Annotated in this window: 55 protein-coding genes and 2 tRNA genes (1 of these 57 running past the window's edge); 41 read left to right on the top strand and 16 right to left on the bottom strand. The window is 71.0% G+C overall.

Annotation, left to right across the window (positions count from 1 at the left end; genetic code table 11):
* The first annotated feature begins 180 nt into the window (after positions 1–180).
* Both J2X55_RS15370 and J2X55_RS15375 read left to right on the top strand, forming a co-directional pair.
* Complete coding sequence (locus tag J2X55_RS15370) at positions 181–945, top strand: NRDE family protein (RefSeq protein WP_309824473.1); 765 nt, start codon at positions 181–183, stop codon at positions 943–945.
* A gap of 14 nt (positions 946–959) precedes the next feature.
* Positions 960–1,032 (top strand) — tRNA-Arg (locus J2X55_RS15375).
* A gap of 70 nt (positions 1,033–1,102) precedes the next feature.
* On the opposite strand, the gene J2X55_RS15380 is transcribed toward J2X55_RS15375, so the two are convergent.
* A complete protein-coding gene (locus J2X55_RS15380; protein ID WP_309824475.1) occupies positions 1,103–1,540 on the bottom strand; it encodes an ImmA/IrrE family metallo-endopeptidase in 438 nt (145 codons plus the stop codon).
* A 10-nt stretch (positions 1,541–1,550) separates the two neighbouring features.
* A complete protein-coding gene (locus J2X55_RS15385) occupies positions 1,551–1,955 on the bottom strand; it encodes a helix-turn-helix transcriptional regulator (RefSeq protein ID WP_309824477.1) in 405 nt (134 codons plus the stop codon).
* Between the two features lie 84 nt (positions 1,956–2,039).
* Here J2X55_RS15385 and J2X55_RS15390 point away from each other — a divergent pair, with 84 nt between their 5' ends.
* The 24 genes from J2X55_RS15390 (at position 2,040) to paaK (ending at position 30,072) form a co-directional block, all read left to right on the top strand.
* Entirely contained in the window at positions 2,040–2,201 is a 162-nt protein-coding gene (locus J2X55_RS15390; protein ID WP_309824480.1) for a hypothetical protein, read from the top strand.
* Between the two features lie 173 nt (positions 2,202–2,374).
* Positions 2,375–3,394: a ribonucleotide-diphosphate reductase subunit beta gene (locus tag J2X55_RS15395; protein ID WP_309824482.1), complete on the top strand. Its 1,020-nt coding sequence runs from the start codon at positions 2,375–2,377 to the stop codon at positions 3,392–3,394.
* On the top strand, positions 3,391–3,684 hold the full coding sequence (locus J2X55_RS15400; protein ID WP_115921048.1) for an acyl carrier protein: 294 nt from the start codon (positions 3,391–3,393) through the stop codon (positions 3,682–3,684). The genes J2X55_RS15395 and J2X55_RS15400 overlap by 4 nt, the downstream gene beginning before the upstream one ends.
* A gap of 74 nt (positions 3,685–3,758) precedes the next feature.
* Entirely contained in the window at positions 3,759–3,851 is a 93-nt protein-coding gene (locus J2X55_RS15405; RefSeq protein ID WP_210111965.1) for a class III lanthipeptide, read from the top strand.
* 42 nt (positions 3,852–3,893) lie between these two features.
* Complete coding sequence (locus tag J2X55_RS15410; protein ID WP_210111964.1) at positions 3,894–3,986, top strand: class III lanthipeptide; 93 nt, start codon at positions 3,894–3,896, stop codon at positions 3,984–3,986.
* A 123-nt stretch (positions 3,987–4,109) separates the two neighbouring features.
* Positions 4,110–4,364 carry a hypothetical protein gene (locus J2X55_RS15415; RefSeq protein WP_115921046.1) on the top strand — a complete coding sequence of 85 codons (255 nt, stop codon included), beginning with the start codon at positions 4,110–4,112 and terminating at the stop codon, positions 4,362–4,364.
* Positions 4,357–5,646 carry a beta-ketoacyl synthase gene (locus tag J2X55_RS15420; protein WP_147302452.1) on the top strand — a complete coding sequence of 430 codons (1,290 nt, stop codon included), beginning with the start codon at positions 4,357–4,359 and terminating at the stop codon, positions 5,644–5,646. The genes J2X55_RS15415 and J2X55_RS15420 overlap by 8 nt, the downstream gene beginning before the upstream one ends.
* The gene (locus J2X55_RS15425) at positions 5,643–6,308 is read left to right on the top strand and encodes a GNAT family N-acetyltransferase (protein ID WP_115921042.1); all 666 of its coding nucleotides are present in this window, start codon (positions 5,643–5,645) and stop codon (positions 6,306–6,308) included. Before J2X55_RS15420 ends, J2X55_RS15425 begins: the two co-directional genes overlap by 4 nt.
* Positions 6,305–8,830, top strand: coding sequence for a class III lanthionine synthetase LanKC (lanKC, locus tag J2X55_RS15430; RefSeq protein WP_309824487.1), 2,526 nt, complete (start codon positions 6,305–6,307; stop codon positions 8,828–8,830). The genes J2X55_RS15425 and lanKC overlap by 4 nt, the downstream gene beginning before the upstream one ends.
* 2 nt (positions 8,831–8,832) lie before the next feature.
* On the top strand, positions 8,833–10,557 hold the full coding sequence (locus J2X55_RS15435) for an ABC transporter ATP-binding protein (RefSeq protein ID WP_115921038.1): 1,725 nt from the start codon (positions 8,833–8,835) through the stop codon (positions 10,555–10,557).
* Between the two features lie 24 nt (positions 10,558–10,581).
* On the top strand, positions 10,582–11,811 hold the full coding sequence (locus J2X55_RS15440; RefSeq protein WP_115921036.1) for an aldehyde dehydrogenase family protein: 1,230 nt from the start codon (positions 10,582–10,584) through the stop codon (positions 11,809–11,811).
* Positions 11,808–13,484 (top strand): thiamine pyrophosphate-binding protein, encoded by a 1,677-nt coding sequence (locus tag J2X55_RS15445; protein WP_115921034.1) that lies wholly within the window; start codon positions 11,808–11,810, stop codon positions 13,482–13,484. Before J2X55_RS15440 ends, J2X55_RS15445 begins: the two co-directional genes overlap by 4 nt.
* The gene (locus J2X55_RS15450; protein ID WP_115921032.1) at positions 13,484–14,389 is read left to right on the top strand and encodes an ACP S-malonyltransferase; all 906 of its coding nucleotides are present in this window, start codon (positions 13,484–13,486) and stop codon (positions 14,387–14,389) included. The genes J2X55_RS15445 and J2X55_RS15450 overlap by 1 nt, the downstream gene beginning before the upstream one ends.
* On the top strand, positions 14,386–16,584 hold the full coding sequence (locus tag J2X55_RS15455) for an SDR family oxidoreductase (RefSeq protein ID WP_309824489.1): 2,199 nt from the start codon (positions 14,386–14,388) through the stop codon (positions 16,582–16,584). Before J2X55_RS15450 ends, J2X55_RS15455 begins: the two co-directional genes overlap by 4 nt.
* Complete coding sequence (locus tag J2X55_RS15460; RefSeq protein ID WP_309824490.1) at positions 16,571–17,770, top strand: MFS transporter; 1,200 nt, start codon at positions 16,571–16,573, stop codon at positions 17,768–17,770. The genes J2X55_RS15455 and J2X55_RS15460 overlap by 14 nt, the downstream gene beginning before the upstream one ends.
* Entirely contained in the window at positions 17,767–18,297 is a 531-nt protein-coding gene (locus tag J2X55_RS15465) for a hypothetical protein (RefSeq protein ID WP_115921026.1), read from the top strand. Before J2X55_RS15460 ends, J2X55_RS15465 begins: the two co-directional genes overlap by 4 nt.
* Positions 18,294–19,424 (top strand): beta-ketoacyl synthase N-terminal-like domain-containing protein, encoded by a 1,131-nt coding sequence (locus J2X55_RS15470; protein WP_309824491.1) that lies wholly within the window; start codon positions 18,294–18,296, stop codon positions 19,422–19,424. Before J2X55_RS15465 ends, J2X55_RS15470 begins: the two co-directional genes overlap by 4 nt.
* A 15-nt stretch (positions 19,425–19,439) precedes the next feature.
* Positions 19,440–23,096 (top strand): efflux RND transporter permease subunit, encoded by a 3,657-nt coding sequence (locus J2X55_RS15475; protein ID WP_309824495.1) that lies wholly within the window; start codon positions 19,440–19,442, stop codon positions 23,094–23,096.
* Between the two features lie 142 nt (positions 23,097–23,238).
* A complete protein-coding gene (locus J2X55_RS15480) occupies positions 23,239–24,429 on the top strand; it encodes an acetyl-CoA C-acyltransferase (protein ID WP_309824496.1) in 1,191 nt (396 codons plus the stop codon).
* Positions 24,422–25,246: an enoyl-CoA hydratase/isomerase family protein gene (locus tag J2X55_RS15485; RefSeq protein ID WP_309824498.1), complete on the top strand. Its 825-nt coding sequence runs from the start codon at positions 24,422–24,424 to the stop codon at positions 25,244–25,246. The genes J2X55_RS15480 and J2X55_RS15485 overlap by 8 nt, the downstream gene beginning before the upstream one ends.
* Complete coding sequence (locus J2X55_RS15490; protein ID WP_309824499.1) at positions 25,243–26,139, top strand: 3-hydroxyacyl-CoA dehydrogenase family protein; 897 nt, start codon at positions 25,243–25,245, stop codon at positions 26,137–26,139. The genes J2X55_RS15485 and J2X55_RS15490 overlap by 4 nt, the downstream gene beginning before the upstream one ends.
* Positions 26,136–28,205, top strand: coding sequence for a phenylacetic acid degradation bifunctional protein PaaZ (paaZ, locus tag J2X55_RS15495; protein ID WP_309824500.1), 2,070 nt, complete (start codon positions 26,136–26,138; stop codon positions 28,203–28,205). Before J2X55_RS15490 ends, paaZ begins: the two co-directional genes overlap by 4 nt.
* Positions 28,202–28,765: a hydroxyphenylacetyl-CoA thioesterase PaaI gene (gene paaI, locus J2X55_RS15500; RefSeq protein ID WP_309824501.1), complete on the top strand. Its 564-nt coding sequence runs from the start codon at positions 28,202–28,204 to the stop codon at positions 28,763–28,765. The genes paaZ and paaI overlap by 4 nt, the downstream gene beginning before the upstream one ends.
* Entirely contained in the window at positions 28,762–30,072 is a 1,311-nt protein-coding gene (gene paaK, locus J2X55_RS15505) for a phenylacetate--CoA ligase PaaK (RefSeq protein WP_309824503.1), read from the top strand. The genes paaI and paaK overlap by 4 nt, the downstream gene beginning before the upstream one ends.
* Positions 30,073–30,189: 117 nt before the next feature.
* Here the strand turns inward: paaK and J2X55_RS15510 are convergent, their stop codons facing one another.
* Complete coding sequence (locus J2X55_RS15510; RefSeq protein ID WP_309824505.1) at positions 30,190–30,852, bottom strand: HAD family hydrolase; 663 nt, start codon at positions 30,850–30,852, stop codon at positions 30,190–30,192.
* Positions 30,853–30,957: 105 nt separating this feature from the next.
* Between J2X55_RS15510 and paaA the strand changes: the two genes are divergently transcribed.
* Genes paaA through J2X55_RS15540 form a run of 6 tightly spaced genes read left to right on the top strand, consistent with a single transcriptional unit; the run spans position 30,958 to position 35,443 of the window.
* Positions 30,958–31,929: a 1,2-phenylacetyl-CoA epoxidase subunit PaaA gene (paaA, locus tag J2X55_RS15515; protein WP_309824506.1), complete on the top strand. Its 972-nt coding sequence runs from the start codon at positions 30,958–30,960 to the stop codon at positions 31,927–31,929.
* The gene (gene paaB / locus J2X55_RS15520; protein WP_055838158.1) at positions 31,929–32,234 is read left to right on the top strand and encodes a 1,2-phenylacetyl-CoA epoxidase subunit PaaB; all 306 of its coding nucleotides are present in this window, start codon (positions 31,929–31,931) and stop codon (positions 32,232–32,234) included. The genes paaA and paaB overlap by 1 nt, the downstream gene beginning before the upstream one ends.
* Entirely contained in the window at positions 32,231–33,064 is an 834-nt protein-coding gene (gene paaC / locus J2X55_RS15525; RefSeq protein ID WP_309824508.1) for a 1,2-phenylacetyl-CoA epoxidase subunit PaaC, read from the top strand. Before paaB ends, paaC begins: the two co-directional genes overlap by 4 nt.
* On the top strand, positions 33,061–33,543 hold the full coding sequence (gene paaD / locus J2X55_RS15530) for a 1,2-phenylacetyl-CoA epoxidase subunit PaaD (protein ID WP_309824509.1): 483 nt from the start codon (positions 33,061–33,063) through the stop codon (positions 33,541–33,543). Before paaC ends, paaD begins: the two co-directional genes overlap by 4 nt.
* Entirely contained in the window at positions 33,543–34,667 is a 1,125-nt protein-coding gene (paaE, locus tag J2X55_RS15535; protein WP_309824510.1) for a 1,2-phenylacetyl-CoA epoxidase subunit PaaE, read from the top strand. Before paaD ends, paaE begins: the two co-directional genes overlap by 1 nt.
* A 5-nt stretch (positions 34,668–34,672) precedes the next feature.
* Positions 34,673–35,443, top strand: coding sequence for an enoyl-CoA hydratase-related protein (locus tag J2X55_RS15540; RefSeq protein ID WP_309824620.1), 771 nt, complete (start codon positions 34,673–34,675; stop codon positions 35,441–35,443).
* Positions 35,444–35,483: 40 nt separating this feature from the next.
* Here J2X55_RS15540 and J2X55_RS15545 read toward each other — a convergent pair whose 3' ends face one another.
* Positions 35,484–36,296, bottom strand: a complete 813-nt coding sequence (locus tag J2X55_RS15545; RefSeq protein ID WP_309824511.1) for a hypothetical protein — start codon at positions 36,294–36,296, stop codon at positions 35,484–35,486.
* Between the two features lie 131 nt (positions 36,297–36,427).
* Between J2X55_RS15545 and J2X55_RS15550 the strand changes: the two genes are divergently transcribed.
* Positions 36,428–37,153 carry a hypothetical protein gene (locus J2X55_RS15550; protein ID WP_309824512.1) on the top strand — a complete coding sequence of 242 codons (726 nt, stop codon included), beginning with the start codon at positions 36,428–36,430 and terminating at the stop codon, positions 37,151–37,153.
* A 125-nt stretch (positions 37,154–37,278) separates the two neighbouring features.
* Here the strand turns inward: J2X55_RS15550 and J2X55_RS15555 are convergent, their stop codons facing one another.
* Together J2X55_RS15555 and J2X55_RS15560 are read right to left on the bottom strand one after the other, a co-directional pair.
* Entirely contained in the window at positions 37,279–37,563 is a 285-nt protein-coding gene (locus tag J2X55_RS15555) for a Fe-S cluster assembly protein HesB (protein WP_103206273.1), read from the bottom strand.
* Between the two features lie 115 nt (positions 37,564–37,678).
* Positions 37,679–38,530, bottom strand: a complete 852-nt coding sequence (locus J2X55_RS15560) for a LuxR C-terminal-related transcriptional regulator (protein WP_309824513.1) — start codon at positions 38,528–38,530, stop codon at positions 37,679–37,681.
* Positions 38,531–38,670: 140 nt separating this feature from the next.
* Between J2X55_RS15560 and J2X55_RS15565 the strand changes: the two genes are divergently transcribed.
* Positions 38,671–39,024, top strand: a complete 354-nt coding sequence (locus J2X55_RS15565) for a DUF485 domain-containing protein (protein ID WP_115920996.1) — start codon at positions 38,671–38,673, stop codon at positions 39,022–39,024.
* Entirely contained in the window at positions 39,021–40,637 is a 1,617-nt protein-coding gene (locus J2X55_RS15570) for a sodium:solute symporter family transporter (protein ID WP_309824514.1), read from the top strand. Before J2X55_RS15565 ends, J2X55_RS15570 begins: the two co-directional genes overlap by 4 nt.
* A gap of 69 nt (positions 40,638–40,706) precedes the next feature.
* On the opposite strand, the gene J2X55_RS15575 is transcribed toward J2X55_RS15570, so the two are convergent.
* Complete coding sequence (locus tag J2X55_RS15575) at positions 40,707–41,240, bottom strand: methylated-DNA--[protein]-cysteine S-methyltransferase (protein WP_309824516.1); 534 nt, start codon at positions 41,238–41,240, stop codon at positions 40,707–40,709.
* Between the two features lie 202 nt (positions 41,241–41,442).
* Between J2X55_RS15575 and J2X55_RS15580 the strand changes: the two genes are divergently transcribed.
* Entirely contained in the window at positions 41,443–45,147 is a 3,705-nt protein-coding gene (locus tag J2X55_RS15580; RefSeq protein WP_115920990.1) for an AAA family ATPase, read from the top strand.
* 7 nt (positions 45,148–45,154) lie between these two features.
* The gene (locus tag J2X55_RS15585; protein WP_309824520.1) at positions 45,155–45,391 is read left to right on the top strand and encodes a hypothetical protein; all 237 of its coding nucleotides are present in this window, start codon (positions 45,155–45,157) and stop codon (positions 45,389–45,391) included.
* An 84-nt stretch (positions 45,392–45,475) separates the two neighbouring features.
* Here J2X55_RS15585 and mscL read toward each other — a convergent pair whose 3' ends face one another.
* Genes mscL through J2X55_RS15600 form a run of 3 tightly spaced genes read right to left on the bottom strand, consistent with a single transcriptional unit; the run spans position 45,476 to position 46,813 of the window.
* A complete protein-coding gene (mscL, locus tag J2X55_RS15590) occupies positions 45,476–45,895 on the bottom strand; it encodes a large conductance mechanosensitive channel protein MscL (protein WP_115920986.1) in 420 nt (139 codons plus the stop codon).
* A 34-nt stretch (positions 45,896–45,929) separates the two neighbouring features.
* Positions 45,930–46,199 (bottom strand): FmdB family zinc ribbon protein, encoded by a 270-nt coding sequence (locus J2X55_RS15595; RefSeq protein ID WP_115920984.1) that lies wholly within the window; start codon positions 46,197–46,199, stop codon positions 45,930–45,932.
* Between the two features lie 17 nt (positions 46,200–46,216).
* The gene (locus J2X55_RS15600; RefSeq protein ID WP_115920982.1) at positions 46,217–46,813 is read right to left on the bottom strand and encodes a 5-formyltetrahydrofolate cyclo-ligase; all 597 of its coding nucleotides are present in this window, start codon (positions 46,811–46,813) and stop codon (positions 46,217–46,219) included.
* 62 nt (positions 46,814–46,875) lie between these two features.
* Between J2X55_RS15600 and galU the strand changes: the two genes are divergently transcribed.
* From galU to J2X55_RS15620, 4 genes are all read left to right on the top strand, one after another.
* Complete coding sequence (gene galU, locus J2X55_RS15605; protein ID WP_309824523.1) at positions 46,876–47,769, top strand: UTP--glucose-1-phosphate uridylyltransferase GalU; 894 nt, start codon at positions 46,876–46,878, stop codon at positions 47,767–47,769.
* Positions 47,770–47,783: 14 nt separating this feature from the next.
* Positions 47,784–48,407 carry a GNAT family N-acetyltransferase gene (locus J2X55_RS15610; RefSeq protein ID WP_115920980.1) on the top strand — a complete coding sequence of 208 codons (624 nt, stop codon included), beginning with the start codon at positions 47,784–47,786 and terminating at the stop codon, positions 48,405–48,407.
* A 100-nt stretch (positions 48,408–48,507) separates the two neighbouring features.
* Positions 48,508–49,569 (top strand): large exoprotein, encoded by a 1,062-nt coding sequence (locus tag J2X55_RS15615; protein WP_309824525.1) that lies wholly within the window; start codon positions 48,508–48,510, stop codon positions 49,567–49,569.
* Positions 49,570–49,729: 160 nt separating this feature from the next.
* Positions 49,730–49,805: transfer RNA gene (locus J2X55_RS15620), tRNA-Ala, on the top strand.
* Between the two features lie 251 nt (positions 49,806–50,056).
* Here the strand turns inward: J2X55_RS15620 and J2X55_RS15625 are convergent.
* The 6 genes from J2X55_RS15625 to J2X55_RS15650 form a co-directional block, all read right to left on the bottom strand.
* A complete protein-coding gene (locus J2X55_RS15625) occupies positions 50,057–51,643 on the bottom strand; it encodes a hypothetical protein (protein WP_309824526.1) in 1,587 nt (528 codons plus the stop codon).
* A complete protein-coding gene (locus J2X55_RS15630) occupies positions 51,625–52,368 on the bottom strand; it encodes an ABC transporter ATP-binding protein (protein ID WP_115921075.1) in 744 nt (247 codons plus the stop codon). The genes J2X55_RS15625 and J2X55_RS15630 overlap by 19 nt, the downstream gene beginning before the upstream one ends.
* Before the next feature lie 147 nt (positions 52,369–52,515).
* Positions 52,516–53,808, bottom strand: a complete 1,293-nt coding sequence (locus tag J2X55_RS15635) for an ABC transporter permease (RefSeq protein WP_309824527.1) — start codon at positions 53,806–53,808, stop codon at positions 52,516–52,518.
* The gene (locus J2X55_RS15640; protein ID WP_309824528.1) at positions 53,808–54,608 is read right to left on the bottom strand and encodes an ABC transporter ATP-binding protein; all 801 of its coding nucleotides are present in this window, start codon (positions 54,606–54,608) and stop codon (positions 53,808–53,810) included. The genes J2X55_RS15635 and J2X55_RS15640 overlap by 1 nt, the downstream gene beginning before the upstream one ends.
* Entirely contained in the window at positions 54,605–55,654 is a 1,050-nt protein-coding gene (locus tag J2X55_RS15645) for a hypothetical protein (protein WP_309824530.1), read from the bottom strand. The genes J2X55_RS15640 and J2X55_RS15645 overlap by 4 nt, the downstream gene beginning before the upstream one ends.
* Positions 55,655–55,737: 83 nt before the next feature.
* Positions 55,738–55,916, bottom strand: partial view of an SDR family NAD(P)-dependent oxidoreductase gene (locus J2X55_RS15650; RefSeq protein WP_309824532.1) — the 3' end only. It continues 577 nt past the right edge of the window; 179 of the gene's 756 nt are visible here — the last part of the coding sequence; its start codon lies beyond the right edge, outside the window; its stop codon occupies positions 55,738–55,740.

Below are 55,916 nucleotides of genomic sequence, written 5' to 3' on the forward strand. Positions count from 1 at the left end.
GCGCGCCCGCCGCGCCCCCGCCGGCCCCCCCCCCGGCCCCCCCCCCCCGCGCCCCCCCCCGCCCGCCCCCCCGCCCGCCCCCCCCCCCCCCCGGCCCAGAACACGGGGCGGCGCGGGATCGGCCCGTTCTCGCGCCGCAGCCTGCCCTCCCGCCCGTCGCCCGCGGGTAGCGTTGACGGAATGTGCACGGTCGTGATCGACGTTCCCGCCCTTCCCGGCGAACCGGTGCGGGTGCTCGCCGTCCGCGACGAGGACCGCGATCGCCCGTGGCGCGGGATCGGCCCCTGGTGGCCTGAGCGCGACGGCGTCGTCGGGGTGCGCGATGACCGCGCCGGCGGCGCGTGGCTCGCGATCGACCCGGGCGCACCGCGACTGGCGGTGCTGCTGAATCGCGAGGACCTCTCCGACCGTCGCGACGATGAGGTCGTCAGCCGGGGCAGTGTTCCCCTCGACGCGGTGGGGGCCGGCATCCCGAACCGTCCCGCCACGCGTGGCTTCAATCTCGTGGAGGTGGATGCCGCGGGCGCGCACCTCGTGGAGTGGGACGGCCTCGTCTCGCGTCGCACGGCGCTGACCCCCGGCACGCACATGGTCGCGCACCACGCCGTCGACGATCCGGGCACCCCCCGTATCGAGCGCTGGCTCGCCGCTTTCCGCGAGGCGGGTCTCGCTGCCGGATCCGACTGGTGGATGCCATGGCTCGGCGTGATCGAGAAGGCCGCGCACGAACCGGAGGCGTCGGTCCTGCGCCGGGACGCCCACGACGGTGTCGTGCTCGAGTCGCTCCTGGTCTGCGTCGCGAGCGTCGGGGCGGACGGGGTGGACGTGCGCGAGGCGACGCTCGCGGAGCCGGGGCGCTGGGACGCCGGCCTCGTCGACGCCCTGCGCGAGAGCGTTCCGCTCGCGCGTCCGTCCGGAACCGCTCGCGCGGAGGCGTCGCAGTAAGCTGGGATGACCCCGCCTCCGTAGCTCAGGGGATAGAGCGCCGCACTCCTAACGCGGGCGTCGCAGGTTCGAATCCTGTCGGGGGCACTTCGAGTGAACACTCTCGACAGACCGTGTTCTGCGTCGCGATCGCACTCCTCAGCGCAGCGTCATCGGCTCACGACGCCGAGCGTGCGAGATGACCGTCCTGATGGCCTCCGAGGCGCGGCCGAGTGTATGCGGCGCCGCGGACACGGACGAGGTGGTGGTCGACGAAGGCGCGGAGCATCTTGACCGTCACCCCCAGCTCTTCGGCGATCTCGCCGGGGCTCAGCCCGATCGCCTCGAGCCGGGCGTAGTGCGCGGGGTCGACGAGCAGGGCGGCAGCGTATGCATCTGCCGCGGCTTCGGCGGCGGGATCGTCGCGCCCTCGGTGACCGTGGAACGCATGGCCGAGCTCGTGCGCGAGGACGCACGCGCGCTCGATGGGAGTGAGGCCGAAGTCGTAGACCACCCGGCGCCGCTCGTGATCGTAGAACCCCCGGTACGGTTCGGGGAGGTGGGCCACGTGGACCGTGACGCCGAGGTGCGCCGCGTGGGCGAGGAGCTGCCGCATGGTCTCCCTGTCAGTCGGTGGTCGTCCGCTCGTCGGTGTTGGCGGCGTCGCGGAGACCGGGCGCGGTGTGACCGATGTAGGTCACGTTGTCTTCGTCGTCGACGGTAGGGGAGGCCTCCGACATCGAGTCGAGCAGCATCTGCAGTCCTTCTCGAGCGCTCCTGCCTTCGCTGTAGTCGACGAGCGCCATGGTCACGATCTCGCTCGTCGGCACCTGCAGCACGGCGGCGATGCGTTCGAGCTCGGAGACGGACGTCTCGTTCACGCCGTCTTCGCGCCGCTTGAGATTCGACAGGGCGATCCCGGTGCGTCGCGCAAGCACTTCGCGCGTCATGCCTCGCCGCGCGCGTGTGGCCCGGATGGCGGTGCCGAGATACGCATCGAACGCGTGGGGCGTCTTCTTCTGCCGGACCATGCCGACCAGCCTAGGGGAGGAGATCTGCGGAAAAGGGCCCTCCTCGGCTTTGAGATGCCGTATTCGGTCTGTTACGGTTCAAACATGACCGAAAGTGCTCAGCGCTCCCCCGATCCGGCCCCGAGGGCCGCGGATCACAGGGGCGCGGAGTCGCCGAACCGCGACGACGGAGAAATGTCGGTGCGAGAGTTTCTCGTCACCGGCGGGCGCCGCGGCCTGACGATCGAGGAGATGTTCCCCACCTGATGACGTGACCAGCCGTTGCCGCACGTTCCACCACTTCCGGGGTGGGACCGGGACTTCTGCATCTGACCACCGTTCGAATCCCCCGCTCTCGAACCGACCACTTTTCCCGACCGCGACAAGTCGATCCGAAGGAATCCGACGTCGAGGCATAAGCGGCTCAATCGAGGGGGGCCATGGTTCGTTGGAGCACGCTGGTCGAGTCGGCATCGTTCGATCAGCTCGGGGCATTGGATGCGAGCGTCATCTCCGATCACGCCAACCTGCTGGCGGAACGTCGCCTGCGTCCGCGCGATCTGTACCGGCGTTGGGAGGAACAGCAGTGGTCGGCGGAGGCCGTTCGTCTCGATCGGGATCGCGAGACGTTTCAGACCCGGCTGCCGCGCACGTTGAAGAGTCAGCTCGAAGCCACCATCTCGACCTTCATCGTCGGTGAGTACACCGGGCTCGACCTGCTCGCGCCGGTTCAGCTCGGCGCGCCCGACGAAGAGGATCTGATCTTCCTCGCCACCCAGGTCGCCGACGAAGCCCGTCACGCGCGCCTGATGTTCCGCGTCGGTCACGAAGTGCTGGGCTACGACGCCGATCCGAGGGTCATGCTCCGACAGGCCTGGGCGCGGGCGGAGCAGGAACATCGGGACCTCGCGCTCCTCGAGGGCGAGATCATGCGCGCGAGTGTTGCGAACCCGAGGGATTACGAGAAGTGGCTGCGGTGCGTCGCCCTCTTCCATCTCGTGACCGAGGGCGTCCTTGCGGTGAGCGGCCAGCGGTCGATCGTGCGGGCTCTCGGGAAGACCGACCTGCTTCCCGGCATCAGGTCCGCTTTCGCGGCGATGTGTCGAGACGAGTCGCGACACATCAGCTTCGGTCTGCACGCCCTGCGGACGGGCATACACGAGGGCCACGCCGATGCGATCTACGACGTGCTCGAGCAGGCCATGCCGCTCGCGCTCGTCCTCACCGACCGGCTGCAACCCACCTCGGCGTTCCTCGCGGCGGATTCGCCTGAGGCGCGCGCCGCGACGCAGACCGGCATCGATTCGTTCCTGCGCGCAATGCGCTGGATCGGTGCGGACCCCGCCTTCAGCCGCCATGTGGTCGACAGCGCACGGGTGGTCGCGCCCGAACGTTTCGAGGTGCGGCACCGACGAGAACCGGGGCGCTTCGCCGCCCAGACCGAAGGGAACCCCTCATGACTCCAGACGCCGTGATGGCAGGGCTTCGCGCCTTTCTCGCCGACATGCTCGACCTCGCGCCGGAGTCGATCCGGCCGGAGAGCACTCTCTTCGATGATCTGGACGTCGACTCCCTGTCGGTCCTCGAGCTCGCCGTCTTCTCGGAAGAGACCTACGACGTCGATCTCGAGCCCCTCCTGCGCGAAGCGCACACGACGGGAAGTCGCGCCGAGGTGACCCTCGGGTGGCTCGCGGATCGGATCGTCGCCGCCCACGGGACCGCAACACCGCTGCCCGAGGCGGCGCCATGAACCACCGAGTCGGCCGCGCGCACTCCGGTCGCGCGCGACTCGCACGTCGACCATCACGGGAAGGAGGTGACGACATGCAGGCGATCCTCAACCTCCAGAAGCTCGAGACGGCCAACGACGTCTCGGCGATGGCCGCGAGCACGGTCAGCAATCACTGCATTCGCTGATCGCGTCAGCGCTCGAAGGCGATCTACGGAAAGGAGGGGCACATGTCGATCCTCGATCTGCAGAAGCTGGAGACGGCTCGCGAGAACGCCGACGGCTTCGCCGTCGTCAGCAGCATCAGCACTCACTGCTTCTGATCGCACCGCGGCGCGGTGCGAGAGCGCACCGGTCGCAGTCGTCGGAAACCGCCGTTTGGTGGGGGAGGGTCCTCTCCCACCAAACGTGCGACCTCGCTTCATGAGCAACACACGGAGGACGAAATGACTCACAACGACGATGACGTGAAGACCTGGGTGGCCGAGTGGCGGCTCTGGGGCGGCGTATCGATCGTCGTGGTGCTCGCCTGGGGTGCGTGGTGCCTCATGCGCGGGAGCTTCGACACCTTATGGCCCCTGGGGGCGCTCGCCGTGTGGGCCGCGGTCCTGCTCGCGGCTCCGTTCTGGCCTTCCCCTCGGAACCGGAACACCTCGGACGACGGCTCGCGACCGGATCCGGACGGCGGTCGTGGTGTCTGAGCGGATCGTCGTCACCGGAATGGGCGTCGTGACGCCGATCGGATCCACCGTCGCCGCGTTCTGGTCGGCGCTGGTCTCCGGGCGCTGCGGCGTGCGCGATATCGACGCATTCGATGTCGGCGACCTCGGAACGCGCTTCGCGGGTCAGGTGGACGACGCCGACTACCGCCCCCTCGTGCCGGCCAGAGTCCGACGGCGTGTGGACCGGTTCGTGGCGATGGCGTTCGCCGCAGCCGTTCAGGCGGTCACGCAGAGCGGTCTCGACGAGAACATCGCTCCGGTGCGCCTCGGCGTCTGCGTCGGCACGTCTGCCGGCCCCCTCGCGACCAATGCCGAAGCGAGCGCGGCACTCGCCGACGGCGGGGTGTCCGAACTGCGCCGTCGGTTGCCCTACCTGGCCGCCAGCGGGTCCACCGGCGGCGCCGCTGCCGAGATCGCCCGGGCTCTCGACGCCCGGGGACCGTCCTTGACCGTCTCGACGGAGTGTTCGAGCGGAGCCAATGCCATCGGGCTGGCGACGGCCTTGTTACGGGCCGGAGCCGCCGACGTGATGGTGTGCGGCGCATCGGACGCCACGGTCACCCGGCTGTCGATGGCGAGCATGTCGATCGTCGGGGCGCTCTCGCAGGTCAACGATTCCCCGTCCCGGGCCTGCCGCCCCTTCGACGCCGACCGGGACGGGTTCGTGCTGGGCGAGGGCAGTGCGATGCTCGTTCTCGAGACCGAGACGCACGCGCGCCAGCGCGGTGCGCAACCGCTCGCCGAGGTCCTCGGGTTCGGGGCCGCCACCGACACCACCCACGCGACCGCCCCCGATCCCGACGGGCGGGGTGCCGTCGCGGCGATGCGCGCGGCACTCGACGACGCGCACCTCGACAGCGCATCTATCGATCTCTTCAACGCGCATGCGACCGGCACGCGCCTGAACGACCCGATCGAGCTCGAGGCGTTCCGAACCGTCTTCGCCGACAACGCCCCGTCCATCCCCATCTACGGGATCAAGCCGCTCACGGGTCACACGGTCGCCGCGGCCGGCGCGATCGAGGCCGTCGCTCTCATCCTCTCGCTGCGCGAGGGGATCGTTCCCGCCACCGCGAACTGCGACGACCCCATCGACCGCGAGCTGGACATCGTCCGCGGCGAGAATCGCCGGATCATCGCGCGACGTGGAATGTCGACATCGTTCGGATTCGGTGGACAGTGCGCGGCCCTCGTTCTGGCGGCGCCCTCCGCCCCGGGCGACACGCGCGCGACGCCCGCGAAAGGCGAGGTCGTCGCATGAGGGATCTCCGGGTCTCGTTGCGCGCGGCCGGCGCGTCCGATGCCGCAACGATCGCGCGGTTGGCCGATCGCAACAGTGCGGGCTCGCGTGCCGGCATCCGCGACGCGGCGGCGGTCGACGCGGATGCCATCGCGGCGACCATCGCCGCGGGCACGGTGCACTACGTCGTCGTCTCCACCCGGAACGGGGACGACATCGGCTTCGCGGAGTGGCGATGGGTCGGGCAGCGGGCCGCTCGCAACGTCTCGCTCGGCGTGATCATCAGCGATGCGTCGCTGTGGATGCAGGGCTACGGCGCCGAGGCGATCGACGCGGTGATCGAGGAGTCGTTCTACACCCATGACGCCAATCGCGTCGAGTTCGTCACCGCGATGTCGAACGTGCCGATGGTCACCATGCTCGCGCGTCGCGGCGGGCCCGTGCTCGACGGCATCCTCCGCGAGTACTACTACATGGACGGCCGCCGTGAAGACGCCCTCGTATGGAGCATCCTGCGCGCCGAATTCGACGAGTTCGGCGTCGCCCTGCCGGACCGGGTGACGCGTCGGAGTAACCGCGACGGATTGATCGAACGCTCGCGCGCGCGGATGGCCGCGCACGTCGCATTGCCCGAGGCGACCGCGGTGGGGATCCTGTCCGCTTCGACGGAGGCAGCGCCGTGAGCCCGCTCCGCCAGGCGCGGCGCGCCAATCTCGACCTCTTCCTGCTGGCGGATCGGCTGCACTTTGAGGATCCCTTCCGTCTGGACGGTCGCGACGGCGAGCGGACGCGCCCGTACGAGGTGGTCCTCCCCGACGGATGGACGCACGGCACGACACGCGAGTGGGACACCGCATTCCCCGTCGGCTGGGAGGGCCCCGCGCAGGGCTGGAAGATTCACGTCGCGGCGGTTCCGCGCACGGCACGCGCCGTTCTCGATGCCGTCGTCGAGCACTGCGTCCCGCGCGGCGTCGCTTTCAAATACCTGCGTTCGGAGCTGGTCCTGCTGGTCCGCGGCGCGAAGTACGCCTCGCGCAGCGCCAGCGGCAAGTTCGTCACCATCTACCCCCGCGACGAGACCGAGCTCTTCGTCGTTCTGGACGCCCTCCACGAGCGGATCGGCGGCCTGGCGGGACCGACCATCCTGAGCGACCTCCGCTGGCAGCAGGGACCTTTGCACGTGCGATACGGCGGCTTCGTCGAACGCTGGTGCGACGACGAGAACGGGCAACGCGTGCACGCCGTCGAAGCACCCGACGGCTCGCTCGTGCCCGACCAGCGGCGTCCGTACGTGGTCATCCCGGAGTGGGTCGACGTGCCCCATCGCCTCCGCCTCGCGGAGCAGGGCGCGGAGGAACTCGCCGAGTGCGCCTACGACTTCGACGAGGCGCTGCACTTCTCGAACGCGGGCGGAGTGTACCGGGGCAGCCGGCGGTCCGACGGTCTGCCGGTCGTGCTGAAAGAGGCACGACCGCACGCGGGACTCGACGGATTCGGGACGGATGCCGTGGAGCGACTGGAACGCGAGTATCAGGCCCACGCGGCGCTCGACGGTCTCGACGGGGTGCCCGCGCTGATCGACAGCTTCACGCTGGGCGGGCACACCTTCCTGGTGTCGGCGTACTGCGAGGCCGAGACGCTGCAGCGCTGGGTGGCCGTGCACCACCCCGGCTTGCGGGCCGGTTTCTCGGCGGATGGTGCGGCGGTCGCGCTCTACCGGGAACGGGCGCTCGGGATCCTGCGCTCGCTGACGGCCTTCGTCGACGCTCTTCACGCGAGCGGTTGGGCGCACGGCGACCTGCACCCCGGGAACGTGCTCGTCGATGCGGACGGGCGGCTGAGCATCGTCGACTTCGAGCTGGCGGCCCCCGCCGGTTCGCGTCTGCCGGTCGGACTGGGCTGCCCGGGGTTCGCCCGGCCGACGCGAGACCGAGACGAACCGACGGGTGTCGAGGACGACCACTACGCCCTGGGTGCCCTCGCGCTCTGGCTGTTCCTCCCGATCGCGATGATCCTCGCCTTCGATGCGGGGCGGGCCAGCCAGCATTCCGCCTGGGCGCAGGACACGTTCGATCTGCCGCCGCACTGGCGCGATCTCGTCGAGCGCACCTACGGTCTCTCGACGCCCTCGATCGCGCTCGAGCCCCTCGCCACCGCGTCGCTCGTCCGGGCGGTCCGGGCCTCCGCGACCCCCCACCGGGCGGATCGACTCTTCCCCGGCGACGTGCTGTCGTACCTCGAGAACGGTCGGCAGTTCGCGGCCGGGGCGGCCGGCATCCTGTGGAGTCTGCATCAGCTCGGCGAAGACGTACCCGAAACGTGGGTCGACTGGCTCGCGAGCGGCGCACGCGGCATCGCCGATCCGGGCTTGCTGAGCGGACAGGCGGGGATTGCGCTCGCTCTCGGTGCTCGGGGCCGCGTCGAGGAGGCACGGGCGCTTCTCGCCGACGCCGCGGACCGGGTCTCGACCACCGACGACGCGACGCTCTATCGCGGCCGAGCGGGGGTGGGCCTCGCTCTGATCGACGCGGGTCAAGACGGTATCGACAGGGCGGTCCGCCTCGCAGACGGAATCCTCGACACACACGTGGCCGCCGCAGCGACGGCCACCGGAATCGCGGCGGGGCTGGTCGACGGCTGGTCGGGTGTCGCGGTGTTCCTGACCGCCCTCGCCGACGCGACGGGCGATCTCAGCTATCTCGACCAGGCGCAGCGCTGCCTGGAAAGAGACCTGCTCGTCTGTTCTACGGGCCCCGACGGCGCCCTGCTCGTCGAGGAACGCGGCGTTCTCTACCCCTACCTCGCGCACGGAGCGGCCGGCATCGCGGTGGCCGGCGCCCGCCTGGCGCGGGCCGGGCACGACCCGCTCACGGCCGCACAGGTGGAAGGCCTGGTCCTCGCGCTCAGTCCCACGATCGTCATCGAGCCCGGGATCTTCGACGGCCGGGCGGGCCTGATGATCGCCCTCGACCAGCTGCACCGTGCCGGCCTGGCCGACACCCGTGAGCCCATCGACATGCACGTGCGCGCACTCGACTGGCATGGCGTCGCCTATCGCGACGGCGTCGGGGTGCTCGGCCGCGGCTTGTCGCGCGTCTCGATGGACTACGCGACAGGTGCCGCAGGAGTCGCTGTCGTGCTCTCGTCGATGGCGACCGGGCACCCCGCCTTCCCGGGGTTCGACCCGACGCGAGAGCGGGGCTGAGCGTGGCATCCCTTCTGCAGACCTTCGTCCGTCCGCATCGCGGCCGTCTCGTCGTGGTCGTCGCCACGGCCTTCGTGGCCGTCGCCTGCGCCCTGGCGCAGCCGCTCGCCGCCCAGGCGGTGATCGAAGCGGTGCAGGCAGATCACGCGATCGTCCTCAGCCTGTCCGTGTTGGTAGGGATCATCGCCGTCGAAGCGGTCGCGGCGGGCCTGCACACCGTCCTGCTCGAACGCGCGGGTGCGCGGGCGGTGTTCGACGTGCGTCGCGGCCTTGCCGAGCGGCTCCTCCGCTGGCCGCTCCGGCGCTCCTCGGAGGCACGGCACGGCGAGCTCATCAGCCTGCTGACGACCGACACCGCCCAGGTGCACACCATGGTCGTCGGCGGGGTGTTCGAGATCGTCACCGCGACTGTTCTCACCGTCGGGGCGTGCACGCTCATGTTCGTCCTGAGCCCTCTGCTGTTCGTCGTGACGGTCGCGGCGATCGTCGGATCGGGCGCGGTGGTCGCCCTCGCTTCGAGGCCGGTGCGGACGTTCAGCCGGCGCAGTCAGGACGCGACCGCTGAGATGGGATCCGAGCTGGCCAGCGCGCTGCGCGCCCTGCGAACCATCCGTACGGCGGGGGCGACCGAACGGTACATCGCGCGTCTGATCGAACCGGCTGCCCGTGCCAGAGATGCGAGCATCGCCCTGGGCAACCGCCTGGCCCTCGTGTCGCCGGTCGGGCAGATGACGACGCAGTGCGCGTTCCTCGCCGTCCTGGCGGTGGGCGCGATCCAGGTCGCTCGAGGCGCGATGGCCTTCTCCGAACTGCTCGCCTTTCTGATGTACGTCTTTCTGGTGCTCTCGCCCGTCGAGAACGCCCTGCGCGCCGTGCCCGTGCTCCAGAGAGCGCGCGCCTCGTGGGACAGGATCGGCGCCGCGCTCCGGGTTCCGGTCGAGGAGGCGCAGCGGGACGAGCAGAATGCGCGTCCGGCCGTGGCGGGCGGGGTATCCGCTCCCGTACCCATCCGCCTCGAGGGGGTCGGGTTCGCATACCCGCACGGTGCGGGTGGTGTCGCCGACGTCAGTCTCACCATTCGTGCCGGCAGTATCTGCGCCCTGGTCGGGCCGTCGGGGAGCGGCAAGTCGACGATCCTCGACCTGCTCGCCCGTCTGCGCGAACCCGACAGCGGACGCATTCTAATCGGCGGCGCCGACCTCGCGCGGATGGATCGTCGAGAGGTGAGCCGCCGTGTGACGTACATGGAGCAGAACGCGCCCCTCATCGACGGATCACTCGCGGACAACCTCCGCCTGGGAGCGTCGCACGCCGATGATGAGCAGCTCCTGCGGGCGCTGGACGTCGTGGGCCTGACGTACCTCGTCGACGACGATCCGGGCGGCCTCCATGCCTCCCTCGGCGAGACGGGGCGCGCGCTGTCGGGAGGCGAGGCGCAACGCCTCGCGCTCGCTCGCACGCTGCTGTCGCCGGCATCGATCGTCCTCATCGACGAGCCGACCTCGCGGCTCGACCCCGAGTCCGAGGAGCGCATCGACGCGGTGATCGGCGGTCTCGCGGGCACACGGACGGTCCTCGTGGTCACGCACCGCCTTCACTCGGCGGCGGGGGCCGAGCAGGTGGTCTACCTGCGCCGGGACGGCACGATCTCCACCGGTACCCACTCCCACCTCGTGCAGACCTCCCGCTCGTACGCCCGTCTCGCTCACCTCTCGCTCGCGACATAGCCGCTTCTCTTCTCGAAGGACACCATGCACCAGACCGACGCGTCGCCGGTGGCGCGCTTCGCCACCCCCGACCAGCTCTTCGCGCTCGCCGACGTCATCGAGACGCGCCGGGAGGAGGTCCTCGCCATCCTGACCGTGATCTGCACGAGGAAGGCGGCGGAGTACGAAGTGGATGCCGCCGTCGCGGCGCTGCGCGGAGCCGGTGCCGAGGTCGCCGAGCATCGTCCGCCCCGGGTGTCCACCATCGCGGTCTTCCTGCCGTCGAACGTCGTGCTCTACTCGTACGTCCTCTACGCTCTCGTGCCCTCGCTCTACGCCTCGCGCATCCTCATCCGGCCGGCATCACATGTCCGAGCGACCGTGACACGTCTGCACGCGCTGCTCGCGCCCGAGCACGGCCTCGCGATCGAGATCCGCGACGAGACGCAGCGCCAATTCGTCGAACGCACGGTGAGCACCGCGACCGTCGTCGTGTTCGCCGGGGCCTACCAGAACGCCGAGCGCGTCCGTGCGCGCCTGCGTCGCGATCAGATCATGTTCTTCCTCGGTTCCGGGATCAACCCGATCGTCGTCACGGCGACCGCCGACCTCGACCGCGCGGCACGCGGCATCGTCGACATCCGCCTGCTGAACTCCGGTCAGGACTGCCTCGGGCCCGACGCGATCTGGGTGGAGCGCTGCGTGGCCGAGGGTCTCCTCTCGGCGCTCGATCGACGCCTCGACGGGGTGCGCTACGGCGCCTACGACGACCCGCGGAGCGACTACGGCGCCATCTGCTACCCCGGCATCGTGCGCGACATCGCGGACTTCCTCGACCGGCACCAGGGACGTATCCACCGCGGGGGTCGTATCCACTTCCGTTCGCGTCATATCGAGCCGACCGTGCTCGTCTGGGACGACGCACGGCGGATGGAGATCCTCGAATTCTTCTCCCCGATCTTCAACGTCGGCCTGTACGACGACGAGGCCGCGGTGGTGGAGACGCTCGATGCCGGCAGGTACCACGAGCGGGCGATGGGCGCGACGGTCTTCGGGTCCACGCGTCGGTTGGAGTCGGCCCTCTCGCACCGCCACACGCTGACCGTCGACGAGACGCTTCTCGCCATCGACGACGGGAACGTTCCGCTGGGCGGCCGCGGGGCCATGGCGAACTACATCGCCGTGGACGGCGCCGTCCACCCGGAACCGATCCTGTTGTCGAAAGGTCTCTCCGCCTACCTTCCGCGGCTCGCGGTCGAGGACGTCAGCGCATGACGGTCGGCAGCGTGTGGGATCGGGTCGCCGAGGGACTCACGGTGCACGGCGTCGACACGGTCTTCGGCCTGCCCGGCGACGACATGGCGATCCTCGGAGCGCTCCAGCGCAGGGGGATCCGGGTCGTCCTGGTTCGAGATCAGCGGCACGCCGTCTATCAGGCCATCGGCTACGGGCGGATCTCGGGCCGGCCCTCGGTCTGTTTCGTCGGGAAGGGTCCCGCCCTGACGCACGCGGCCACCGGCCTGCTCGAAGCGCGCTCGCTGCGTCACCCGCTCGTCCTCCTCAGCTCGGGCGTCCCGCTGGGCCGACTCGGAACGGGTGCCTTCCAGGAGCTCGATCCGATCGAGACGTTGGGGCGGTTGACCGTCGGTGCGATCCGTGTCGACACCGACACGGTTCTCAGCGGGCTCGCCGAGGCGTTCGAGCTCAGTCGGAGCCGCGGCCGCGGGCCGGTGATCGTGGAGGTGCCGGAGGGGCTTCCGGCCGCGCCGGCGGAGCGCATCAGCCCGCCGCGGCACCGGCGGACGAGCGTCGACGTGCCTGTGCCGGACACCGTTCGCCGCGCGAGACGGCCCCTCGTCGTGGTCGGAGGAGGCTGCTCCGGGATCGGTCTCGAAGACGACATCATCGACCTGGTCGAGCGACTCGGGGCGGCCGTCGTCGTCACAGCATCCGGTCGGGGAGTGATCGACGAGACGCACCCGGCGTTTCTCGGGCTCAGCGGGCTCTACGCGCCGGCCGAGGCCGCGGCGCTGCTGCCGAGTGTCGACGTCATCGTCGCGCTCGGGTCCCGGCTGGAAGAGACCGCGACCTTCGGCTGGGACACCGCGTTGGCGCCCGGGTGCCGGATCGTGCAGGTGCTCGACGATGAGAGCGAGTTCGGTCCGACCTGGGCGACGGAACGGATCGTGGCCGATGTCGCCGACGCGGTGCGCACGTGGCGAACCGCCCTCCCGGCCGTCTCGGGTCATCCGACCTGGGCGGCCACCGTGGCCGCCGCGCACGCGGCGCTTCGCGGAGAGGGTCGACCGGTGCCGGTGACGACCCGCGGAGCGATTCCCCGAGTGCGCGACGTGCTGGGCGAAGTGGACGCCGCCCTGCCGACGGCGCGGGTCAGCATCCACGAGAACGGCCTGCAAGACATCTGGTCGTACGTCTTTCCGAGCTGGATCGTCCGTCGTGACGCCGCGTGCCTCGTTCCCAGCGAGCAGACTCCGCTCGGGTTCGGCATGGCCGCGGCCCGCGGAGTGACTCTCGGCAACCCGCGTCCGGTGGTCGTCATCGGCGGTGACGGGGCCTTCGCCTCGGTCGGGCCCGACCTCGCGGCATTCGCCGAGATCGACAGACCGGTTCTCGTGGTCGTCTTGACCAACGGGGGATTCGGGTGGCTCGAAGCGAACCGCCGCCACGCCGGCGCACCGTTCTCCTTCCTCGGCAGCCGCACCGTCGTACGCGGCCTGTGCGCTGCGTACGGGCTCGACCGCGAGGGCTGCGACGACGCCGCGGAGCTCGCCGGGTCCGTCCGCCGGGCGTGGCGGCGCGCGGAGGCGGGCCGCGCGGTGGTGCTCGAGGTCACCGTCTCGCTCGAGGACGTCGCACCGGGGTTCGAGGAGCTGGCCGGCGACTTCCCGCTGGACCGACCTGCCGCGGCGGCGGGGGAGAGCCACTGATGCACGCCCTCCTCTTCCCCGGACTCACGCCGGCGCGTCATCGTCACGTGTGCCGCTTCCTCGACCGGTACTCGGTCGCCCGACGCCTCTTCGACGAGTGCAGCGAGGCGCTGGGGTACGACCTCGAAGAGGCCTACGCGAGCGCCGACATCCACGACTGGGAGCCGTACCAGACGGCGTTCCTCGCGATCCACCTCGCTCTCGCCGAGTGGGCTCGCGACCAGAACGGCATGCGTCCGCAGGTGATCTGCGGTCAGAGCTTCGGCGCGTTCGCCGGTGCCGTGGCCGCGGGCTGTCTGCCGCTCGGTGAGATGGTCGGGTTGCTGTCGCGGAGTACCGCGGTCGAGAAGGCGTTCTTCACCGGTCTCGACGCCCCGCTCGCCTGCATCTTCTTCTCGCGGGTGGCGGATGCCGACATCGAGGCGTTGGTGCGCGCGGCGGCCGAGCCCGACGGGTGGGCGGAGATCTCGGTGCGGGGCGATCGCGGCGTGTACGCGGTCTCGGGGACGGCCGCCGCGGTCGCACGCGTCGACGAGGCGGTGCGCGCGCGTCGAGGAATCGTCTTCTACACGATCGATCGAGCCGAACACTGCCCGCGGATGGCGCCCGTGCGCGAGCGGGTGGAGCGCGAGGCCTACGCGGATGTCGTCTTCGCCGACCCCGTCGTGCCGATCGTCTCCGACGTCACCGGGGCGGTGCTGAGCACGGCCGAGGAGGTGCGCACCGACCTCCTCGACGGCTGGACGCACCCCACGGTGGGCACGACGCTGTACGACGGTCTCGAGGCCGTCGGCGTGACGAGACTCATCGTGCCCGGTCCGTCGTCGGCCTTCCGTCGACACGGCGGCGACCGCTTCGAGACCGTTCCGGTCTCGCCCGCGGCCGTTTCGGAGGCGCTCGCGTGACGGGGCGCTCGGTCGTCGTCACGGGCGGCTCGCGCGGAATCGGCGCAGAGGTCGCCCGGCGGCTCGCCGTCGCGGGGGACCGGGTCGTCGTCGGCTGCCGGCAGAAGCAGGCGCGTGCGCGGCGGCTCTCCGACCGGGTCGTCGCCGCGGGGGCGCGTGAGATCGACGTGCGCGTCGGTGACCTCCGGGATCCGCGCGCGCGGCGACACCTGTTGTCGGGCCTCGAGCGCATCGACGTCCTCGTGCTCGCGGCATCCGGCGGAATGGAGGACGGCAGCACCGAGCGCGACGCCTTCGACCTGAACCGGGACGCCCAGGTCGATCTCGTGCGCCGGGCCCTGCCCCTGATGGGGACCGGCGGGGTGATCGTGTATCTCACGAGTCACCAGGCGCACTTCCGTCACGAGGTGACGCCGGAGCCGGAGTACGAGACGGTGGCGGCGTCGAAGCGCGCGGGGGAGGACGCTCTCCTCTCGCTCGGCGAGCACATCGCTTCCGTCGGAGTGCGACTGGTGATCGTCTCGGCCGATGTCGTGGTCGATTCCGCGACGACCCTGCTGATGGAACGGCTGCGGCCGGGCTCCACCGCGCAACGGAGGAAGCAGATCGGCGCGCTTCCGACGACCTCCGAAGTCGCGCAGACGGTGGTCGACGCCATCGCTCTGCCCCACCCCCACGGTGAGGTCGTGCTCCACGGCGGAGCGGAGTGGTTCCTCGAACGAGCCGCGGCATCCGCGACGAGGGGTTGCCCGCGCGTCCGGCGGGTGGAGGGCGGGTCCTCGTGCGCGTCGGGCATGGTCGCGCGGATCCGCGCGTATCTGGAGGGCCGGGGTCTCGGCGCATTCGACCGCGTGCTCGTGTGCGATGAATCGACGCCCGAGACGGCACTCGTCGTGCTCGCCTTGATGGATGCCGGGGTGTCGATCGTGCTGCTCGACCCCGGCCTTCCCCCGGCCGACGTGGAACAGATCGCGGCGCGCACCGGTTGCGCGGCGACGATCACGGCCCGGGATGTCTCGCCGGCGGGGGACCGCGTCGACCTCGGCGGCACGGGTCCGGTCGTCGCCGCGGTCGGCGCGCGATCCGACTGCGGGTGCGGTGGGGACGCCCGGACGGGTTTCACGGCGTGGGAGGCGCGGGCTGACGGCATCGTCCTGTGGACCTCCGGTTCGTCCGGGCGCCCGCGCGGGGTGGTGCGCTCCGGCGCGTCCGTGCTCGAGAACGTCCGAGCGACGGTCGAGGCCATGCGGTACCGCGCCGACGACGTGCTGCTGCCGTTGCTGCCGCTCAGTCACCAGTACGGTCTCTCGCTCGTTCTCGCCTGGTGGCTCGCGGGCTGCACCCTGGTGCTGGGGAATCACCGGCGTCCCGTCCAGACATTGCGGGCCGCGGTGCCCCTCGGTGTGACGGTGGTGGATGCCACCCCGCCCGTCATGGCCGACATCCTCGATCTGCTGGAGGAACGCGGGCGCGTCGAGGTCGCGCCGCGCGTGCGCTTGTGGTGCGTCGGCGGCTCTCCGCTGCGGCCGTCGCTCGCAGAACGGTTCCGCCGGGTCACCGGTCTGCCGCTGCTCGACGGCTACGGTTCGACCGAGTTGGGCAACGTCTCGCTTGCAACCCTCGAACGACCCGAGGGGTTGGGTCGCGTCCTGCCGGGCGTCGACCTGTCGGTCCGCCGCCCCGACGGTGCGCCCGCGGAGCCCGGTGAGACGGGCGAGCTGTGGATCCGTTCCGTCGCTGTTTTCACCGCGACGATCGGCGAGGATCGGCCCGCCGAGATCGAGGACGGCTGGTACCGCACCGGAGACATCGGCTCCGTCGACGCCCACGGCGTGCTGCGGGTCATCGGGCGGGCGGGGGCCGTGCATCGCGGGGGCCACACCGTCTATCCCTCGCACCTCGAGGATCGCGCCGACAGCGCGGGCATCCCGCTGACGGTGGTCGCGCTGGCCGACGATCGTCGGGGCGCTCACCTCACCGCCTTCATCGAAGACGTCGGCACGCACTCGCGGGCCGAGTGGATCGAGCGGGTGAGAGACGCGCTCCCCACACACGAGTGGCCCAACCGGGTGGTCCTCGTCGCCGAACTGCCCCGTCTGGGTACCGGCAAGGTCGACCGCGCTCGCCTCGCCGCCGAAGCGGAGGCCGGACGGGCCGCCGCGAGAAAGGACACCGTCGCCGATGCCCGCTCGTGACTCGTGGAGATCGAGGTGGTCGCTCCTGCGCGCCGCTGCGGCGTTGACGCGGGGTCCCGCCGACCTGCTGGATTTCGTGATCCCCCTCTGGGCGGGCCTGGCTCTCGGGCTGGATGCCACGGCCATCGGTCTTCTCGTGGCGCTCGAGCTGGTGGTCTCGTGCGCGGCCCGCCCGGTCGCGGGGTGGGTGGCCGATCGCGCCGATCGTCGCGTGGTCGCGGCGTCCGGTGCCGTGGTCTACGCGGTGGGGGTCGCGGGGTACGCGTTCGCGACGGACGACCTCGCCGCGGTCGCGTTCGCCGCGGCCGTCGTGAGCGGGGTGGGTGGCTCGCTGCTGTGGGTGGCGCTGCGCGCGACGGTGAGCGAGCAGTACCGGTCGGATGCGACGGCGTTCGCGGGTCTGGTGTCGGCGGAAGAGACCGGTGCGTGGATCGCCTTCGTCGTGGGGCTCTCGATGCTGGGGGCCGTCGGGTACACCGGTCTGTTCCTGCTGGCGGCCCTGTCTTGTGCGATCGGTGCCGCCTTTCTCGCGCTCATGCCCGCTGAGCGTGCGCGGGAGGAACGCTCCCGCGGTGCGGCCCGCGGGGCCGTTCGGCGGCTCGCGCCCCTCCTCGCGGCGGTCGTGGGCTCCACGGCAGCCGAGGCGGGCATGGGGATCGTGCTCTTGATCCACCTGCAGAAGCACTTCGGACTCGGTGTGATCGAGGCCGCGTGGGTGTTCCTGCCGGGGGCGATCGCGCTCGCGGTGCTGCCGAAGCCCCTGCACGTCGTCGTCGTCCGCATCGGCCGCCGCCGGGCTCTCCTGGTCGCCGCCGGATTGAGCTCCGCCTTCGCGGGTGGCCTGGCGTCGGCCCCCACCCCGGTGGTCATCGGGATCCTGTGGGTGCTGAGCGCCGTGGCGTGGGCCATCGTGATGCCCGTCGAGCAGGCCGTCGTGGCCGAGTCGGCAGGGCCCTCGCGGTTCGGAACCGCGATGGGTGCCTACGAGGCCGCCGCGCTCGCGGGAGGCGCCGTCGGTACGGCCCTCGCGGGGATCGCCTACGAGACCGGCTCCTGGCAGGTCGCGTGCGTGGTGCTCGGTGTGGTCGCCCTGCTCGGGGGTCTGGTGGCGCCGTGGGCACTGCGGAAGATGGATGCCGCTGACCGGCCCGTGCCGCTGGTCGCCGAGGCGGGGGAGACCCCGTGAGCGCCTGGGTGGCCGTGAGCCCTCAGCCGGGCGTGGCCCACCGGTTCGCGTCGGCGGAGCACCCGTTCGCGGGTGCCCCGCTCGCGAGCGAGACTCTCCCCGAGGGCACTCGCCGCGTGCCCGAGACCGCGGTGCGACGGTGCCTCGACCTTCTCGCGCCCGTCGTCGGCGGGTCCTTCGACACCGTCGACCTCCTGCTCATGTTCTCGGGGGCCTTCGCCACGGCCTTCGTCCGGCGGTTGATCGATGTGGTCGACGACGAGACGGTACGCGTGCGTCCCACCGACTCGACGGGTATGGAGACCTCCGAGTCCGTCCGCGCCGCGCTCGCCGCCCTCGAGAACGGCCGGCCGCGATCCTCCCTCGTGCTGGCGTCATCGTTCGACGCCGGGCTCGCGGCATCCCTGCTCGAGGGGTGCCGGTCGGCGCTCGTCGTGCGATTCGAGCTGTACGGGCCGCGCCCCGAGGACTGCGACCTCCTGGCCGCCCACGTCGCGCGTCCGTCGTCCGAGGGGAGCGGAGCATGAGCGACGTCGTCGTCACAGGCATGGGTGTCGTGTCGGCGTACGGCCGGGGCGTGCCGGCACTGCTCGACGGCCTGGCCACCGGCCGCCCTCCCTCCATCGGCGAGAGCGATGACGCGGCGACGCGGCCCATCGACCGGGCCGTGCTCGACGGCGCGGAGCCGGCGTCGTGGCTCGCGTCGGCGATCGATGAGGCGCTCGCCGAGGCGCGCTGGCCGCCGCATGCGCCGTCGCCCCTTTTGCTGTTGGCCGCTCAGGCCGAGGCGCCCGCCGGCGAGCAGAACCCGCTCTTCGCGCCGAGCACCGTCGTGGCGGGTGCGCGGCGGTGGGACCGGCCGCTCGTCGTCTCGCACGCGTGCGCGAGCGCGCTCTTCGGGATACACCTCGCCGCGCGACTGATTCGCGGAGGAGCCCACGATGCCGTCCTCGTCGCGGGGGTGTCGGTGTGCGATCCCTACGCGAGTGAGAGCCTGCGCGTGGTCAAGGCGATCGGGACCGCGCCGACGCGTCCCTTCGATCGCGCCCGCGACGGCATCCTGATCGGCGAAGGGTCCGGGGCGGTTCTTCTCGAGCGTGCGTCGGCCGCCGCCGCTCGCGGCGTCACGCCCCTCGCCGAGCTCGCGGCGTCGGTCGCGCAGATCGGCGGGCGTTCCTCGGTCGCCTCGGACCCGGAGGTCGTGTACGAGTGCATGGTGCGAGCGCTCGACGAGGCCGGCGCGAGCGGTCTCGACTACGTCCACGCGCATGCCACGGGAACGGTGCAGGGTGATGCGGCCGAGCTGCAGGCCGTGGCACGGCTCGTCGCGGAGCGCGCGTGGCCCGCGGTTCCCGTCTCGTCGCACAAGGGCGCTCTCGGTCACCTGCTGCACGCCTCGGCCTTTCCCGGTGTCGCGGTGGCCGTCGGCGCGGTGCGGGATGCCGTCATTCCCACGACCGTGGGGCTGCGCGAGCCCGTCGAGATCGACGGTGTCGACCTTCCCGTCGAGGGCTCCGCGCTACGCCGCGACCGGCCGGTCGAGCACGCCCTGGTGAACGCTTTCGGCTTCGGCGGCAACAACGCCAGCGTGCTCCTTCGACGGATCCGTCCCCTCGTCCCACCCCGCACGACCGAGTCCCCGGACCTCGGCTGAGAGGAACCTTCCACCGTGTCTTCGCTGACGAGGCTGAGCCTCGCCAACCGTCTCCTCGTCGTCCTCGTCTCGATCTTCATCGTCGCCTCGGGGTTGATCGCCGCGTCCGGACTCCGACAGGAACTGCTCCCCGCGATCCAGCCGCCGAGCGCCTCGGTCGTCGCCACCTACCCGGGGGCGTCGCCGACGTCGGTCGAGAAAGAGGTGACGATTCCGCTCGAGGAGGCGGTCAAGGCCGTGCCGGGCATCGACCGGGTCACCTCGACCTCGGAAGGCGGCGTCTCGAGAGTGAGTGTCGACTGGCCGTACGGCTTGGATGCCGAGAAGGTGGTGCAAGACCTGCGGTCGGCGGTCGGTGCAGCCCAGGCCGCTCTCCCGAAGGACGTGGTCACCGAGGTGTACGCCGGGTCGACCGACGACCTCCCCGCCGTGCAGGTGGCCGTGACGTCGTCCGGCGACGTCGCGGTGTTGGGCGAGGAGGTGCAGCGGGGGTTGGTGCCCGCCCTCACGGCCGTCGACGGCGTGCGCGAGGTGACGGTGGCCGGCGTCGACGAGGAGCGCCTCACGGTGACGATGCGTCCCGCCGACGCCGCCGCGAAGGGCGTCACCGTCGCACAGGTGCAGGACGTGCTGACCGCGTCGCTCACGGTGGTCGCGGCCGGAACCAGCCGAGAAGGCGATACCGCCCTCTTGGTGGAGGTGGGGACGACTCCAACCTCGATCGACCAGGTGGCGGCACTGATGATCCCCGCCGAGAACGGCCCCGTGGCGGTCGGTGAGGTGGCAGACGTCGCTCTCGAGAGCGCTCCCGAGACCTCGCTCGCGCGCGTCGACGGTGCGCCCGCGGTGACGGTCTCGGTGACGAAGACGCCGCAGGCCGGGGTGGTGGACGTGTCGCACGAGGTCGCCCGCGTTCTCGACGACCGACGCGACGCGCTCGGCCCCGGAGTCGCGTTCACCACCATCTTCGACCAGGCGCCGTACATCGAACAGTCGATCCACGACCTCTCGGTGGAGGGAGCGCTGGGACTGGCCTTCGCCATCGGGGTGATCCTGCTGTTCCTGCTGTCGGTGCGGGCGACGATCATCACCGCCGTCTCGATCCCGCTTTCGCTGCTCATCGCCATGATCGGTCTGGCCGTCGGTGGCTTCTCCTTGAGCATTCTCACCCTCGCCGCTCTCACCATCGCCGTCGGTCGTGTGGTCGACGACTCGATCGTGGTGATCGAGAACATCGCCCGGCATCGCGAGACCGGCGCGTTGACGCCCCCGGGCATCGTGCAGGCGGTGCGCGAGGTCGCCGGCGCCATCACGGCATCCACGCTGACCACCGTGGCGGTCTTCGCGCCGATCGCCTTCGTTCCGGGCATCACCGGCGAGCTGTTCCGACCGTTCGCGGTCACCGCGACGATCGCCCTGCTCGCCTCCCTGCTCGTGTCCCTGACCGTCGTGCCGGTACTGGCGTCGTGGGTCCTGCGGGGGCCGCTCCGCGCGCTCTCGCCCGAAGCGACGGCAGCGCGCGAGCGACGACGCCGCGCGGGGGTAGCGCGCGAAGTGGCGCTCCGCCGGCAGCTGATCGCTCGAGGGATCGCGAGTCGAACGGGTCGCGGCGTGCCGGGCCTCGTCACCGGGCCGGGGTCCGAGCCCCTCGACCGTCTGCAGGCCGCGTACGTCCCGATCCTGCATCTCGCCCTCCGCCGACCGGTGCCGACGCTCGTCGTCGCCGGCGTCGTCTTCGTGCTCACCGTCGTGGCATCCGGTGCGCTGCGCGAGAGCTTCCTCGACGACGACGGCCAGCGCACGGTCTCGGTGACAGAGGCGATGCCCCCGGGCACCTCTCTGCCGGCGGCGAGCGAGCGTGCCGCGAAGATCGAGCGGATCCTGGATGCCGATGACGACGTCGCGACCGCCCTCACCACCGTCACCGAGGACTCCGCCTCCCACACCGTGATCCTGAACGACGACGCTGACGTCGAGAGCGTCGTCATCCGGCTCCGTGCGGAGCTGGCGGCGGTGCCGGGAGCTGGCCGGATCGCCGTGCACGGCGTCTCGGCCACCGGGAGCTCCGACCTCACCGTCACGGTGTCGGGACCCGCCGAGAACGCCGTCACCGCCGGCGCCGAGCGGGTGCGGGCGGCGCTCGCCGAGCTCCGCGACCTCGCCGACCTCCGGAGCGACGCCGCCGCCGACGAACCGATCCTCTCGGTGACCGTCGACCCGCGTCGCGCCGCCCAGTACGGCTTCACGCAGGCGGACGTGGGACAGACGATCCACGACGCTCTGCGGGGAACGAGCGTCGGCACCGTCGAGTTCGACGGGCATCGCCACGACGTGGTCCTGCGCGGTCAAGCCAACGATGCCTCTCCGGCGCAGATCGCCGGCCTCGAGCTGCCGGTCTCCGCCATCCAGCAAGCGAGCGCGCAGAAGCGGGCCGCCGACGCGCTCCTCGTCGCGCAGAACGCGGAGCAGGCCGACGCGGAAGCGCGACAGGACACGGACCTGGCCGACCAGCTCGCCGAGACACGGTCGGCACGTTCGTCCGCCCAGGCCCAGCTCGCCGATCTCGTCGCTCAGGTGCACACGCTGCAGACCGCGAGTCCCGTCCCGACGTCGCCGTCGATTCCGGCCGATCCCGCCCTCGATCCCGACGACGCTGCCGCCGCACAGGCTGCCGCAGCCCAGGCGAGCGTCGACGCGCTGATCGACAGCCTCGCCGAGGTGCAGCGTCATGAGCAGATCGCGCAGCTGCAGCAGGCCATCGCTCAGGCGCGGGGATCGATCGAGCAGCTCGACACCCAGATCGACGGCCTCATGCAGACACGCGACGACACCGTCGCGCAGCGGGCCCGGGCGGCCGCCCTCGCCGACCGGCAGAAGGCCCTCGCCGACGTGAAGGCGACCCCCATCGAGGTCGGCGACATCGCGACCGTCGCGACCTCGACCGCCACGTCGACGATCACCCGCACCGACGGGATGCGCGCGATCACCCTCACCGCGACGCCGACGGGCGATGCTCCGGGTGACGTGCTGCTCGACGTGGAGGCCGCTCTCCGATCGGTCGAGCTGCCCGACGGTGTCACCGCGAGCCTCGGCGGCGGCGCGACCGAGCAGGACGCCTCGCTGACCCACCTCGCCCTCGCGATGCTCGCCGCCATCGGCATCGTGTTCCTGATCATGGCAGCGACCTTCCGGAGCCTTGCGCAACCGCTGATCCTGCTCGTGTCGATCCCGTTCGCGGCCACGGGTGCCATCGTGCTCATGCTGGCCACCGACACGCCGCTGGGGATCCCCGCCATGATCGGCATGCTCATGCTCATCGGCATCGTCGTCACCAACGCCATCGTGCTCATCGACCTCATCAACGGTCGGCGCACCGCCGGTCAGGACCTCCTGCCGGCGGTGATCGACGGCGCCCGGCTCCGCCTGCGACCGATCCTGATGACGGCGGCCGCGACGGTTCTCGCGCTCGTTCCGATGGCGCTGGGGCTCACGGGTGGGGGCGTCTTCATCTCGCGCCCGCTCGCGGTCGTGGTCATCGGCGGGCTGATCTCGTCGACGCTGCTGACGCTGGTTCTCGTGCCGGTGCTGTACGCGCTCGTGGAGCGCCGCAAAGAGCGTCGCACTCGACGGCGTCGCGCGCGAGAAGGGTCGACCGCCGCCGACGGGGCGTGAGCGCTCGCCCTCCGCGGCGGCGGGAGAACGGGCGCCGTTGCCTCGGGCGACACCTTCTGCCATGATTACTGAACGATCGGTCGGAAAACCTCGCGGGCGAGGTGGACGGGCCCCGCCAGAGTCGGCGGGGGAGAGGATGACGATGGCGGACGCGTTTCTCGTCGGCGGTGCACGCACCCCGGTCGGGCGGTACGGCGGGGCTCTGGCATCCGTTCGTCCTGACGATCTGGCGGCGCTGGTGGTCGCAGAAGCGGTGGCTCGCGCGGGCGTTGCCGTCGAGGCGGTCGACGAGGTCATCCTCGGTGCCGCGAACCAGGCCGGCGAAGACAACCGCAACGTGGCCCGCATGGCCGTGCTGCTCGCGGGGCTGCCCGACGGCATCCCGGGCCTCACCGTCAACCGCCTCTGCGCCTCGGGCATGAGCGCGATCGCGCTCGCCGCGCAAGCGATTCGCGCGGGTGATGCCGACGTGATCGTCGCGGGTGGCGTGGAGTCGATGACCCGCGCGCCCTGGGTGCAGGCCAAGCCCGAGAAGGCGTGGGCCAAGCCCGGCGCGGCGTACGACACGTCGATCGGCTGGCGCTTCACGAACCCGCGCCTCGCCGCGCGCGACAAGGCCACCCTCGCCATGCCCGAAACGGCCGAAGAGGTCGCGCGGGTGGACGGCGTCACGCGCTCCGACGCCGACGCCTTCGCGCTCCGCAGCCACGAGCGGGCGGTTCGAGCTCAGGATGCCGGTCGCTTTCGCGCCGAGATCGTCGCCGTCGAAACCGCCCGGGGCCTGGTCGATACCGACGAGGGTCCGCGCCGCGACACCTCGCTCGACGCGCTCGCGGGACTCCGACCCGTCGTGAAGGGCGGTGAGGTCGTGACCGCGGGCAATTCCAGCTCGCTCAACGACGGGGCGTCCGCGATCGTCGTCGCCAGCGCCTCCGCTCTCGAACGGTACGGCCTGCGCCCCCGCGCCCGGATCGTCGCCCACGCCTCCGCCGCGCTGGCGCCCGAGATCATGGGACTCGGCCCGGTGCCCGCGACCGAGAAGGCGCTCGCGAAGGCCGGGCTGTCGGCATCCGACCTGGGGGCCGTCGAACTCAACGAGGCCTTCGCCGCCCAGGCGATCGCGTGCGTGCGGCGTCTGGGGCTCGATCCCGAGATCGTCAACGCCGACGGCGGGGCGATCGCGCTGGGCCACCCCCTGGGCTCGAGCGGGTCTCGCCTCATCGTGACGCTGCTGGGGCGGCTGGAGCGCGAGGGCGCGCGGTACGGCCTGGCGACGATGTGCGTCGGCGTGGGGCAGGGCACCGCGATGATCGTGGAGCGGATCGATGGGTAAATCCGCGGCCGAGGTACACGAGCCGGTCGCAGCGGCGGAGCCCCGCGTCGGCCGGGGGCCGGAGACGGCCCACGGCGTCGACGCCCCGCGGCTCCGCATCGACGCCCACGACGACCGCGTCGTCGCCACCCTCGATCGCCCCGACCGCCGCAACGCCATCGACCAGGCCATGGTCGACGAGCTGCACGCCCTCTGCGCCGAGCTCGAAGAGCGCCCGCGCACCCTCATCCTCACCGGAGCGGGCGGCGTCTTCGCCGCGGGAGCCGACATCGCCCAGCTCCGAGACCGCACCGGCGACGATGCCCGCCGCGGGATCAACGCCACGGTGTTCGACCGCATCCGTCGCCTGCCGATGCCGGTGATCGCCGCCGTCGACGGTTTCGCGCTCGGCGGGGGAGCCGAGCTCGCCTACGCCGCCGACATCCGTCTGGGAACGCCGCGCGTGCGCTTCGGCAATCCCGAGCCCGGCCTCGGCATCATCGCCGCGGCGGGGGCCTCGTGGCGTCTGCCCGAGATCGTGGGCCATGCCCGCGCGAGCGAGCTGCTGCTCACCGCCCGCGTGATCGACGCCGACGAAGCCCTGTCCTGGGGGATGCTCTCGAGCGTCCACGAGCCCGACGACCTGCTCGACGCCGCTCACGCGGTCGCCGACCGCATCGCCGTGAATTCCGCGCGCGCGACGATCCTCACCAAGCGCGCCCTGCTCGCTCCGCGCAGTGCGCACCCCGCGATCGACGGCGACCTGCAGGCCGAGCTCTTCGACAGCGCCGACAAGCGCGCCCGCATGACCGCGTTCCTCGAGAGGAAGAAGACGTGACCTTTCCCGACACCGCTCCCTCTCACGCCGGCACCCCCGGCACGGCATCCGTCCCCGCCGTCGTCGGCGTGCTCGGCGGAGGCCGCATGGGTGCGGGCATCGCCCACGCGTTCCTCCTCGCCGGCGCCCGCGTGCACGTCGTCGAGCGAGACGTCCGAGCCGCCGCCCAGGCGAGGGAACGCGTCGAGGCCGCTCTCGCCCGCTCGGCGGAGCGGGGCGTGCAGATCCCGGATGCGGATGCCGACACCCTCACCACCCGCACCGATACCGACGCGTTCATCGAGGCGGGCCTCGTCATCGAGGCCGTGCCCGAGGACCGCGCGCTCAAGCTCGACGCCCTCGCCCGGATCGAGGGAGCCGTGCGCGACGACGCCGTCGTGGCCTCCAACACCTCCTCCATCTCGATCGACGCGCTCGCCGGAGCGATTCGGCGTCCGCAACGGTTCCTCGGCCTGCACTTCTTCAACCCGGTGCCGGCCTCGGCGCTGGTCGAGGTCGTGACGGGTGCCGACACCGCGCCCGAGGTCGTGACGCGAGCGACTCGGTGGGTGGAGGCGATCGGCAAGGCCGCCGTCGTCGTGCGCGATGCGCCGGGCTTCGCGTCGAGCCGCCTCGGGGTCGCTCTCGGTCTCGAGGCCATCCGCATGCTCGAAGAGGGCGTCGCCTCCGCGCAGGACATCGACATGGCGATGGAGCGGGGGTATCGGCATCCGATGGGCCCCCTCCGCACCACCGACATCGTCGGTCTCGATGTACGGCTGGGCATCGCCGAAGAACTCGAGCGCGCGTTCGGGGCGCGCTTCACCCCACCGGCCCTGCTGCGCGACCTCGTCGCCCAGGGCCACCTGGGCCGCAAGACCGGCCGCGGATTCTACGAATGGAGCGAGTCATGACGTTTCTGCCGAGCTACGTGAACGGGTCGTGGTGGACGCCCGACGACGACCCCGATGCCGCGATCGTCCGCGACGCCTCCACCGGCGACGAGATCGTGCGCGTGAGCACGAAGGGGATCGACCTCGCGGCCGCCGTCGCGTACGCCCGTCGCGAGGGGCAGAGGAGCATCGGCGCTCTCACCTTCCCCCAGCGCGCGATGGTGCTGAAGAACCTAGCCATCGCGCTGAACGAGCGTCGCGACGAGCTCTACGCGCTGTCGGAGCGCTCGGGTTCGACGCGTCGCGACTCGCTCAGCGACGTCGACGGCGGCATCGGGGTGCTCTTCACCTTCTCGTCGAAGGCGCGGCGCGAGCTCCCCGCGGGGAAGGTCGTGCTCGACGGACCGATCGAGCCGCTGTCGAAGGACGGCTCTTTCCTGGGGCGGCACGTCTACACGCGCCTCCCGGGCGTCGCGGTGCAGATCAACGCCTTCAACTTCCCCGTGTGGGGAGCGCTCGAGAAGTTCGCGCCCGCCTTCCTCGCCGGGCTCCCCACGATCGTCAAGCCCGCGACTCCCACGGCGTACATCGCCGAGGCGTGGGTGCGGATGGTGGTCGAGACCGGCCTGCTCCCCGAGGGCTCGCTGCAACTGGTCAGCGGCAGCGTCCCCGGTCTGTTCGACCTGCTCGACCTCGGCGACACCGTCGGGTTCACCGGCAGCGCCTCGACCGCCGAGCGGCTGCGTGCCCAGGCCAGGCCCGGCGTGCGCTTCACGAGCGAGACGGACTCGATCAACGCCTCGATCCTCGGCCCCGACGCCGTTCCCGGCACGCCCGAGTTCGAGGCCTACGTGAAGCAGCTGCTCGTCGAGCTCACCACCAAGGCCGGTCAGAAGTGCACCGCGATCCGCCGCGCGATCGTGCCGGCGGGAACCACGGATGCCGTGGCCCGGGCGCTGCGCGAGAAGATCGCCGAGCGCGTGGTCATCGGCGACCCGCGCGATGAGGGCGTGACGATGGGCCCCGTCGTCTCGATCGCGCAGCGCGACGAGGTGCTGCGCCAGGTTCGGGCGCTCGTCGACGCCGGGGGACGCTTCGTCGTCGGGTCGGCGGACGCGCCGCAGGGGGTGCCCGCCGAGGGCGCCTTCCTGCAGCCCATGCTCCTCTCGTTCGCGGATGCCACGACCCCGGCGGTCAACGACATCGAGGCCTTCGGCCCCGTCGCGAGCATCGTCGAGTACGCCGACGTCGCCGAGGCGGCGGCCATCGTGGCCCGGGGCGGGGGGTCGCTCGTCACCAGCGTCGCCACCCACGACCCCGACGTCGCCACCGAACTGCTCACGCGCATGGGCGCGATGAACGGTCGCGTGCTCTTCCTCGACCGCGACGACGCCCGCACCTCGACCGGCCACGGCGCGCCCGTCCCGCACCTCGTGCACGGCGGACCCGGACGCGCCGGCGGCGGCGAAGAGCTCGGCGGCATCCGCTCGGTGCTCCACTCCATGCAGCGCACGGCGATCCAGGGCTCGCCCCGCATGCTGACCGCCCTCACCGGGGTATGGCATCCGGGAGCCGACACCGACACCGCCGGCACCCATCCCTTCCGCAAGCCCCTCTCCGATCTCCGGATCGGGGATGCCGTGGAATCGGCCGAACGCGAGGTCACCCTGGACGACATCGAGGTGTTCGCGAACTTCACCGGCGACACCTTCTACGCGCACATGGACGAGGAGTCGGCCGCGGCCAACCCCTTCTTCCCGGGGCGCGTGGCGCACGGCTACTTGCTCGTGTCGTGGGCGGCGGGACTGTTCGTGGATCCCGAGCCCGGTCCCGTGCTGGCCAACTCGGGGCTCGAGAACCTGCGCTTCGTCACCCCCGTCTCGCCCGGCGACCGCATCCGCGTCGCGCTGACGGCGAAACAGATCACCCCGCGCGAGACCGACGAGTACGGCGAGGTGCGGTGGGACGCCGTCATCCGCAACCAGGACGACGAGCTCGTCGCCCAATACGACGTGCTGACGCTCGTGGCGAAGACCTGGGCGCCGACCGCGGTTCCGGCGGCGCAACCGGCGGGAGCGCTCGCGTGAGCCCGCGGCCCATGATGCAGCGCGACCGGGCGTCGGCGATGCTCGGGATGGTCGTCGAGCACGACGCGCCGGGGGAGTCCCGGGTGTCGATGACCGTGCGCGACGACATGCTCAACGGCTTCGCCATCACCCACGGCGGGCTCGTCTTCGCCCTCGCCGACACCGCCTTCGCGATCGCGTGCAACGAGGACGACCGCGTCACCGTCGCCGGGGGAGCGGACATCACGTTCCTCAAATCGACGACGGCGGGTCAGCGGCTCACGGCGACCGCCGCTCGGCGGGCTCGGAGCGGCCGCACCGGCCTCTACGACATCCGCGTCACCGACGAGACGGGCGACCTCGTCGCCGAGGTGCGCGGCCGCAGCATCACGACGGACCGGCGCCCGCCGGGATCCGCCGACACATCCTCGGCGATTCGCGCCTCCTCAGCTCGACGCGCCGCAGCCGTGGCCGAGGACGGGCGGATCACCGAGCTCGTGCGCGACCCCGGGGACCCGGATGCCGCCCCACCCGCGCTCGAGCGCAACGCCGCCCTCTCCACCCCGGAGGTGTCCCGATGACCATGACCGTTCCCACGCGCCCCGACTCGCTGGCATCCGTCGATCCCGCCGGCATCGCGCTCGAGAGCCTGCGCGCGCTGCAGCTCGAACGCCTGCGGTGGACGGTGCGCCACGCGTACGAGAACGTCGCGCTGTACCGGCGCAAATTCGATGAGGCCGGCGTGCACCCCGACGACATCCGCGCCCTCGACGACATCCGCCTGCTGCCCTTCACCACCAAGGCCGACCTGCGCGAGACGTACCCCTTCGGCATGTTCGCCGTGCCGATGGCCGAGGTCCGCCGCATCCACGCGTCCTCGGGAACGACCGGCCGCCCCACGGTCGTCGGCTACACCGCGGGCGACCTCGACCGCTGGGCCGACCTCGTGGCGCGCTCGCTGAGCGCTGCCGGCATCCGACCGGGCGATCGCGTGCACAACGCCTACGGCTACGGGCTGTTCACGGGCGGGCTCGGAGCGCACGCGGGCATCGAGCGCCTCGGCGCGACGGTGATCCCGATGTCGGGCGGACAGACGGCCCGGCAGGCGCAGCTGATCCAGGACTTCGAACCGGATGCCATCCTCTGCACACCGAGTTACCTGCTGACGATCGCCGACGCGCTCGAGGCGGCGGGGATCGACCCGCGCTCGACCTCGCTCAAAGTGGCGGTTCTTGGAGCCGAACCGTGGACGAACGAGATGCGCCGGGAGGTCGAACGCCGCCTCGACCTGACCGCCGTCGACATCTACGGCCTGAGCGAGGTGATGGGCCCGGGCGTGGCATCCGAGAGCGCCCTTACCAAGGACGGCCCGCACATCTGGGAAGACCACTTCCTCCCCGAGACGATCGACGGCGACACGGGCGCGCCCGTGGCCGACGGCGAACTCGGCGAGCTGGTCTTCACCTCGCTCACCAAGGAGGCGTTCCCGGTCATCCGCTACCGCACCCGTGATCTCACGCGGCTTCAGTCGGGCACGGCGTTCCCCGCGATGCGCCGCATCGAGAAGATCACCGGCCGCAACGACGACATGATCATCCTCCGCGGGGTGAACCTCTTCCCCACGCAGATCGAGGAGATCGTGCTGGGAATCGAGAAGCTGACCCCGCACTTCGTGCTCGAGCTCCGCCGCGAGGGGCGGATGGATGCCATGACCGTCCGCATCGAACGACACCCCGCCCTGGAGCGCGAGGTCTGCGAGGCGGCCGGCGTCGTGCTGCGGCAGCGGATCAAGGTGCTGATCGGGACGACGGTCGACGTGTGCGTCGAGGAGCCCGGCACGCTCCCGCGCAGCGAGGGCAAGTGCAAGCGGGTATACGACCTGCGCTGAGGTCGGCCGAGCGCCGAGGACGCATCGATCCGTCGAGGCCGCACCCGTTCGGTGTCGATCACGTGCGGTTTCGCCGAACGCCTGCGGTCTCGCCGCACGGGGCTGAATGCCGGGCCGTCAGGACTCCGGTCGCGCGAGCGGCGTGTCGTCCAGGCCGGCGATCAGGTCGCGGAGGCTGTCGAAGACACGGGAGGCCCCGGCATCCCGAAGTTCCTCCGCGGAGAACCCGCCCGTGCGTACCGCGATCGTGGCGATGTCCGCCTTGCCCGCGGCGATGGCGTCCCACGGCGAGTCGCCGATCATGATGCCGCTCGAACCGGGCACGCGATCGAGCGCCGTCTCGACGAGGTCGGGGGCGGGCTTGCTCGCCTCGACGTCGTCGGAGGTGGTCCACGCATCGGCCAGGTCGCGCGCGTCGACGAGGTCGAGGAAGTGCTCGACGTGGTCGCTCTTGCCGGAGCTGGCGAGCACGACCTGGAATCCGCGCTTCTTCACCTCGACGAGCAGGTCGTGTGCTCCGTCGAAGGGCTTCACCTCGTCGAGGAACGGCTCGAACTCCTCGGTCCACGCGGCGCGCAGCGCCCCGCCGTGGTCTTTCTCGACATCGTCGCCGGTGAGGGAGGCGACCAGCTGATCGCCGCCCATGCCGATCGCCCGGTGGATGCGCCAGATCGGCAGCACGATGTCGAACCGCCGGAAGGCGCGGTACCAGGCGAGGGCGTGCTGGTAGTTGGTGTCGACGAGGGTGCCGTCCACGTCGAAGATCGCGGTGTCTGCCATGGTCCCCACCCCACACCTCCGGGAGCACGGGGGCAGGCCCGTTGCGGCCCCGGGCGCCCTCCGCTACAGTTTTACTGAACGATCGGTCTGTAAAAGGAGTCGACGATGACGCTGACCGCACCCCCCACCGATACCGCCCCCGGCCACAGCGACGGCGAGGCGATGTTCGACGCCCTCATCGAGGCCGACGGCCGCATCGAGCCGAGGGACTGGATGCCGGACGGCTACCGCCGCACCCTCATCCGGCAGATCTCTCAGCACGCGCACTCCGAGATCATCGGCATGCAGCCCGAGGGGGCCTGGATCACGCGCGCCCCGAGTCTGAAGCGCAAGTCGATCCTGCTCGCGAAGGTGCAGGACGAGGCCGGCCACGGGCTGTACCTCTATTCCGCCGCGCAGACCCTCGGCATCACGCGCGACGAGATGACCCGGCAGCTCGTCGAGGGCACGGCGCGCTACTCCTCGATCTTCAACTACCCGACCCCCACCTGGGCCGACATGGGCGCGATCGGCTGGCTCGTCGACGGCGCCGCGATCTGCAACCAGGTGCCCCTGTGCCGTGCCTCGTACGGCCCATACGGCCGCGCGATGGTGCGCATCTGCAAAGAGGAGTCGTTCCACCAGCGCCAGGGCTTCGAGATCCTGCTCACCCTCATGCGCGGCACCGACGCGCAGCGTCGGATGGCTCAGGATGCCGTCGACCGCTGGTACTGGCCGAGCTTGATGATGTTCGGGCCCCCCGATGACGACTCGCCCAACTCGGCGCAGTCGATGGCGTGGAACATCAAGCGCTTCAGCAACGACGTGCTGCGTCAACGCTTCGTTTCGATGCTCGTGCCGCAGGCCGCGGTGCTGGGCGTGACCCTGCCCGACCCCGACCTGCGTTTCAACGACGAGACGGAGGAGTACGACATGGGCGAGATCGACTGGAGCGAGTTCCACGAGGTGCTCGCAGGCCGTGGCCCCCTCAACACGATGCGTCGCCAGCACCGACGCGACGCCCACGAAGAGGGCGCGTGGGTGCGCGAGGCGGCCGCGGCGTACGCGGCGAAGAAGAACGCGAAGGCGGCCGCCTGATGGCCACCCCCGGCGGCAGCCCCGCCGAGACCTGGCCCCTGTGGGAAGTCTTCGTGCGCGCGAACCGCGGCCTGAGCCACGTGCACGTCGGGTCGCTCCACGCCCCCGACGCCGAGCTCGCCGTCCGCAACGCCCGCGACCTGTACACCCGTCGGGGTGAGGGTGTGTCGGTCTGGGTCGTCCCCTCGGATGCCGTGACCACCAGCGATCCCGGAGCGAAGGGCGCGTTCTTCGAGTCGCCCGCCGGCAAGAACTACCGGCACGCGGTGTACTACACCGCCTCCGAGGGGGTGCCGCACCTGTGAGCACCTCGACCGACCGGGATGCGCACGGCGACGTCTCGTTGGATGCCCGCGAGCTCGCTGCGGAGCTGGCCGGGGGAGAAGCCCGCGCCACCGACCCCGATGTCGCCACCTACGCGATGCGCCTCGGCGACGACGCGCTGATCCTCGCGCAGAACCTCTGCGGATGGGTCGCCCGCGCCCCCGAGCTCGAGGAGGACGTCGCCCTCGCCAACATCGCCCTCGATCTGCTCGGTCACGCGCGCGCGCTGCTGCGCTACGCGGGCTCGTACGACGGCCGCAGCGAGGACGACCTCGCCTACTGGCGTGACGAGGCGGAGTTCCGCAGCGCCTGGCTGTTCGAGATCCCGAACGGAGACTTCGCGCACACGATCGCCCGTCAGCTCCTGGTCTCCACGTATCTGCTCGAGCTGTACCGCGAGCTCACGGCATCCCCCGATCCCGTTCTCTCCGCGGTCGCGGCGAAGGCCGAGAAAGAGGTCGACTACCACCGCGATCACGCGGTGCAGTGGACGCTGCGGCTCGCCGGGGGCACCGAGGAGTCCCGCAGCCGGTTGCTCGTGGCCCTCGACGACACGTGGCCGTATCTCGACGAGCTGTTCCGCGACGAGCCCCTGCACGACCGCCTCGGCGATGTCGCGGTGCGACCGTCGACGCTCCGCGGTCGCGTCGACGAGGTCCTCGCCGCGGTGCTGGACGAAGAGGACGTGCCCGTGCCGACGATCCCCGGGTCGTCCGCCGGGGGGCGCCGCGGTGCCCACCACCCGGCGCTCGGTCCGCTCCTCGCCGAGATGCAGGTGCTCGCGCGCCGGCACCCGGGGGCGACGTGGTGACCGCGACGCTCGCGCACGCCCGCGAGGTGGTGGCCGCCGTCGTCGACCCCGAGGTGCCGGTGCTCACGATCGACGACCTCGGCGTGCTCCGCGACGTCCGCCTCGACGGCGACACCGTCACTGTCACGATCACGCCGACCTACTCGGGGTGCCCGGCGGTCGACGCGATCCGCGACGACATCGTGCTGGCTCTCACTTCCGCGGGGTTCGATCGGGCGGTCGTGCACACGACGCTCACCCCCGCCTGGACGACCGACTGGATGAGCGACGTCGGTAAACGCAAGCTCACCGAGTACGGCATCGCCCCGCCCTCGGGCCGCGCGCCGGCCGGTCCCATCCGGCTCGCGCTCAGCGTCGTCTGCCCCCGCTGCGGCTCCCTCGACACGCGCGAGCTCTCGCGCTTCGGCTCGACCTCGTGCAAGGCACTGTGGGAGTGCCGCGTGTGCCTCGAACCCTTCGACCAATTCAAGGCCCTCTGATGACGATGACGGATGCCGAGACCCCGGCCGCCCCGCGCACCCGTGCGCGTTTCCACACCCTGCGTGTCGCGGACGTGCGCCCCTTGACCCCCACCGCGATCGAGGTGACCTTCGCCGTCCCCGATGAGCTCGCCGAGGCGTTCGACTACGCGCCCGGGCAGTACGTCGCCTTGCGTGCCCGGGTCGACGGCGAGGAACTGCGCCGTTCCTACTCGCTCTGCCGGCCGCCGGTGCGCGGAGCGATCAGCGTCGGCATCAAGCGCGATCCCGACGGACGCTTCTCGACCTGGGCGCACGAGGGACTGCGCCCCGGCGACGAGATCGACGTCATGAGCCCGGCGGGCACCTTCACCTCGAGAGCGTCGACGTCGACGGGGCACGTCGTCGCGATCGCCGCCGGATCCGGCATCACGCCCATCATGGCGCTCGCGGCGAGCGTGCTCGAGCGTTCCGCCGACGCGCGGATGACGATCGTGTACGCCAACCGGTCGTCGACCGACGTCATGTTCGTCGACGAACTCGCCGACCTGAAGGACCGCTACCCCTCGCGTCTCACGCTGCACCACGTGCTCTCGCGCGAGCAGCGCGCGGCGCCCGTGTTCTCGGGACGCATCGACGAGGAGCGGCTGCGTCTGATCCTGTCGCGGCTGATCGACCCGGCATCCGTCGACGAGTGGTTCCTCTGCGGGCCCTTCGCGCTCGTCGAGCTCTGTCGCGAGACGCTGGCCGCGGTCGGCGTTCCGCGCGAGCGCGTGCGTTTCGAGTTGTTCACCGCGGGAGACGGCGACGCTCCCGCCCAGACCGGAGGAGCGCGGCCCGTGACGGTTCGGGCCGACGAGCCGGTGCGCTCGATCGAGTTCACCCTCGACGGGCAGTCGGCTCACGTCGACAGCCCGGTCGGCGCGAACGAGACGATCCTCTCCGCCGCGCTGCGCGTGCGCCCCGACGTCCCCTTCGCGTGCGCGGGCGGGGTGTGCGGCACCTGCCGCGCGCGGGTGATCGAGGGTGCGGTCACGATGACCGAGAACTACGCGCTCGAGCCCGACGAGATCGAGCGCGGCTACGTGCTCACGTGCCAGTCGCATCCGACCTCCGACGCCGTCCGCGTCGACTACGACGGGTGAGCGCGATGATCGACTACCTCTTCGACGCCGGCGTGGCCGAGATCGTCCTGAACGCCCCGGCCCGTCGCAACGCCCTGGGCCTCGACGATCTGCACGCGCTCGCCGACGCCTACGACCGGGCCGAGGTCGACGGCGCCCGCGCCCTCCTGCTGCGGGGCGAGGGTCCGTCGTTCTGCGCCGGGCGCGACATCTCGGGGGTCGACCCCCGCACCGACGACGTCACGGGCTACCTCGACGACACGCTGGCGCCCCTGCTGCGCCGCATGGCGGCCTTTCCCGCGCCGACGTTCGCGGCCGCCCACGGGGCCTGCCTGGGTGTCGGCCTGGGCCTGCTCATCGCCACCGACGTGGTCTACGTCACCGAGGACGCCAAGGTCGGCTCGCCCTTCGCCGCCCTGGGCGCGACCCTCGACTCCGGCGGTCACGCGCTCTTCGTCGAGCGCCTCGGCGCCCACGTCACCCTCGACCTCATCTACACGGGTCGGCTGATGTCGGGGGCTGAAGCCGTCCGCGCCGGGCTCTTCTCACGAGCGTTTCCGGCGGAGGAGGTCCGGGATGCCGCGACCTCCGCGGCCCGCACGGCCGCTGACGGTCCGACGCAGGCGTTCCGCGCGAGCAAGCGCATCGTCAGCGCGATCCGCGACGAGCGACTGGGGCTGTGGGAGACGATGGCGCTCGAGAACCGTGCCCAGGCCGCGCTCGCGTCGACCGACGACTATCGCGAGGGTTTCGCCGCGTTCCAGGCGAAGCGGGTACCGGAGTTTACGGGACGCTGAGGCCTCGGCATCCGTACGACGCGGTCTCGTGGCGGGATCGTCAGCCTTCCTCCCGCACCCACTGGAAGCGATCGTCCCGGTAACCGAGCCGGTAACCGTCCCCGGTCGGGGTGATCTTTGCCAGGGCGGTGACGAACGAGCCATCGGCCGTCGGGAACGCGACGTCGAAGGACAGAACGACGTACGCGTCCTCGTCGAGAGGGAGGACCGTTTGCGGCACCGACCACTGCCCGAACAGCGCGGAAGACTCGGGGAGGTCGAGTTGCGTCGTGAGCGGGGGAGGCGCATCCGTCAACGTGAAGGTGCCGTCGTCCGACAGCGTCAGGGTGCCCGCATCGTCGGAGCGCCAGGTGCCCAGGAGGTCCGTTCGCGAGAGGGTGGCGGGGACCGGGGTAGGCGCTTCGTCGCTGAGGCGGAACTCGAGGGTCTGCCCCCACCCGACGTAGCCATACTGCAGGGCGAGGCCACCCGGCGCCGCGTGGAGGGAGACGTTGTCGGCGCCCACGATGTCCCTGGCGTAGACGTCGCCGGTGTCGAAACTCTCGGAGGTCGCCTCCGAGAAGTACCACCGCCCGGAGAAGGCGACAGTGTCCGTCCAATTCAACTCGACCTCACGGTCGACATCCGGAAAGTCCGACACCGCAGCCCGCGGCACGCCTCGGGCGTCGAGAGTCCCGTCGCCGTGCAGCACCAGCTGGGCCACATGATCGCCGTCCCGCGCTTCCCAGGTGCCGATCACGTCGTCGCGGTGGATCACGCGGGAACAGGCGCTGCACATCAGCGCGAGCGAGAGCACCATCGAGAGGGCGAGACCTCGAATGATCTCACCGCGGGAGGCGTGACGACCGGACACTCCCGCAGTATGGCACCGGCAGCGCCTTGCGTCGTTCTCCGCGGCGACCCCACGACGACGGCCGGACGCGAAACGCACGAACGGACCACGCCAGAGCGTCGCGGTCGGGGGCGCACTGATTGAATCGACCCATGCCGAGCATCAGCGACGATGACGAACTCGCGGCCCTGCGCCGTCGGGCCTACGCGCCCGGAGCCGACATCTCCTCGGACCCGGCTGCCCTGCAGCGGCTCATCGAACTCGAGAGCCGCAGCTCCGACGATGTCGTTCCCGCGCCCTCGGAGGTCGAAGAGGACCCGGTCGACCCGAGCGGCGTCGACGAGCCGGCCGACGCGCCGCGTCGGAGGTTCCGGATGCCGCGCCTGCGCCGTTCCATGACGATCCTGCTGACCGCGGCGGCCCTCGTCGTCGCGTGCGCCGCGACGGCGCTCGTCGTCGTGCAGCGCGTGCAGACCGACCCCCTGCAGGCGGGGGCGACGCAGATCGCGCGGGTTTCCCCCGATTCCGCCTTCGTGGTGCCGAGCGTGCTTTTCCGCGGTGTGACGAGCGGGGTCACCGCCTACGCGGAATGGCAAGGTTTCCGCTTCATCACCTACCCGTCGGTCATCGGGGGTGACGATACGGCGCGGTGCCTCACCGTCTGGCAGCCCGATCTCCTCGACGCGAGCTCGAACGGATCGTCTTACGACGGCGAGATCTTCACGCAGGCGTGCGGGGCCGGTCCGTTTCCCGCGAACGTCGTAGCCCTGCTGCGAGAGACCACCCCCGAGCGCTCTCGGACGGAGTTTCCTCCCGACACCGCCCTGCAGTTCGTCTATGACGCGGCGAACGACGAGGTCGTGGTCTTCCAGGGCTGAGATCACGGCATCCGCCCGCTCTCGAGCGAGTCGCTGTCACGACGGGTGCGGCTGGCGTCGCCGGACGCCGCCGCACACGACGATGCCCCGGCCGGGAGCCGGGGCATCGAACGCGCGGGGCCGCGTCAGGCGGCGCTGGTGACGGCGAACTGCACCGACCCCTGCGGGTCGATCTGCGCGTCGAGCACGCGGTCGTCGAGGACGGCGGCGGCATCGCTGTCGAGGAAGACGCGCGCTCCCGCGTTCTCGACGACGGCGTCGTCCGGCTGGGGGCCGTCGACGACCGACAGCGCGAACTGCGACTCGGGGGAGCCCGCTCCCTCGATGCGGACCCCGCCCTGGGCGGCATCCGGGAACTGGGCGGTGATGGTCTTCACGGCGGTCGTGGCCTCTTCGGTGAGCGTCAGCATGGTGACTCTCCTTCTCTGATCGACGACAGGAGTCAGCCACGATGCCGAGAATCCGAAGCGCTCTCAAGCTCACACGGTCATTGCCAGGGTTTTCCCACCGGCCTCTTCGGGCGGCTCAGGGAAGGAGCCCGGCGCGCCGCGCGCGGGTCACCGCGGCGTGGCGGGTGGACGCGTCGAGCTTCGCCATCGCCGAGGCCAGGTACGACTTGACGGTGGTCTCGCGCAGGTGGAGGGAGGCCGCGATCTCCCCGTTCGTCGACCCCACCGCGGCACAGGCGAGCACGTCGATCTCTCGCCGCGAGAGGTGGATATCGGGATCGGATGCCGTGTCTCCGGCGTCTCCGGTCAGGGCGGCGAGACGCGCCTCGACGACCTCGAGTCGGCGCCGCACCTCGTCATCGGCAACGGTCGCCGCGATGCTGCGCAGCTGGGCGTAGCTCTCTCGGATCTCCTCGCGCGCACCGGCGCCGAGACCGCCCTCGGGCCCGGGGGTCGAGGCGAGGCGTCGGTCGACCTCGGCGCGCACGCGCAACTCGGTACCGAGCTCGCCGGCCACGTCGAACGCGGGGCGCGCCTCGACGTCGCCGACCGGCGATTGCGCCCACGACCCGCAGTAGAGGACGCCGCGCGCCGCGCCGCTGACGAGCACGGGAACGGCGAAGAGGGTCGCGATCCCTTCGCCGAGGATGGCGCGGTCGTAGTCGTGGGTGATGGAGCGTGACGTGCGGTAGTCGAGGGTCATACGCGGGCGCCGCTCGACGAGCGCGCGGCCGCCGAGCCCTCTCGATGCGTGGACGACGAGCCCCTCGATGCTGCGCGTGCGCGCGCCGACGATTGTGGAGACGTGGACGGCGCCGCCGTGCTCCAGGCCGCCGAACGCGACGGGGAAATGCGTGCGGCGGGCGAGCTCGGTGACGGCGTGCGACACGAGCGTCGCATCGTCTCGAAGTGTGGAGGGTGCAGTCACGCACTACCTACTTCCGGGGGTGACGGCTTCGTCGCCGCGTTTCGTAGCGTCGACCCTATCACCGGGGAAGCCGCGGCCTACCCGGACTTTTCCGCCGTTCGGCGCAGCGTTGCGCCGTACTCATGAGGCAAGGAGGCCACATGACGGACCGTCGCATCGACGAAGCCCACAAGGGCGGCGTCGATTACATCGCGGTCGAGGAGTCCGCCCCGTTCCGGGAGTTGAAGAAGCGCCAGCGCAGCTTCGTCTTCCCGCTCGCGGTGGCGTTCCTCGTCTGGTATTTCGCCTATGTCCTGCTGTCGTCGTTCGCGCCCGAGTTCATGGCGCAGCCGGTCTCGGGTGCCATCACCGTCGGGCTCGTGCTGGGCCTCGGGCAGTTCGTCACCACGTTCGCCATCACGATGGGCTACGTGGCCTACGCCAACCGGCGCCTCGACCCGGGTGCTGAGGCGCTGCGCGTCGAACTCGAGCGCGCGGACGGGGGCCGTTCATGAACAACACCCTCGCGAGCGTGGAGGCGGCCGTGCAGACCGTCGAGAACAATCCCGTGCTGAACATCTCGATCTTCGGCGCCTTCGTGGCCGTGACGCTGTTCATCGTCATCCGGGCCAGCCGCAACAGCAAGACCGCGGCCGATTACTACGCGGCGGGCCGCTCGTTCACCGGGCCGCAGAACGGGTTCGCGATCGCGGGCGACTATCTGTCGGCGGCGTCGTTCCTCGGAATCGTCGGCGCGATCGCGATCAACGGCTACGACGGCTTCCTCTACTCGATCGGCTTCCTCGTCGCGTGGCTGGTCGCCCTGCTGCTGGTCGCCGAGCTCATGCGCAACACCGGCAAGTTCACGATGGCCGACGTGCTGTCGTTCCGTCTGAAGGAGCGTCCGGTCCGGATGGCCGCGGCCATCACGACGCTCGCCGTCTGCTTCTTCTATCTCCTCGCCCAGATGGCCGGGGCCGGCGGCCTCGTGTCGTTGCTGCTGGGCATCACGGAGCGTGTCGGTCAATCGATCGTCGTCGCCGTGGTCGGCATCCTCATGATCGTCTATGTCCTGATCGGCGGGATGAAGGGCACCACGTGGGTGCAGATCGTCAAGGCGTTCCTGCTCATCGGCGGCGCGATCGTCATGACGGTGTGGGTGCTGGCGATCAACGGTTTCAACCTCAACACGCTGCTCGAGAGTGCTGTCGCGGCTTCTCCCAAGGGGGACGCGATCCTCGCTCCGGGTCTGCAGTACGGCAAGAACCCGTGGGACTTCATCTCGCTCGCCCTCGCCCTCGTGCTGGGTACCGCGGGTCTTCCCCACGTGCTGATGCGCTTCTACACGGTGCCGACCGCCAAGGAGGCGCGTCGCTCGGTCGTGTGGGCCATCTGGTTGATCGGGCTGTTCTACATCCTCACCCTGGTGCTCGGCTACGGCGCCGGCGCGATGGTCGGAGCCGAGACGATCCTCGGCGCCCCCGGCGGCGTCAACGCCGCAGCTCCGCTGCTCGCCCTGGCTCTCGGCGGACCGCTGCTTCTCGGCTTCATCTCGGCGGTGGCGTTCGCGACGATCCTCGCGGTGGTGGCGGGTCTGACGATCACGGCGGCCGCCTCGTTCGCTCACGACATCTACGCGAACGTCGTGAAGAAGGGCGACGTGCCGCCGGACGGCGAGGTCAAGGTCGCGCGGCGCACGGTCATCGTGATCGGTGTGCTCGCGATCCTCGGCGGCATCGGCGTGCAGGGGCAGAACGTCGCGTTCCTCGTGGCCCTGGCCTTCGCCGTGGCGGCGTCGGCCAACCTGCCGACCATTCTCTTCTCGCTGTTCTGGCGCCGTTTCACCACCCGCGGTGCGGTCTGGAGCATGTACGGCGGGCTCGGGTCGGCCCTCGTGCTGATCTTCCTCTCGCCGGTGTTCTGGGGGACCGCCACCAGCGTGTTCGCCAACGCGGGCGTGGCCATCTGGCCGTTGAACAACCCCGGGATCGTGTCGATCCCGCTCGGATTCTTCCTCGGCTGGCTCGGCTCGGTCACCTCGCGCACCCCCGAAGACCCGCGCAAGGCCGCGGAGATGGACGTCCGCTCCCTCACGGGCTACGGCGCCGAGAAGGCGTCGAACCACTGACCGACCGATGCCCGGTCCCGCTGCGGTGGGGCCGGGCATCGTCGTGCCCGGGCCCCGGCTCCATCCGGGTCAGGCCGAAGCGCGCAGCGTCTCGCCGAGCACGGCGTCGCCCTCGAGCGAGAGCAGGTACTGCTTCACCTCGGGATGCCCGCCGTATTCGCCGATCGAGCCGTCGGCACGCACGACGCGGTGCACCGGAACGACGATCGAGAACGGCGTCGACGCGCAGGCGGTTCCCACCGCCCGTGCAGCCCGGGGAACTCCGGCCATCATCGACACCTCGCCGTACGATGCCACCTCCCCGTACGGGATCTGCAGGGTCGCTTCGAGCGCCGCGCGGGTGAAGCCCCGGACGAAGCGCCAGTCGAGGGCCACGTCGAACGTTCGTCGCGCGCCGTCGAAGTACTCGTCGAGCTGCGCGACGAGCCCCCGGCCGGCCGAGGTTTCGGGCTCGGGGACCACTCCCAGCCGCTGCGCGATCTCAGCGCGCGCGATGTCGAGACCGTCGTGGGCGACGTGCAGCCGCACGAGGGCGTCGTCGACGAAGGTCAGCAGGATCGGCCCGACGGGGCTGTCGTATTCGGTGCTGGTGACTCTGTTCATGCGCCCATCCTCGTGACCGTGCGGCGGCCGTGTGAGGGGATCGATCGCAACGGGGGAGGATGCCGCGAGCGTGCGGCCTGGGGAGGAAGAGCCGATGACGCGGCGTGTCGCTGATTACCGCGAAACTCGGGCCCGCTGCGCACGATCCCGCACTGCCCGGCTTAGTCTGACAGGTGTGTGGCGAGCTGAGGACGGTGCCGTGATGGGCGCTGACGGAGACGAGACGGTGTCGTCCGTCGATCCCGGCGAGCTGCGATTGTCGGAACCCGGCATCGTGGTTCGCCACGTGGCCGACCCCGAACGCGATCGAATCCGCGCCGAGGCGGCGGCCCTCGGCGGCCGCTCGACCCTGCTGCGTTTCGACGATGCGCGCGACGCGGGCATCGACATCACCAAGGCCCACCCCGGCTCGCTGCCGCAGTTCATCACGGGCCGCGCGACCATGCTCTCCAATCTGTTCCGTGACGAGGTCGCCCTGCGCACCGCGCGCATGGCCGCCGAGCGGATCACGGCCAAGAACGTCGAACTCCGCACCGCCCGGGGTCTCGAGCCGGTGCACCTCGCCGTGGGGCTGTCGGCCTGGAAGATCGGGGGAGTGGAGTGGTCCGCCCCCGTCCTGCTCCGCCCGCTCGCCATCCGCCGTCACCACGGCGACTTCGAACTCAAGTTGCACGGCGCGTTCGTGATGAACCCCGAGCTCGCCCGCGCGTTCCGCACGCATCTCGGCATCCAGATCGACTCCGCCGCGCTGGCGGGCCTCGCCTACGACCAGGGCGTGTTCAAACCGCAGCCGGTCATCGACCACATCCGCCGTCTCACCTCGCACGTGCCGACCTTCGTCGTGCACCCCCGTCTGGTGATCTCGTCGTTCGCCGACGTCGGCTCGGGCATGGCCCGCGACACCCACGACCTCGATCACACGCTGCTGAACGCTCTCGCCGGCCACCCCGACGATCGCGCGCGCATCACGGTCCGCCGCGACGACCCGCAGGTGATCAGCCCCGACGAGCGCACCCCCGCCGCCGACACCCTCCTCCTCGATGCCGATGCCGAGCAGGAGCGCGTCCTCGCCCGTATCGCCGCCGGCCAGTCGCTCGCCGTGCACACGCTCCCCGGTACGGGCGGCACGCAGACCGTGATCAACGCGATCGGTCAGCTCGTCCACGACAACAAGCGCGTACTGGTGGTGAGCGCTCGTCGCTCGACCCTCGACGGCATCCGTCACCGTCTCGCCGGAGTCGGTCTCACCGGACTGGCCGTCTCGCCGAACCACGTCCGCCGCGACCTCATCCGCGCGATCGGCCGCAATGAGAAGGCCGAGCAGCCCAAGGTCGCCGAGATCGACGACGCGCTCGTGCGCCTGCGGACGGTCCTGCGCGACTATCGCTCCGCGGTGACCGAACCGCACCTCGCCCTGGGCGTCTCGGCGCTCGACATCCTCCGTGCGCTGACCTCGTTGGCATCCACCTCTCCGGCTCCCTCGACCGAGGCCCGCTTCGATCTGGCGACCCTCGAGCGTCTGGCCGGACGACGGGATGCCGCGGCCCGTGCCCTCGCGATGGCGGCGCGCCTCGGCGAGTTCCGTTTCGGTCCCGACGACTCGCCCTGGTACGGCGTCAGCTTCTCGCGCACCGAAGACGCCCGAGCGGCGCACGACCTCGCCGGCAAGCTCCACACCAGCGATGTCCCTCGCCTGCTCGAGCGCGGCTACGAGCTCATCGCCCAGACGCGCATGCGCCCGTTCCAGACGGTGTCGGAATTGGGCTCGTACCTCAAGCTCCTGCAGGGCATCCGCGAGTCCCTCGACCGTTTCAGCCCGAGCGTCTTCGAGCGCCCCCTCGGCGAACTGATCGACGCCCACTCGCCGCGCCGCGACGCCTCCGCGATGAGCGGGCCGAACCGTCGCCGCCTCAAGCGTCTGTCGAAGGAGTACGTGCGCCCGGGTGTGCACGTGCCCGACATGTACGAGGCGCTCGTGCGGATCCAGCAGCAGCGCACGGAGTGGCAGCGCGTGGTCGAGGCCGGCGTGACGCCCGAGGTCCCTCTGGGTCTCGCCGACGTGAACATCGCGTGGCAGCGCACCGACGCCCTCCTCGGCGAGCTCGATCAGATCCTCCGTCGCCAGGGTTCGGAGCGTCTGTCCACGCTCCCCGTGCAGCGCCTCGTGCGCACGCTCGCGGGTCTGGCCGCCGAGTCGACCTTCTTCGACAACCTCGTCGAGCGCGCGCAGCTGCGTTCCGAGCTCGCTCGTCTCGGTCTCGAGCAGTTGCTCGTCGAGCTCTCGGTGCGCCACGTTCCCGAGGAGCGCGTCGGCGCCGAGCTCGAGTTCGCGTGGTGGCAGTCGGCGCTCGAGCACCTGCTCCGCACCGATCGAGCCCTGCTCGGGGCGAACACGAGCGTCGTCGACCGTCTCGAACGCGACTTCCGCCTCGTCGACGAGGCGCACGCCGCGGCCGCCGGCCCCCTGCTCGCCGCACAGCTCGCGACGCAGTGGCGTATCGGCATCGTCGATCATTCCGACGAAGCGGCCGCTCTCAAGCGCGTGCTGAAGGACGGCCTGCACACCGCGCAGGAGATGTCGGATGCCGCCCCCACGCTGTTGCGTACGCTCGCACCGGTGTGGCTCGCGTCTCCCTACGAGGTGCCCGACGTCCCGACCGATCTCGCCTTCGACGTCGTCATCATCGCGGACGCCGCTGCACTCTGCCTCGCCGAAGCGGCCCCGGCCCTGCGCCGTGCCCGCCAGGTGGTGCTGTTCGGCGACCCGGTGGTGCAGAAGCCCACGCCTTTCCGGGTCAGCGCGTCCATCATCGGCGCCCCCGACGAGGTCGACGAGGTGCCGTTCGATGGCACGTCGGTGTTCGAGCGCGTCGCCGAGCTGCTGCCTGTCGAAACCCTCACGCGGAGCTACCGCGCGGGAGGCGAAGACCTCTCGCAGCTGGTGAACGACGCCTTCTACGGGGGAGAGATCGTCTCGCTCCCGTGGGCCGGTTCATACCTCGGCCGCGGCAGCCTCAGCGTCGACTACGTCGAGGGCGGTGTCGGCGCCCCCGACCCCGTGAGCGGCGCCGTCGAGAGTCCCGACGCCGAGGTCGCCCGCGTGGTGACCCTCGTCGTGGAGCACGCCGTCAACCGCGCCTCCGAATCGCTCATGGTCGTCACCGCGAGCCGTAAGCACGCCGAGCGCGTGCGTGCCTCGGTCGTGGCGGCGCTGGCCGGCCGGTCCGACGTCGCCGACTTCATCTCGCGGGATGCCGCGGAGCCCTTCGCCGTGCTCACCCTCGAGGAGTCGGTGGCCGAGAGCCGCGACCGCGTGGTGTTCTCGCTCGGCTTCGGTCTCACGCGCCACGGCCGCGTGCTGAGCGACTTCGGCGACCTGTCGACGCCCGACGGCGAGCGACTGCTCACCGTCGGCATGACGCGCGCGCGCCGCTCGATGGTCATCGTGTCGTCGATCCGCCCCTCGGCGTTCGACGACGGTCGCCTCGAACACGGTGCGGCCACGCTCATGGGGATTCTCGGCAACGTCGCCTCGCGCAGTCGCGAGACGCGTCTCGAAGACCTCGCCGACCCGTTGACCCGCGCCCTGGCGCGCGAGCTGCGGCGACTCGGTGTCGAGGTCGACGTCGACTACCGCGGTCTGCTGCCCATCGTGGCCCGCTACCAGGGCAAGGCCGTCGTGGCCGAGAGCGATCCCGAGACGATCGGGGAGTCCCTTCGCGAGACCCTCCGCCTCCGGCCGCAGATCCTCCGCCGCCTGGGGTGGCACTACGTGCGCGTGCACGCCTTCGATCTGTACAGCGACCCCGCGGGAGTGGCATCCCGCATCGGTGAGCTGCTGGGTATAGCCCCCGACGACGCGGCCGCACCCGATGCGACCACTGAGTCGCTCGATCTTCCCGACTGAGCGGACGATGAGCGAGTCACCGGATGCCACCGGGCGAGACGCTCCGGGCGCGGCGGCGTCCGGTACCGAACGGCAACCCGTGGTCCGGGTCCGCGGTGCGCGCCGCGCACGTCTGCTCGCGGCCCCGGGCACCACGGCCGAGCCGGCCCCCGCCGACGACCCCGTGCGTGGCACCGGCCCTCGGCCCACGGCATCCGGCCCCAATGACGAGCGCATGATGCGCGACGTCCCCCCGCACTACTGAGCCGCACGGGTTCTGACAGCGCGAAACGGCGCCCGTTCCGGGACTTAGGTCCCGCGGACGCCGTCTCGAGAGCGGACGTGGGGCTCAGAGTTTGTTTTGCCGCTCCAGCAGGTCGCGGATCTGAACGAGCAGTTCCTGTTCGGTCGGGAGCTTGGGCTCGTCCGCGGCGGGCTGGTTGACACCCGCGCGCGCGGCGGCGATGGCCTTCCACCGGTTCATCGGGTAGACGAACACGAGGTAGACGACGATTGCGACCGCGAAGAAGCTGATGATCGCCGAAAGCAGGGCGGGAAGCGGGAACACGACCTCCTGCCCGTAGATTCCGGTGATCGACGGGCCGACCTCGCCGTTCTCGGCGGGCTTGTAGAACACCGAGATCAGCGGGGTGATCACCGAACTGACGATGGCATTCACGACCGCGGTGAATGCAGCTCCGATGACCACCGCGACGGCGAGGTCGATCACGTTGCCTCGGAGAATGAATTCCTTGAATCCCTTGATCATGCGCTGGTTCCTCTCAAGCCGCGCCGACCCGGGCTCAGGAAGCCGAGGGCGAGGCGGACGACGTCGATTCCGACTTCGATGATGTCGAAGAAGCGGATGAGCCGCCACCGCTTGCGCCCGACGACGAACTGCGCGAGTCGGTGCGATAGAAGCCCGAACCGTTGAAGGTCACACCGATCGACCCGTAGTGCTTGCGTACCTCGCCGCCGCATTCGGGGCACTCGGTGAGCGCGGCATCCGAGAACGACTGCACGGCATCGAAACGGTGGCCGCACTGCTTGCAGGCATAGGAGTAGGTGGGCATGAGCGTCCTTCGGGTGTTCAGGAGGTGTGGGCGACGAGCGGCAGCGTACGCGTGGGGGTGACCACACCCGTCACGGGCTGGTCGTGCACGTCGCGCGGCACGTCGTCGATGAGTTCGGTGTCGAAGATGACCGCGTACACCGGGGGGCACTTCTCCATCGAGCCGAGGGTCTTGTCGAAGTAGCCGCGCCCCCAGCCGAGGCGCATGCCCTGGTGATCCACGGCGGCCGCCGGGATGATCAGCAGGTCGACGTCGTTGACCGCGATCGGTCCCAGGACGTCTCCGACCGGCTCGGGGACGCCGAACAACCCCTCGGTGATCTCGGTGTCGGCGGTGGCGACGCTCCAGTCGAGAAGACCGTCTTCGCGGGTGATCGGAAGGAGCACCCGGATGCCGCGATCCACGGCCGCGCGCACGAAGGCGTGGGTGCCGGGCTCGGTGGGCGTCGACAGGAAGCACGAGATGCTGCGGGCTCCGAGACGCGCGACGAGGGCGTCGAGTTGCTCTGTGACGCCGGCCTCGGCCACCTCGCGCGCGTGCGCCGAGATGGTCTGGCGGCGTTCGCGCAGATCGGCGCGCAGTGCGCGCTTGGCCTGCTCGATACGATCCGGCATGCGATAAGTCTAGGGGCGGGCGCGTTGCCGCCGGTGGCGCAGGACACCGCTAGGGTATGCCCATGCCTCACAAGCCCTTCAAAGCCGTCATTCCGGCCGCCGGACTCGGCACGCGCTTCCTTCCTGCCACGAAGGCGATGCCCAAAGAAATGCTGCCGGTCGTCGACAAACCGGCCATTCAGTACGTCGTCGAAGAAGCGACGGGCGCCGGCATTGAAGACGTGCTCATCATCATCGGCCGCAACAAGAACAACATCGCGAACCACTTCGACTCCATGCCCGAGCTCGAGGCGAAGCTGCGCGAGAAGGGCGACGACGACAAGCTCGCCAAGGTCGAGCACTCGTCCGACCTCGCCGACATCCACATGGTCCGCCAGGGCGAGCCCAAGGGCCTCGGCCACGCTGTGCTGCGCGCCCGCAGCCACGTGGGTGACCACCCCTTCGCCGTCCTGCTGGGCGACGACCTCATCGACGAGCGCGACCCGCTGCTCACCAAGATGATGGAGGAGTACGACAAGCGTGGCAGCGCCACCGTCATCGCGCTGATGGAGGTCGACCCCGCCCACATCCACCTCTACGGTGTGGCGGCGGTCGAGGCGACCGACGAAGAAGACGTGGTCAAGGTCACGCAGCTCGTCGAGAAGCCCAAGGCCGAAGACGCCCCCTCGAACCTCGCGATCATCGGTCGCTACGTGCTCGGCCCCGACGTCTTCGACATCCTCGAGCGCACCGAGCCGGGCAAGGGCGGCGAGATCCAGCTGACCGACGCTCTCGAAGAGCTCGCGAACGGTGGCGGCGACGGCGGCGGCGTCTACGGCGTCGTGTTCCGCGGGCGCCGTTACGACACGGGCGACCGCGTCGACTACATCAAGGCGATCGTGCAGCTCGCGGCCGACCGCGACGACCTCGGTCCCGCCCTCCGCCCGTGGTTCAAGGAGTTCGCGCAGGGTCTCTGACCCCGCAGGATGCCATGGATCTGTCCGTCCCGCGGCGGCACGGCGACGTGTCGATCCGTCTCATCCGCAACCGCGATGCGCGCGTCCTCCAGCAGCAGCTGATCGACAACCGCTCGTGGTTGAAGCGGTGGGAGGCGACCAGTCCCGACGGCCCCGTGTCGTTCGACATGCGCCTCGGCATCCGTCGTCTTCTGCAGCAGTACCGTGACGGCGTCGGCGTCCCCTTCGTGATGGCGTGGGACGACGACGTCGCCGGGCAGCTGAACGTGTGGGGTGTCTCGCGGGGGTCGCTGGCGTCGGCGACCATCGGCTACTGGGTGGCGGAGGAGTTCGCCGGCCGCAACATCACGACGATCGGCGTCGCCATGGCGACCGACGTGTGCTTCACCGAGCTGAACCTGCACCGCGTCGAGATCTGCATCCGACCCGAGAACCACGCGAGCCTGCGCGTGGTCGAGAAGCTCGGGTTCCGCTACGAGGGACTGCGGCGCAAGTACATCCACATCGACGGCGACTGGCGCGACCACTACGCCTTCGCCCTGGTGCGCGAAGAGGTGCCGTACGGCGTCCTCGACCGGTTCGTGCGGGGCCAGGTGCCGCCCGACGCGGCGCGCGTTCCCCCGGCCGACCGGCTCTGAACGACCTCTCTTCCGTCCTTCTCGCTCCCTCGGCGAAAGTCTCGTCACGACACGCCGGGGGATGCCGAGGTGTGATCTCCCGGTGACCTACCTTTATGGCATGGGTGGGCAGGTTCTCAGCGGCGGCGTGATCTTCTTCGTCGCGGTCGCGCTCTGGCTCGTGTACCTGCTCCCGTCGTGGCAGAGCCGTCATCGCTTCACCTCCGCCGAGCGCAACGCGGTGCGCCTCAATCAGGCCCTCCGCGTGCTCGCCGAGACCGCCGAGACGCCCCGTGAGGTCCGTCTCGAACTGACGACTCGTACCGCGTACCAGCAGCAGAAGCTCGCCCGACAGATTCAGGCCGAGAAAGCGCAGACCGAGCTGGCCGCAGCGAAGGCCCGACTCGAGGTCGCTCGCCTCGAGAGCGCCCGCGACCGCGATGTCGTGAAGGAGCAGCGCGCGGCCGCCGTCGACCTCGCTCGCGCCGAGCGCGCCGCCGCCGTCGAGGTCGCCCGCGCCGAACGCGCCGCGGCCCTCGAGAAGACCCGCGCAGAGCAGGCCGCCGCCGTCGAGCGCGCGCACGCCGAGCGTGCCGCCGCCATCGCCCGGCCCGAGGCGCGTCGCGCGCGCGCCCGCCGCCGCTTCCGTCTCGGCGTCACCACCGTCGCTCTTGCCGGCCTCGCTTCTGCCCTCGCCGGTCTCGGACCGGTGATCGCCGGGGGAGCGCCCGCGCTGCTCATTGCCGGGTCGGTCGTGGTTCTGGCATCCCTCATCGTTCTGCGCCGCATCTCGGTCGTCGCGGCGCGCACGGCGTCGCCGACCGTGGTCGCGGCCGCGGTGACGCGCACCGTCGCCGCCGAGGTGCAGGACGTCGCGCTGGTGCCCGAGCCGCGCCCCACCTGGACGCCGCGCGAGCTGCCGCGTCCGCTGGTCGCGTCGGCAGGCTCTCGCGCCGCCGCCGTGGTCGACGAGCAGATCGCCCGCGAGGCACTGCGCGCCGCCGCTCGCGAAGAGGCCGCTCGCGAGCTCGCCGCCGAGCAGGCGCCCACCCCGATCGAGACGGCTCGTCCGGCCGCTGTCGCCCCCGCTCCGTCGCCGTACGCCGCCATGGGGTACGTGGACGACTCCGAGATCCAGGACCACGTGCAGCGGCTGCTGACGCGTCGCGCGTCGGGGGAGTAACCGCTTCGCTGTGACCCCTGTGTGCCCCGTGCCTGGGGGTCGCCTTCTCCGGCTCTGGCGGCAATCCGTCGGCATACGTCTCGCGGTATACGACGGATGCCAGGTGCCCACCCCGCGTCAAGGTGGGCGCGTGCGACGTGATAGTGTTGACGAGGTTTCCGGGCCTGTGGCGCAGTTGGTAGCGCGCCTCGTTCGCATCGAGGAGGTCAGGGGTTCGAATCCCCTCAGGTCCACCACAGAAAGCCCCCGCGTTGGCGGGGGCTTTCGTCGTCTCCTGAGACGCGACGTGCTCGGGCTGAGCGCAGCAGAGTCGGATGCGCGCAGCGGAATCGGACGAACCGAGCCCAGGCATCCGACTTTGGTGCGATTCTCCGATTCTCGAGCGAATGGATGTCCGGACCCGCCTCCGCTGCTCACGGTGATCAGTCACCCTCGCCCCCGTCACGAGGGGGGAGTCCGCGCCGAGACCGGCGCACGGCATCCCGCCTCAGGCGCCCTTGAAGGTCCGCAGCTGCGCGAGCAGCCTCGGCCCGCTCGCGTCGAAGCGCGTGCCGCCGATGAGCACCCCGCCCGCGAAGACCACCGCGCCCCACACGAGTCCGATCGCGAGCGACACCCACCCGGCGCCCGTCACTCCCGCGAAGATCGCGAGGACGGCCGCGATGACGGCGGGCAGCGCCAGGACGGCGACGAGGGCCCAGCAGAGGAAGAACGCCAGGAACATCGTGAACGTGGAGCCGGGCACTCGCTTGAAGGGCGAATCGCCGGGGGCGGGCGTCGGCACCACGAGGAGGGCCGAGCTGACGGCGCTCACACCGAGCCCCACGAGCGTGAGTCCCATCGAGCCGCCGACGACGGCGGGAAGGAGCTGCCATTTGCCGGCGATCGCCAGTGTCACCACGTCGGCCAGCAGCACGAGCGGCACGCTCACGGTCGCCGAGCCCAGCATTCTGCCGAGGCGATCGGCGCGCCCCCGGATGCCGGTCTGCAGCACCGTGGCGAAGGCGGTGCCGTCGTACGAGACGTCGGTGTAGGCCAGGATGCCGGCGAAGAACCCCACCAGCAGGCCCGAGGCGGCGAAGAACGGCCCGTCGATGTCGCCGCGCGAGTAGACCAGCACGAGGACGGGAGCGAAGGGGATCAGCAGCAGCTGACGCAGGTAGCGGAAGTCGCGCGTCCACGAGGTGAGCGAGCGCGCCCAAGTGGCGCCGACGGGGTTCGACGGCATGACGCCGAACCAGCCGAGCGACCCGGATCGGCGACGGGTGGCCGTGCGGGCGGGAGGACCGACGACGGATGCCGACAGGCTCCGCCGCCAGAGCCACCACAGCACCGCGAGGGTGACGACGGCGATCACGAGCTTCAGCACCCCCGTGATCCAGGCGCCCGCGGCGAGGTCTCCGGGCACCGCCCACGCGGCGGCAATCGGCGTCCACGACAGACCCGTGACGAGGGCCTGCAGCTGCAGCCCCTGCTCGCTCGCCGAGACCAGAGCGCCGGTGATGCCGATGAAGATCGGGCTCGCGAAGATGACGAGGACGAAGCCGACGAGGCCGATGATCTCGCGGGTGCGGCGGCCCCCGCCGATGCCGGCGGCGAGGGCGGCCACCGCGCGCGAGGCGACGACGCAGATCACGACGCCGAGGGGCACGCACACGAGCGCGGCGACGGCCGCGACCGGGTACCGCGCCCACACCAGGAACACGGCGAGCGAACCGATCGCGGTCGTGATGCCCGGCACCCCCGTGAGCCCTCCCGCGGTGATGGCGACCATCATCTGCCGCGTCGTCATCGGGAACGGCGCGAGCTTGGCGGGGTCGAGCGTCGTGTCGAGCCCCGCGGCGAAGATCGGGCCCACGACCCACCCGAGGGTGAGCAGCGCCCCCGCGGCCGTGACCACGGACCGAGCGATGTCGAGGTCGAGCGTGCCGACGAAGAAGAGGCCGACGCCCGCGAGCAGCAGCATCCACAGCGCGCCGATGACACCGAAGATGAAGCCGACCATCTGCAGGGGGCTCCGCACCAGGGTGTTGCCCAGGACGCGGAACCGGATCCTCAGGACTGTCGCAACCACTGCGGCCCCTCCGCGTGGTGACGGCCGCCCACCAGCTCGACGAAGCGGTCCTGCAACGTCTGGGTGCCGCGCACCTGATCGACGGTCCCGGATGCCAGCAATCGGCCCTGCGCGATCACCGCGACGTGGTCGCACATGCGCTGCACGAGGTCCATCGAGTGGCTCGAGACGATGACCGTGCCGCCCGAGGCGGTGTAGCCGCGGAGGATGTCCTCGATGTTGGCGGCCGAGACGGGGTCGACCGATTCGAACGGCTCGTCGAGAACGAGCAGTCGCGGGGCGTGCACGAGGGCGCAGGCGAGGGCGACCTTCTTGGTCATGCCCGCGGAGTAGTCGATGACGGGGGTGCCGGCCGCTTCCGTCAGATCCATGATGCGCAGCAGGTCGGCGGTGCGCGCGCCCACCTCGTCGCGTGAAAGCCCGAACATCATGCCCGTGTACGTCACGAGCTGCTCTCCGGTGAGCCGGTCGAAGAGGCGCACGCCGTCGGCGAGGTTGCCGATGAGTCTCTTCGCCTCGACCGGGTGGGTCCAGACGTCCACTCCGTGGATGCGGGCGGTGCCGGCATCCGGTCTCAACAGTCCCGTCGCCATCGACAGCGTCGTGGTCTTGCCCGCGCCGTTCGGCCCGACCAGGCCGTAGAACGATCCGGTGGGGACGGTGAGGTCGAGACCGGCCACCGCGACCTTCTGCCCGAAGTGCTTCGCCAGACCCGCCAGCTGCATCGCCGGAAGCGAGTCGCTCGAGGCGGGCGGTGCGACCGCCTGGGGCAGAGCGGACGGCTGCGGGGCGTCACGAGGAATGTCGGTCACGTCCCGAACCTATCGGCGGTCGCCGGGGCATTCCCAGCCCCGCCGCGGAACTCTTCGTTCTCAGTACCGGATGGCGTCGATGACCTTCACCCGCACGGCGACGAGGGCGGGAAGAAGCCCCGCTATCGCTCCGACCGCGGTCGCCGCCACGAGGCCGGTGATCGCCGCGTCGACGGGGAACGGGGGGAAGTCGCTCACCATGCCCTGCCCGATGACCTCGCGCATCGCGGGGGACTGCACGACGAGGATCGACACGATCACCCCGACCGCTCCGGCCACGACCGTCGCCACCACGCTCTCCATCATCACGGCGAAGAACACCCGGCCCGCCGTGGCGCCGAAACTGCGACGGATGCCGATCTCGCGCACGCGCTGCTTCACGGTGACCAGAGCAATGTTGACCAACCCCAGGGCGCCGAGCAGCAGCACCAGCACGGCGATGCCGGTGACGACCAGCTTCGTCACGAGGAACGGATCGTTCCCGTACGTCGCCCAGTCGTTGCGCGCGACATCGACGGACACGTTGTCGCCCAGGGCCGCCGCGAGGTCGCGTTTGACGACCGCCGTCAGCGCGTCGGAGATCTCGGGCGGCACCCACATCTCGTACTGCGTCTGAGGCGCCCCCTGCCCATACGGATCGGTGGCCGCGGCTCCCGCGCCGCGCTCGCCGGTGGCGGCGTCCTGCATCGCGCTGAGGTGATCCGCGAGCATGAACATCGTCGGCTGGGTCTCCCACGTCGACGCGGGAACCACGCCCACGACGACGGCTGTCGTGCCTCCCGCGGGGATCCCCGACGCCGCGTTCGGCACGCCCTGTCCGCCGAGCGCCACCACCGGGTTGCTCGAGAGGGGCGGATTCCCCATCCGGTCCCAGAACACGCTGTTGACGATGAGGCGCGGGGCGAGCTGCTGGGCATCGAGAGGGGTGAACCACCCGCCCTCGGCCATCTGCACCCGGTGCATCTCGCCGTAGGGCTGGTCGACCGCCTGCGTCATGACCTGCACGGCCCCGTCGGGGAACGGCACCAGCTGCGACACGTTCTGCACGCGGGTGGCGAAAGACACCTGGTACCTGTCGAGGACATCGGTCCAGGCGGCATCCACCGTCTTCGCATCGAGGGTCCCGCCGTCGGTGCGGTAGGCCGAGACGAGCAGAGTCGCGGGTCGGCCGGACGAACGCTCGCTGAGTTCCTGATTGGCCTGCTGCACGATGGCGCCGAGCGCGACCACCGTGGTGAGGGAGCACACGGCGACGGCGACCCCCACGAGCGAGAGGAGGACCCGGGTGCGGTGAACCCGGACCTCTTGCCAGGCCTCGAGCAGTGAGCCGACGAGAGCGGTCAAGGCGCGCATCAGGCGTCGCTCCGTTCGGCGTCGTCGATTCCCAGCTCAGCCAGGATGCCGGTGGGCTCCTGCTCCGGCGGCGCCGCCTCGCGGCGGTCGCGACGCGTGATCGGCTCGAGCGTCGGGTCGTCCACGGCCGTGAGGACCCCGCGATCGAGGCGGAAATGACGGCGGGCGCGGCGGGCGATCGTGGGGTCGTGCGTGATGATCACCTGGGCGGCCCCGGTGCGCTCGGCGACGTCGTCGATGAGTTCCATGACGCTCTGGCCCGTGTCGAGGTCGAGGGCGCCGGTCGGTTCGTCGGCGAGGATGAGCCGAGGGCCGCGGACGAGGGAGCGGGCGATCGCCACGCGCTGCTGCTCACCGCCCGACAGGCGGTCGGGCAGGCTGCTCATCCGGTGCTCGAGACCCACGAGGGCGAGCATCTCGGCGGCGATACTCCTGCGTCGCCAGAAGGTGCGTCCCGTGGCGTACAGCAGGGGCATGGTGACGTTCTCGAGCGCCGTGCGCCCGGGCAGCAGGTTGAACTGCTGGAAGACGAAGCCGATCGCCGCGCCGCGCAGCCGGTCGCGCTGGGCCGCGGAGTACTCCTTCACGGGGCGGTCGTCGAAGGTGATCTCCCCGCTCGTGGGCTTATCGAGCAGGCCGAGCATGTTCAGCAGGGTCGACTTCCCCGACCCCGAGCGCCCGACGATGGAGACGTGGTCGCCGGGCTCGATCACGAGCTCCACACCGTTCAGAATCGTCAGGGCGGGCTGGTCCTGCGGGAGCACCGTCCGGGTGACCTCGCGAAGAGCGAGCAGGCTCACGAGGCCGCGGCCGGATCGCAGAACATGGAGCCGTCGGGGTACACGGTGCACCCCTCGTCGACCGTCGCCATCGCCCCGGGCGCGAACTCGAGGATCTCTTCGCCCTCGGCCAGGCCGTCGGTGATCTGCACCTGCGTGCCGTCGGTGAGACCGAGGGCGACCGCGCGCTCGGCGGTGGTGCCGTCGGGGCTCGACACCCACACGGTGCCGCTCTGCGCCGCACCGCGGACGGCGGTGGTCGGGACGAGGAGGACGCCCTCGGCGCGACCGCCGGCGAGGGTCATCTCGGCCGCGAGGCCCGAGAAGACGGTGACGTCGCCCGGAACCGTGCAGGTCGCCGTCGTACCGGATGCGGTGGTCCCGGCGCCGCTCGTGCCCGCGCCGCCGCCGGTCGCGGGGGAGTCTCCGCCGGTGCTGCCGGCCAGGGGCGTCGTGATGCGGAGGTTGGTGCAGGTGAAGGCGGCGGGGCCGCCCGTGATCGTGACCGAGGCCTCGGTCGGCCGGTTCAGCAGACGGTACTGCTGCGCCGGCTCGAGGGTGCCGCTCACCGAGAACGTCGGCGGGGCCACGGCGCCGGCGGTGGCTCCGATCGTGACGTCCTGCCCCGCGATCACCGCGAGCGAGCTCAGTGTTCCCGCCGCGGGCGCCGTGACGTCGACGTAGCGGAAGATCACCGGCTTCGGCTTGCCCTCGGCATCCACGCTGTCGGCGGGATCGCGCTCGATCGGCACCTTGACGTTGAAGACGATGTCGCCCTCGGCGACGCTCGCACCCTCGGCGACGAAGATCTTGTTCACGGTTCCGGCCGCCGTCGACTTCATCGGCAGGGCCGCATCGGCGGTCACCGTCGCCTTGATGACCACGTCGTTCGTGATGGTGCCGAGGGTGGCGACCGTGCGCGGCTCCACGATCGCGCCGGTGGGTTGCGCCGGCGCCGCATCGGCCGGCCGATCCGGGAAGAACGCCAGCTTGATCAGCGCCGCCGCCACGAGGGCGACCAGAAGAATGCGCAGAATCGGAAAGACCCACGTGCGTGCGATCCCCATGAAACCCCCCGGAACAGAATCGTCGTCGAACGTCCTCACCCTAGGGGGTGGGGTGTATCGCCGAGATATCGTCCGGGCGCAGTTCAGTGTGGGTCTGCGGCGTTGAGCTGTCGCACCGTCTCGGCGTAGCGCCCCTCGGCTTCGGCCCGGCGCAGGAACGCGAGACGCTCCACCTGCACTTCGGTCACGTCGGGCTGATCGCGCAGGATCGACATGACCTCATCCGCGAATTCATCCAAATTCATGGCGAACGAGCTCTCGC

Source organism: Microbacterium sp. 1154 (genome assembly GCF_031455375.1).
GTDB lineage: Bacteria > Actinomycetota > Actinomycetes > Actinomycetales > Microbacteriaceae > Microbacterium.

Excerpts from the sequence above, each read along its gene's own strand:
- J2X55_RS15370 (WP_309824473.1), top strand. The coding sequence starts at position 181 with ATGTGCACGGTCGTGATCGACGTTCCCGCCCTTCCCGGCGAACCGGTG.
- J2X55_RS15380 (WP_309824475.1), bottom strand. The coding sequence starts at position 1,540 with ATGCGGCAGCTCCTCGCCCACGCGGCGCACCTCGGCGTCACGGTCCAC.
- J2X55_RS15385 (WP_309824477.1), bottom strand. The coding sequence starts at position 1,955 with ATGGTCCGGCAGAAGAAGACGCCCCACGCGTTCGATGCGTATCTCGGC.
- J2X55_RS15390 (WP_309824480.1), top strand. The coding sequence starts at position 2,040 with ATGACCGAAAGTGCTCAGCGCTCCCCCGATCCGGCCCCGAGGGCCGCG.
- J2X55_RS15395 (WP_309824482.1), top strand. The coding sequence starts at position 2,375 with ATGGTTCGTTGGAGCACGCTGGTCGAGTCGGCATCGTTCGATCAGCTC.
- J2X55_RS15400 (WP_115921048.1), top strand. The coding sequence starts at position 3,391 with ATGACTCCAGACGCCGTGATGGCAGGGCTTCGCGCCTTTCTCGCCGAC.
- J2X55_RS15405 (WP_210111965.1), top strand. The coding sequence starts at position 3,759 with ATGCAGGCGATCCTCAACCTCCAGAAGCTCGAGACGGCCAACGACGTC.
- J2X55_RS15410 (WP_210111964.1), top strand. The coding sequence starts at position 3,894 with ATGTCGATCCTCGATCTGCAGAAGCTGGAGACGGCTCGCGAGAACGCC.
- J2X55_RS15415 (WP_115921046.1), top strand. The coding sequence starts at position 4,110 with ATGACTCACAACGACGATGACGTGAAGACCTGGGTGGCCGAGTGGCGG.
- J2X55_RS15425 (WP_115921042.1), top strand. The coding sequence starts at position 5,643 with ATGAGGGATCTCCGGGTCTCGTTGCGCGCGGCCGGCGCGTCCGATGCC.
- J2X55_RS15440 (WP_115921036.1), top strand. The coding sequence starts at position 10,582 with ATGCACCAGACCGACGCGTCGCCGGTGGCGCGCTTCGCCACCCCCGAC.
- J2X55_RS15445 (WP_115921034.1), top strand. The coding sequence starts at position 11,808 with ATGACGGTCGGCAGCGTGTGGGATCGGGTCGCCGAGGGACTCACGGTG.
- J2X55_RS15450 (WP_115921032.1), top strand. The coding sequence starts at position 13,484 with ATGCACGCCCTCCTCTTCCCCGGACTCACGCCGGCGCGTCATCGTCAC.
- J2X55_RS15460 (WP_309824490.1), top strand. The coding sequence starts at position 16,571 with ATGCCCGCTCGTGACTCGTGGAGATCGAGGTGGTCGCTCCTGCGCGCC.
- J2X55_RS15470 (WP_309824491.1), top strand. The coding sequence starts at position 18,294 with ATGAGCGACGTCGTCGTCACAGGCATGGGTGTCGTGTCGGCGTACGGC.
- J2X55_RS15480 (WP_309824496.1), top strand. The coding sequence starts at position 23,239 with ATGGCGGACGCGTTTCTCGTCGGCGGTGCACGCACCCCGGTCGGGCGG.
- J2X55_RS15485 (WP_309824498.1), top strand. The coding sequence starts at position 24,422 with ATGGGTAAATCCGCGGCCGAGGTACACGAGCCGGTCGCAGCGGCGGAG.
- paaZ (WP_309824500.1), top strand. The coding sequence starts at position 26,136 with ATGACGTTTCTGCCGAGCTACGTGAACGGGTCGTGGTGGACGCCCGAC.
- paaK (WP_309824503.1), top strand. The coding sequence starts at position 28,762 with ATGACCATGACCGTTCCCACGCGCCCCGACTCGCTGGCATCCGTCGAT.
- J2X55_RS15510 (WP_309824505.1), bottom strand. The coding sequence starts at position 30,852 with ATGGCAGACACCGCGATCTTCGACGTGGACGGCACCCTCGTCGACACC.
- paaA (WP_309824506.1), top strand. The coding sequence starts at position 30,958 with ATGACGCTGACCGCACCCCCCACCGATACCGCCCCCGGCCACAGCGAC.
- paaB (WP_055838158.1), top strand. The coding sequence starts at position 31,929 with ATGGCCACCCCCGGCGGCAGCCCCGCCGAGACCTGGCCCCTGTGGGAA.
- paaE (WP_309824510.1), top strand. The coding sequence starts at position 33,543 with ATGACGATGACGGATGCCGAGACCCCGGCCGCCCCGCGCACCCGTGCG.
- J2X55_RS15540 (WP_309824620.1), top strand. The coding sequence starts at position 34,673 with ATGATCGACTACCTCTTCGACGCCGGCGTGGCCGAGATCGTCCTGAAC.
- J2X55_RS15550 (WP_309824512.1), top strand. The coding sequence starts at position 36,428 with ATGCCGAGCATCAGCGACGATGACGAACTCGCGGCCCTGCGCCGTCGG.
- J2X55_RS15555 (WP_103206273.1), bottom strand. The coding sequence starts at position 37,563 with ATGCTGACGCTCACCGAAGAGGCCACGACCGCCGTGAAGACCATCACC.
- J2X55_RS15565 (WP_115920996.1), top strand. The coding sequence starts at position 38,671 with ATGACGGACCGTCGCATCGACGAAGCCCACAAGGGCGGCGTCGATTAC.
- J2X55_RS15570 (WP_309824514.1), top strand. The coding sequence starts at position 39,021 with ATGAACAACACCCTCGCGAGCGTGGAGGCGGCCGTGCAGACCGTCGAG.
- J2X55_RS15575 (WP_309824516.1), bottom strand. The coding sequence starts at position 41,240 with ATGAACAGAGTCACCAGCACCGAATACGACAGCCCCGTCGGGCCGATC.
- J2X55_RS15580 (WP_115920990.1), top strand. The coding sequence starts at position 41,443 with ATGGGCGCTGACGGAGACGAGACGGTGTCGTCCGTCGATCCCGGCGAG.
- J2X55_RS15585 (WP_309824520.1), top strand. The coding sequence starts at position 45,155 with ATGAGCGAGTCACCGGATGCCACCGGGCGAGACGCTCCGGGCGCGGCG.
- mscL (WP_115920986.1), bottom strand. The coding sequence starts at position 45,895 with ATGATCAAGGGATTCAAGGAATTCATTCTCCGAGGCAACGTGATCGAC.
- J2X55_RS15595 (WP_115920984.1), bottom strand. The coding sequence starts at position 46,199 with ATGCCCACCTACTCCTATGCCTGCAAGCAGTGCGGCCACCGTTTCGAT.
- J2X55_RS15600 (WP_115920982.1), bottom strand. The coding sequence starts at position 46,813 with ATGCCGGATCGTATCGAGCAGGCCAAGCGCGCACTGCGCGCCGATCTG.
- galU (WP_309824523.1), top strand. The coding sequence starts at position 46,876 with ATGCCTCACAAGCCCTTCAAAGCCGTCATTCCGGCCGCCGGACTCGGC.
- J2X55_RS15610 (WP_115920980.1), top strand. The coding sequence starts at position 47,784 with ATGGATCTGTCCGTCCCGCGGCGGCACGGCGACGTGTCGATCCGTCTC.
- J2X55_RS15615 (WP_309824525.1), top strand. The coding sequence starts at position 48,508 with ATGGGTGGGCAGGTTCTCAGCGGCGGCGTGATCTTCTTCGTCGCGGTC.
- J2X55_RS15630 (WP_115921075.1), bottom strand. The coding sequence starts at position 52,368 with ATGCAGCTGGCGGGTCTGGCGAAGCACTTCGGGCAGAAGGTCGCGGTG.
- J2X55_RS15635 (WP_309824527.1), bottom strand. The coding sequence starts at position 53,808 with ATGCGCGCCTTGACCGCTCTCGTCGGCTCACTGCTCGAGGCCTGGCAA.
- J2X55_RS15645 (WP_309824530.1), bottom strand. The coding sequence starts at position 55,654 with ATGGGGATCGCACGCACGTGGGTCTTTCCGATTCTGCGCATTCTTCTG.